The organism is Aliiglaciecola sp. 3_MG-2023 (genome assembly GCF_030548205.1).
Taxonomy (GTDB): Bacteria; Pseudomonadota; Gammaproteobacteria; order Enterobacterales; family Alteromonadaceae; genus Aliiglaciecola.
Window position 1 is genome coordinate 1 of record NZ_JAUORV010000007.1, and the last position, 57671, is coordinate 57671.

The 57671-nt window shown below is 41.7% G+C and carries 59 protein-coding genes and 2 tRNA genes; 24 read left to right on the top strand and 37 right to left on the bottom strand.

Annotation, left to right across the window (positions count from 1 at the left end; translation table 11 throughout):
* Position 1: 1 nt before the first annotated feature.
* The 9 genes from Q4574_RS09350 to Q4574_RS09390 all read left to right on the top strand — a co-directional run bounded on the left by Q4574_RS09350 (position 2) and on the right by Q4574_RS09390 (position 6413).
* Positions 2-77 (top strand) — tRNA-Glu (locus tag Q4574_RS09350).
* A gap of 223 nt (positions 78-300) precedes the next feature.
* Positions 301-376, top strand: a tRNA-Glu gene (locus tag Q4574_RS09355).
* A 228-nt stretch (positions 377-604) separates the two neighbouring features.
* Positions 605-1405 carry a YiiX/YebB-like N1pC/P60 family cysteine hydrolase gene (locus Q4574_RS09360; protein ID WP_303473800.1) on the top strand — a complete coding sequence of 267 codons (801 nt, stop codon included), beginning with the start codon at positions 605-607 and terminating at the stop codon, positions 1403-1405.
* A gap of 12 nt (positions 1406-1417) precedes the next feature.
* A complete protein-coding gene (locus Q4574_RS09365; protein WP_303473801.1) occupies positions 1418-1711 on the top strand; it encodes a DUF1272 domain-containing protein in 294 nt (97 codons plus the stop codon).
* A 32-nt stretch (positions 1712-1743) separates the two neighbouring features.
* The gene (locus Q4574_RS09370; protein WP_303473802.1) at positions 1744-1947 is read left to right on the top strand and encodes a DUF1289 domain-containing protein; all 204 of its coding nucleotides are present in this window, start codon (positions 1744-1746) and stop codon (positions 1945-1947) included.
* Between the two features lie 59 nt (positions 1948-2006).
* Positions 2007-2936, top strand: coding sequence for a tRNA-dihydrouridine synthase (locus Q4574_RS09375; protein WP_303473803.1), 930 nt, complete (start codon positions 2007-2009; stop codon positions 2934-2936).
* Positions 2937-2990: 54 nt separating this feature from the next.
* A complete protein-coding gene (locus tag Q4574_RS09380) occupies positions 2991-3527 on the top strand; it encodes a YaeQ family protein (RefSeq protein ID WP_303473804.1) in 537 nt (178 codons plus the stop codon).
* A 181-nt stretch (positions 3528-3708) separates the two neighbouring features.
* Positions 3709-5118 (top strand): amidohydrolase, encoded by a 1410-nt coding sequence (locus tag Q4574_RS09385; protein ID WP_303473805.1) that lies wholly within the window; start codon positions 3709-3711, stop codon positions 5116-5118.
* Positions 5115-6413: an amidohydrolase family protein gene (locus Q4574_RS09390; RefSeq protein ID WP_368411640.1), complete on the top strand. Its 1299-nt coding sequence runs from the start codon at positions 5115-5117 to the stop codon at positions 6411-6413. The genes Q4574_RS09385 and Q4574_RS09390 overlap by 4 nt, the downstream gene beginning before the upstream one ends.
* An 84-nt stretch (positions 6414-6497) precedes the next feature.
* On the opposite strand, the gene Q4574_RS09395 is transcribed toward Q4574_RS09390, so the two are convergent.
* Together Q4574_RS09395 and Q4574_RS09400 are read right to left on the bottom strand one after the other, a co-directional pair.
* Entirely contained in the window at positions 6498-6680 is a 183-nt protein-coding gene (locus Q4574_RS09395; RefSeq protein WP_303473806.1) for a hypothetical protein, read from the bottom strand.
* 78 nt (positions 6681-6758) lie between these two features.
* Positions 6759-7415: an arylesterase gene (locus tag Q4574_RS09400; RefSeq protein ID WP_303473807.1), complete on the bottom strand. Its 657-nt coding sequence runs from the start codon at positions 7413-7415 to the stop codon at positions 6759-6761.
* Positions 7416-7437: 22 nt separating this feature from the next.
* On the opposite strand from Q4574_RS09400, the gene Q4574_RS09405 reads away from it, so the two are divergent.
* Together Q4574_RS09405 and Q4574_RS09410 are read left to right on the top strand one after the other, a co-directional pair.
* Positions 7438-8142 carry an ABC transporter ATP-binding protein gene (locus tag Q4574_RS09405; RefSeq protein ID WP_303474062.1) on the top strand — a complete coding sequence of 235 codons (705 nt, stop codon included), beginning with the start codon at positions 7438-7440 and terminating at the stop codon, positions 8140-8142.
* 2 nt (positions 8143-8144) lie between these two features.
* Positions 8145-10661, top strand: a complete 2517-nt coding sequence (locus Q4574_RS09410) for an ABC transporter permease (RefSeq protein ID WP_303473808.1) — start codon at positions 8145-8147, stop codon at positions 10659-10661.
* 81 nt (positions 10662-10742) lie between these two features.
* On the opposite strand, the gene folX is transcribed toward Q4574_RS09410, so the two are convergent.
* Positions 10743-11108, bottom strand: coding sequence for a dihydroneopterin triphosphate 2'-epimerase (folX, locus tag Q4574_RS09415; protein WP_303473809.1), 366 nt, complete (start codon positions 11106-11108; stop codon positions 10743-10745).
* 111 nt (positions 11109-11219) lie between these two features.
* Here folX and Q4574_RS09420 point away from each other — a divergent pair, with 111 nt between their 5' ends.
* Complete coding sequence (locus Q4574_RS09420) at positions 11220-12293, top strand: AI-2E family transporter (protein WP_303473810.1); 1074 nt, start codon at positions 11220-11222, stop codon at positions 12291-12293.
* Here Q4574_RS09420 and Q4574_RS09425 read toward each other — a convergent pair.
* The 13 genes from Q4574_RS09425 to Q4574_RS09485 all read right to left on the bottom strand — a co-directional run bounded on the left by Q4574_RS09425 (position 12274) and on the right by Q4574_RS09485 (position 23237).
* Positions 12274-13599, bottom strand: a complete 1326-nt coding sequence (locus tag Q4574_RS09425) for an ATP-binding protein (protein WP_303473811.1) — start codon at positions 13597-13599, stop codon at positions 12274-12276. The two genes, Q4574_RS09420 and Q4574_RS09425, sit on opposite strands and share 20 nt — an antisense overlap.
* Positions 13596-14270: a response regulator transcription factor gene (locus Q4574_RS09430; protein WP_303473812.1), complete on the bottom strand. Its 675-nt coding sequence runs from the start codon at positions 14268-14270 to the stop codon at positions 13596-13598. The genes Q4574_RS09425 and Q4574_RS09430 overlap by 4 nt, the downstream gene beginning before the upstream one ends.
* Positions 14270-14545 (bottom strand): PepSY domain-containing protein, encoded by a 276-nt coding sequence (locus tag Q4574_RS09435; RefSeq protein ID WP_303474063.1) that lies wholly within the window; start codon positions 14543-14545, stop codon positions 14270-14272. Before Q4574_RS09435 ends, Q4574_RS09430 begins: the two co-directional genes overlap by 1 nt.
* Positions 14546-14591: 46 nt before the next feature.
* Positions 14592-15101, bottom strand: a complete 510-nt coding sequence (locus tag Q4574_RS09440; protein WP_303473813.1) for a glycine zipper 2TM domain-containing protein — start codon at positions 15099-15101, stop codon at positions 14592-14594.
* A 94-nt stretch (positions 15102-15195) separates the two neighbouring features.
* On the bottom strand, positions 15196-15654 hold the full coding sequence (locus Q4574_RS09445) for a hypothetical protein (protein ID WP_303473814.1): 459 nt from the start codon (positions 15652-15654) through the stop codon (positions 15196-15198).
* 131 nt (positions 15655-15785) lie between these two features.
* Complete coding sequence (gene arfB, locus Q4574_RS09450) at positions 15786-16208, bottom strand: alternative ribosome rescue aminoacyl-tRNA hydrolase ArfB (RefSeq protein ID WP_303473815.1); 423 nt, start codon at positions 16206-16208, stop codon at positions 15786-15788.
* Positions 16209-16218: 10 nt separating this feature from the next.
* On the bottom strand, positions 16219-16518 hold the full coding sequence (locus tag Q4574_RS09455) for a YciI family protein (protein ID WP_303473816.1): 300 nt from the start codon (positions 16516-16518) through the stop codon (positions 16219-16221).
* A gap of 25 nt (positions 16519-16543) precedes the next feature.
* A complete protein-coding gene (gene trpA / locus Q4574_RS09460) occupies positions 16544-17350 on the bottom strand; it encodes a tryptophan synthase subunit alpha (protein WP_303473817.1) in 807 nt (268 codons plus the stop codon).
* Positions 17347-18528, bottom strand: coding sequence for a tryptophan synthase subunit beta (gene trpB, locus Q4574_RS09465; protein ID WP_303473818.1), 1182 nt, complete (start codon positions 18526-18528; stop codon positions 17347-17349). Before trpB ends, trpA begins: the two co-directional genes overlap by 4 nt.
* A 97-nt stretch (positions 18529-18625) precedes the next feature.
* Entirely contained in the window at positions 18626-20008 is a 1383-nt protein-coding gene (trpCF, locus tag Q4574_RS09470) for a bifunctional indole-3-glycerol-phosphate synthase TrpC/phosphoribosylanthranilate isomerase TrpF (RefSeq protein WP_303473819.1), read from the bottom strand.
* Entirely contained in the window at positions 20009-21037 is a 1029-nt protein-coding gene (gene trpD, locus Q4574_RS09475) for an anthranilate phosphoribosyltransferase (RefSeq protein WP_303473820.1), read from the bottom strand. It abuts the gene before it with no gap.
* A 2-nt stretch (positions 21038-21039) separates the two neighbouring features.
* Positions 21040-21642 carry an aminodeoxychorismate/anthranilate synthase component II gene (locus Q4574_RS09480; RefSeq protein WP_303473821.1) on the bottom strand — a complete coding sequence of 201 codons (603 nt, stop codon included), beginning with the start codon at positions 21640-21642 and terminating at the stop codon, positions 21040-21042.
* The gene (locus Q4574_RS09485; protein ID WP_303473822.1) at positions 21639-23237 is read right to left on the bottom strand and encodes an anthranilate synthase component 1; all 1599 of its coding nucleotides are present in this window, start codon (positions 23235-23237) and stop codon (positions 21639-21641) included. Before Q4574_RS09485 ends, Q4574_RS09480 begins: the two co-directional genes overlap by 4 nt.
* Positions 23238-23638: 401 nt before the next feature.
* Here Q4574_RS09485 and Q4574_RS09490 point away from each other — a divergent pair, with 401 nt between their 5' ends.
* The 5 genes from Q4574_RS09490 to rluB are packed head-to-tail and all read left to right on the top strand — an operon-like array spanning position 23639 to position 27496.
* Positions 23639-24487 (top strand): PHP domain-containing protein, encoded by an 849-nt coding sequence (locus Q4574_RS09490; protein WP_303473824.1) that lies wholly within the window; start codon positions 23639-23641, stop codon positions 24485-24487.
* 22 nt (positions 24488-24509) lie between these two features.
* Positions 24510-25130 carry an L-threonylcarbamoyladenylate synthase gene (locus tag Q4574_RS09495; protein WP_303473825.1) on the top strand — a complete coding sequence of 207 codons (621 nt, stop codon included), beginning with the start codon at positions 24510-24512 and terminating at the stop codon, positions 25128-25130.
* 13 nt (positions 25131-25143) lie between these two features.
* Positions 25144-25983, top strand: a complete 840-nt coding sequence (locus Q4574_RS09500) for a ScpA family protein (RefSeq protein ID WP_303473826.1) — start codon at positions 25144-25146, stop codon at positions 25981-25983.
* Positions 25971-26639: an SMC-Scp complex subunit ScpB gene (gene scpB / locus Q4574_RS09505; RefSeq protein WP_303473827.1), complete on the top strand. Its 669-nt coding sequence runs from the start codon at positions 25971-25973 to the stop codon at positions 26637-26639. The genes Q4574_RS09500 and scpB overlap by 13 nt, the downstream gene beginning before the upstream one ends.
* Positions 26639-27496, top strand: coding sequence for a 23S rRNA pseudouridine(2605) synthase RluB (rluB, locus tag Q4574_RS09510; protein WP_303473828.1), 858 nt, complete (start codon positions 26639-26641; stop codon positions 27494-27496). The genes scpB and rluB overlap by 1 nt, the downstream gene beginning before the upstream one ends.
* A 70-nt stretch (positions 27497-27566) precedes the next feature.
* On the opposite strand, the gene Q4574_RS09515 is transcribed toward rluB, so the two are convergent.
* From Q4574_RS09515 to Q4574_RS09550, 8 genes are all read right to left on the bottom strand, one after another.
* On the bottom strand, positions 27567-27950 hold the full coding sequence (locus Q4574_RS09515) for an MAPEG family protein (protein ID WP_303473829.1): 384 nt from the start codon (positions 27948-27950) through the stop codon (positions 27567-27569).
* Between the two features lie 202 nt (positions 27951-28152).
* A complete protein-coding gene (locus tag Q4574_RS09520) occupies positions 28153-28833 on the bottom strand; it encodes a hypothetical protein (RefSeq protein ID WP_303473830.1) in 681 nt (226 codons plus the stop codon).
* A 304-nt stretch (positions 28834-29137) separates the two neighbouring features.
* On the bottom strand, positions 29138-30025 hold the full coding sequence (locus tag Q4574_RS09525; RefSeq protein ID WP_303473831.1) for an NAD(P)-dependent oxidoreductase: 888 nt from the start codon (positions 30023-30025) through the stop codon (positions 29138-29140).
* A 17-nt stretch (positions 30026-30042) separates the two neighbouring features.
* Positions 30043-31707 (bottom strand): FMN-binding glutamate synthase family protein, encoded by a 1665-nt coding sequence (locus Q4574_RS09530; protein WP_303473833.1) that lies wholly within the window; start codon positions 31705-31707, stop codon positions 30043-30045.
* Between the two features lie 61 nt (positions 31708-31768).
* Positions 31769-33088 (bottom strand): type II toxin-antitoxin system HipA family toxin, encoded by a 1320-nt coding sequence (locus tag Q4574_RS09535; RefSeq protein WP_303473834.1) that lies wholly within the window; start codon positions 33086-33088, stop codon positions 31769-31771.
* Positions 33082-33396, bottom strand: coding sequence for a helix-turn-helix transcriptional regulator (locus Q4574_RS09540; protein ID WP_303473836.1), 315 nt, complete (start codon positions 33394-33396; stop codon positions 33082-33084). The genes Q4574_RS09535 and Q4574_RS09540 overlap by 7 nt, the downstream gene beginning before the upstream one ends.
* 162 nt (positions 33397-33558) lie before the next feature.
* Positions 33559-34005, bottom strand: a complete 447-nt coding sequence (locus Q4574_RS09545; RefSeq protein ID WP_303473837.1) for a hypothetical protein — start codon at positions 34003-34005, stop codon at positions 33559-33561.
* A gap of 155 nt (positions 34006-34160) precedes the next feature.
* A complete protein-coding gene (locus Q4574_RS09550) occupies positions 34161-35300 on the bottom strand; it encodes an ROK family transcriptional regulator (protein ID WP_303473838.1) in 1140 nt (379 codons plus the stop codon).
* A 327-nt stretch (positions 35301-35627) separates the two neighbouring features.
* On the opposite strand from Q4574_RS09550, the gene Q4574_RS09555 reads away from it, so the two are divergent.
* From Q4574_RS09555 to Q4574_RS09585, 7 genes are all read left to right on the top strand, one after another.
* Positions 35628-38351: a TonB-dependent receptor gene (locus tag Q4574_RS09555; protein ID WP_303473839.1), complete on the top strand. Its 2724-nt coding sequence runs from the start codon at positions 35628-35630 to the stop codon at positions 38349-38351.
* 168 nt (positions 38352-38519) lie between these two features.
* A complete protein-coding gene (locus Q4574_RS09560; protein ID WP_303473840.1) occupies positions 38520-40079 on the top strand; it encodes a phosphodiester glycosidase family protein in 1560 nt (519 codons plus the stop codon).
* Positions 40080-40105: 26 nt separating this feature from the next.
* Complete coding sequence (gene nagK / locus Q4574_RS09565; protein ID WP_303473841.1) at positions 40106-41032, top strand: N-acetylglucosamine kinase; 927 nt, start codon at positions 40106-40108, stop codon at positions 41030-41032.
* Between the two features lie 13 nt (positions 41033-41045).
* Positions 41046-42044: a glucosamine-6-phosphate deaminase NagB-II gene (nagB-II, locus tag Q4574_RS09570; RefSeq protein WP_303473842.1), complete on the top strand. Its 999-nt coding sequence runs from the start codon at positions 41046-41048 to the stop codon at positions 42042-42044.
* The gene (nagA, locus tag Q4574_RS09575; RefSeq protein WP_303473843.1) at positions 42041-43210 is read left to right on the top strand and encodes an N-acetylglucosamine-6-phosphate deacetylase; all 1170 of its coding nucleotides are present in this window, start codon (positions 42041-42043) and stop codon (positions 43208-43210) included. The genes nagB-II and nagA overlap by 4 nt, the downstream gene beginning before the upstream one ends.
* Before the next feature lie 4 nt (positions 43211-43214).
* Complete coding sequence (locus Q4574_RS09580; RefSeq protein WP_303473844.1) at positions 43215-44528, top strand: sugar MFS transporter; 1314 nt, start codon at positions 43215-43217, stop codon at positions 44526-44528.
* A 39-nt stretch (positions 44529-44567) separates the two neighbouring features.
* On the top strand, positions 44568-45944 hold the full coding sequence (locus Q4574_RS09585; RefSeq protein ID WP_303473845.1) for an alkaline phosphatase: 1377 nt from the start codon (positions 44568-44570) through the stop codon (positions 45942-45944).
* Positions 45945-46034: 90 nt separating this feature from the next.
* Here Q4574_RS09585 and uspE read toward each other — a convergent pair whose 3' ends face one another.
* The 13 genes from uspE to Q4574_RS09650 all read right to left on the bottom strand — a co-directional run bounded on the left by uspE (position 46035) and on the right by Q4574_RS09650 (position 57365).
* Positions 46035-46961 (bottom strand): universal stress protein UspE, encoded by a 927-nt coding sequence (uspE, locus tag Q4574_RS09590; RefSeq protein WP_303473847.1) that lies wholly within the window; start codon positions 46959-46961, stop codon positions 46035-46037.
* A gap of 138 nt (positions 46962-47099) precedes the next feature.
* Complete coding sequence (locus tag Q4574_RS09595; protein ID WP_303473848.1) at positions 47100-48014, bottom strand: F0F1 ATP synthase subunit gamma; 915 nt, start codon at positions 48012-48014, stop codon at positions 47100-47102.
* A 1-nt stretch (position 48015) separates the two neighbouring features.
* Positions 48016-49593 carry an alternate F1F0 ATPase, F1 subunit alpha gene (locus Q4574_RS09600; protein ID WP_303473849.1) on the bottom strand — a complete coding sequence of 526 codons (1578 nt, stop codon included), beginning with the start codon at positions 49591-49593 and terminating at the stop codon, positions 48016-48018.
* A gap of 24 nt (positions 49594-49617) precedes the next feature.
* Positions 49618-50469 (bottom strand): F0F1 ATP synthase subunit delta, encoded by an 852-nt coding sequence (locus Q4574_RS09605; RefSeq protein ID WP_303473850.1) that lies wholly within the window; start codon positions 50467-50469, stop codon positions 49618-49620.
* A gap of 2 nt (positions 50470-50471) precedes the next feature.
* Positions 50472-50750, bottom strand: coding sequence for a F0F1 ATP synthase subunit C (locus tag Q4574_RS09610; RefSeq protein WP_303473851.1), 279 nt, complete (start codon positions 50748-50750; stop codon positions 50472-50474).
* On the bottom strand, positions 50743-51468 hold the full coding sequence (locus Q4574_RS09615) for a F0F1 ATP synthase subunit A (protein ID WP_303473852.1): 726 nt from the start codon (positions 51466-51468) through the stop codon (positions 50743-50745). Before Q4574_RS09615 ends, Q4574_RS09610 begins: the two co-directional genes overlap by 8 nt.
* 66 nt (positions 51469-51534) lie before the next feature.
* Positions 51535-51822, bottom strand: a complete 288-nt coding sequence (locus Q4574_RS09620; RefSeq protein WP_303473853.1) for an ATP synthase subunit I — start codon at positions 51820-51822, stop codon at positions 51535-51537.
* A complete protein-coding gene (locus Q4574_RS09625) occupies positions 51819-52193 on the bottom strand; it encodes an AtpZ/AtpI family protein (RefSeq protein WP_303473854.1) in 375 nt (124 codons plus the stop codon). Before Q4574_RS09625 ends, Q4574_RS09620 begins: the two co-directional genes overlap by 4 nt.
* A gap of 6 nt (positions 52194-52199) precedes the next feature.
* Positions 52200-52589 (bottom strand): F0F1 ATP synthase subunit epsilon, encoded by a 390-nt coding sequence (locus tag Q4574_RS09630; protein ID WP_303473855.1) that lies wholly within the window; start codon positions 52587-52589, stop codon positions 52200-52202.
* Positions 52579-54036: a F0F1 ATP synthase subunit beta gene (gene atpD, locus Q4574_RS09635; RefSeq protein ID WP_303474064.1), complete on the bottom strand. Its 1458-nt coding sequence runs from the start codon at positions 54034-54036 to the stop codon at positions 52579-52581. The genes Q4574_RS09630 and atpD overlap by 11 nt, the downstream gene beginning before the upstream one ends.
* A 140-nt stretch (positions 54037-54176) precedes the next feature.
* Positions 54177-55256, bottom strand: coding sequence for a 6-phosphofructokinase (locus Q4574_RS09640; RefSeq protein ID WP_303473856.1), 1080 nt, complete (start codon positions 55254-55256; stop codon positions 54177-54179).
* Positions 55257-55534: 278 nt separating this feature from the next.
* Entirely contained in the window at positions 55535-55858 is a 324-nt protein-coding gene (locus Q4574_RS09645) for a DUF3718 domain-containing protein (RefSeq protein ID WP_303473858.1), read from the bottom strand.
* A 1240-nt stretch (positions 55859-57098) separates the two neighbouring features.
* The gene (locus Q4574_RS09650; RefSeq protein ID WP_303473859.1) at positions 57099-57365 is read right to left on the bottom strand and encodes a hypothetical protein; all 267 of its coding nucleotides are present in this window, start codon (positions 57363-57365) and stop codon (positions 57099-57101) included.
* Between the last annotated feature and the right edge of the window lie 306 nt (positions 57366-57671).

The following is a 57671-nucleotide window of genomic DNA, read 5'->3' on the forward strand; positions in this document are numbered from 1 at the left end:
TGTCCCCATCGTCTAGAGGCCTAGGACACCGCCCTTTCACGGCGGTAACAGGGGTTCGAATCCCCTTGGGGACGCCATTTTAAACAGAATACAGGATGTATTCAGTGGCCGGAAACGGCAACAAGGAACGCTTAATTCACACTCCTGGGCGAATTAAGTAAATAGTAAAGATAGAAAATTGTTTTTGTAAGGTTCGTTATAGTTATAGGACGGTTCACCATCCTATAATGTCGCTCCTCTCGCAGGCTCGACTCGCCTTACAGAAATTTATCGAAGCTTGCTTCGATAGGCAAAATTTCTGTCCCCATCGTCTAGAGGCCTAGGACACCGCCCTTTCACGGCGGTAACAGGGGTTCGAATCCCCTTGGGGACGCCAATTAGAAAAACCGCACTTTTTAGTGCGGTTTTTTTATGTCTGAAACATAAAAGTGGAATTGTCTACAGATGGCAATGGATATCGTTGTTATGGTTAAACTTATCTAGCTAGTGCTGCAACCTAAGGCTGGTCCATATCTATGTCTTCTTATTCAACTGTATGGCTTATTTGCACAAACATCTTAGCTGTTGCATATTAGGTGCTATTCGAACTTATTGGTAATTAGCATTGAATCCATTGACTTGGATAGGCGATAAAATAGCGCACTTTTTACAAAAGCCTAGCCCAACTTATCAAAGTGAAACCACGTGTGAACCTGAAGCTTTAATTCAAACCTTAAAAAAAGGTGATGTACTGCTAATCGATGGCGTAAGCCGAGTCAGCACCGCAATTAAATATTTAACCCAATCAACTTGGTCACACGCGACCCTTTGTATTAGCGATCAATACCAAGTTGAAAATCCAGATATGACTAAAGTACAGCTACTTGAAGCGGATGTGGTGGAAGGGGTTAGGGTAGTCAATATCCAAGAATACGTGCAGCAAGGTACGAGAATTTGTCGACCTGTCGGCCTGAATCCAGAGGATATCGAAAAAGTAATTAACTATGGGCAGCAACGCATTGGCCATCAGTATGACACTAAAAATATTTTTGATTTAGCCCGATATTTAATTCAGACACCGCCTGTGCCTGTGGGCTGGCGTCGGGAAATGCTGTCGTTAGGGAGCGGCGATCCCACCAGAGCAATTTGTTCTTCTTTGTTGGCCGAAGGTTTTCAATCAATTGGCTATCCAATTTTACCGCAAAAGGTAAAGCCGGCTGCTAGTCGCGCCCGTGAATCTAAAATAAAGCACTTCTTCCAATCAAGACACCCTACTTTATTTGTCCCTAAAGACTTTGACATATCTCCTTACTTTGCCATTATAAAACCAACTATCGAACAACATTTTGACCCTTACACCTTTAATTGGGATTCCAACACTAAGGTAAAGCAAGAAAAACAACCGTCTATTGTTAAAACGGATTAACTGGAGAGCGAGATGCTTGAGCTTCGACCCAATTGTGAATGGTGCGATAAAGATTTACCGCCGGATAGTGAGGAGGCGTGTATTTGTACTTACGAATGCACCTTTTGTCAAAGCTGTGTTGATACCGTGCTAGAGAATGTTTGCCCTAATTGTGGTGGCGGTTTTAGCCCCAGGCCCATCAGACCTGCTAGCGCTTTTCGCGCGGGAGTGAGCTTGCAAAATCATCCGGCTTCTACTAAACGAGTATTCAGTCCGTACACCATCGAAGAAATAGCAGCGTTTCGTCAATCGGTTCTTGCGAAATAAACTAGACTGAATAAATAGGCTAAATCGACTAGATGAAATTGCAACCTCACAAAATAGACTCGCCATGCATTCGCAATTGTTGTTTAGATCAAGATGACGTTTGTGTTGGATGTTACCGCAGTCTTCAAGAAATTTTGGACTGGGGCAGTGCAGACGATGAGCGAAAAGTGAATATATTGATGGATTCTGAAATCCGCAAAAATCAACGAAACAAATTCTCAAATAACAGATCATAAAACGGCCATTCTTGCTACAATCCGCGACTTTGTGAAGCCCTTTAATTTAATTAGTTGAAATGAAAATAGTGTTAGCGCCTATGGAAGGCGTCGTAGATCATCTCATGCGCGATATGCTCACACAAGTTGGTGGGTTTGATTCTTGCGTAACTGAATTTGTGCGTGTCGTGGATCAACTTTTGCCTAATAAAGTGTTCTACCGTCTTTGTCCCGAATTGCATCACAGTGGATTAACACCTTCCGGTGTGCCAGTCAAAGTACAATTGTTAGGCCAAGAACCTAATTGGTTGGCAGAAAATGCCGTTAGAGCCACTGAATTAGGTTCTCATGGTGTGGATTTGAATTTTGGTTGTCCAGCTAAAACGGTAAATAAAAGCAAAGGAGGGGCTGTTCTTCTCAAAGAGCCTGAGGCGTTATTTAACATAGTGTCAGCTGTGCGTAGAGCGGTCCCAGCAGAACATCAAGTGACCGCTAAAATGCGTCTCGGTTTTGAAGATAAATCTTTAGCCATTGAAAATGCTCAGGCGATTGAATCTGCCGGAGCTAATAGCTTAGCCATACATGCGCGAACCAAAACGGAAGGGTATAAGCCGCCTGCGTATTGGGAGTGGATTGGCAAAATACGCCAGCAAACGCAAATTCCAATTATTGCAAATGGAGAAATTTGGACAAAGGCTGATGCGCTGCTTTGTCAACAGCGCTCTCAGTGTCATGACATTATGTTAGGGCGCGGGGCATTAGCCATGCCTAATTTGGCGCAAGTGATTCGCCATGACACAACAGAAATGAATTGGGACGAGGTGAAAGCCTTGCTGTTAACTTATTCTGGATACGAAATATTTGGTGATAAGGGGCGATATTATCCGAATAGGATAAAACAATGGTTAGGCTATTTAAAAGTGCAGTATCCACAGGCACAAGATTTATTTTTACGTATTCGTTCTTTGACTCGCTCTGCAGACATTGTGGCCGTTTTGCAGCAACCCTAATAACCTAACGTCTGAAAGGACAGGTTTTTCAACAACAATCACAGGTGATTTGAGATGGCATTGAAGCCAACAATCTATAAATTTCGTATTTCGTTAGCTGATATGGATAGGCATCATTATGATAATTTGAATTTAATCGTTGCCCAACATCCATCGGAAACAACCCAACGTATGATGGCTAGAATAGTCGCCTTTTGTATAAATGCTCGACAAGGTCTTGAGTTAACCAAAGGCTTGAGCGAAACCGCTGAACCGGACATCTGGATTAAAGAGGCAAATGACGATATTAGTCTATGGATCGAAATAGGCGAGCCAGATGTTGAAAGAATCAAAAAAGCGACGCGTTTAGCGACTAATGTCATTGTCTATAGTTTTAACACAAAGTCTGATGTGTGGTGGCAACAATCAGCTGCAAAATTTAAGCAGTTAAATGCTAAGTTTTATCGATTTGATTGGCAGCATATTTGCCAGTTAAGTGAGTTAATTGAAAGAACCATGGACATGACAGTTACCATTTCCGATCAATCTGCGTTTATCGCTAGCAACTTAGGTGAATGCGAAGTTCCATGGGATGAATTGCAAGGGGGATAATTGCAGTATCGTTCACAACTGTTATATTTAATTCTACCAAAATCCATTTTGCCTTTTGCTCTTCTGTTTTTTGAATTGGGCGGATAAGAGGGGGGGGAGATGGATTTTACCATTCGTTATTCATAAAAATTAGAAAATAAGAATAAAAATAAGTAAACGAACATACTTACGGCAGGAAATCATGAAAATACTATCTACATACGCAGGGATGTCCCTTAGCGTTTTGGCTGGCGTGTTTTTGGCTGGTTGTGACGCAGAACAACCTGAAAAAGAGCCCCCGGTAACCTTGAATAAAAACCCATTCCCAAGCACTTATCAAGCCATGGAAAGTGAACCGACGTTAATTACTAATGTGCACATCCTTGATGGGATTGGCGGTTACATTGAGTCTGGCTCGGTTTTTATTAGCGACGGCAAAATACAAGCCATTGGCAAATCGGTTAGTGTACCAAATGGCACCAAAACAATTGATGGAAAAGGCCAGTGGGTCACCCCAGGCATTATTGATGTGCACAGTCATCTTGGTGTATATGCCACGCCTGATACTGCATCCCACTCCGATGGTAATGAAATGACCGATCCTGTTACCGCGCAAGCTTGGGCTGAACACTCTATTTGGCCACAGGATCCAGGATTTCATCGTGCCCTTATGGGGGGCGTCACCAGTTTACAAATTCTACCTGGGTCCGCTAACTTAGTAGGCGGCAGAGCAGTCACGGTTAAAAACGTGCCTAATCGAGTGATCCAAGATATGAAATTTCCCGGCGCTCCTTATGGTATGAAGATGGCCTGTGGTGAAAACCCAAAACGTGTGTACGGTAAAAGAGGTGGCCCCGGAACACGTATGGGTAATGTCGCTGGCTATCGTCAAGCTTGGGCGGATGCACAAGATTATAAAAATAAATGGGATCGCTATTACGCCGAGTACGATCAAGGGAAAGATCCTAAAGTACCCAAAAGAGATTTAAAATTAGAAACGTTAGCTGGCGTACTAGACGGTGAAATCATCGTTCATATGCATTGTTACCGCGCTGATGACATGGGCACAATGCTTGATGTAATGAAAGAGTTTAATTATCAAATTGGCTCATTCCATCATGCTGTTGAATCATACAAAATCGCAGATCGTTTAAAAGAAAACAACGTTTGTTCATCAATGTGGGCCGATTGGTGGGGCTTTAAAATGGAAGCTTATGATGGCATTCAGGAGAATATTCCAATGGTTCACGCCGCAGGGGCTTGTGCCATAGTGCATTCTGATGACGATAAAGGTATTCAACGTTTAAACCAAGAAGCAGCAAAAGCTTGGGGAAATGGTAAACGTGTTGGCATTGAAATTTCACAAGCGGATGCGTGGCAGTGGTTATCTGCTAATCCTGCTAAATCATTGGGAATATTTGATCAAACTGGTTCTCTTGAGGTAGGTAAAAATGCTGATTTAGTGCTCTGGAGTGCGGATCCGTTTTCTACTTATGCGAAAACCGTCAATGTCTACATCGATGGAGCCCTTGCATTTGATCGCAATGATCCTAGCAGTTGGCCAGTCAGTGATTTTGAGTTAGGGCAGCCAGGTGAAGGAGATAGCAAATGATTAACTTACAAAAATTACGTTCATTGGCAGTACTGGCTGTTGCTTTAAATGGCCTGTTTTCAGCTTCGGCCGGTGCAAAAAATATTGCTATCGTCGATGCAACAGTTCATACCATGACAGAGCAGGGCACCTTAACCAATGCCACCGTTTTAATTAGTAACGGCAAAATTCAAACTATCCTAACGGAAACGCCTGCGTTGACTGGCTACGATATTATTGATGGTAAAGGTAAAGTTGTGACGCCTGGCTTAATTGGCGCTTACACCTCGTTAGGTTTAGTCGAAGTGAGTTCGTCGGCAGGTACTGTAGACAGCAGTGCTTCTGCTAATGCAATCAGCAATATAGGGGCTGCGTACGACGTATCTTACGCCATTAATCCCAACTCGTCGCTATTGGCTATTTCTCGTATCGAAGGGGTGACCTCTGCTGCTACTAGTATGAATAGAACTGGTCAGTTGTTCCAAGGGCAAGGGGCAATTATCACCCTTGCAGAGGGAATGACACCGCTTATGAAAAAAGCGGCGTTTGTTTCAACGGGGGTTGATAATGATGCTGCTGATGACATTGGCGGCAGCCGTGCTTCCCTATGGGTTGCCTTGGAACGAGCCTTGGATGAGGCAAGCTATGTCGATGGCAAAACCTTTACTCCGCAATCTCCATGGTACGGAATGAGTAGCCTTGAAGATGCTAGAGCCTTAGTTCCGGTTATTCAAGGGGATACTCCACTGATGATTGCTGCTCATCGGGAAGCCGACCTTTTACAAATAATCGCATTGAAAGAGCGTCACCCTAAGCTGGATATTGTGGTGTTATATGCCACTGAAGGTTGGAAAGTTGCTGATCAGCTCGCGGCAGCGAATATTTCAGTTATTTTGAACCCAGAGTCGAATTTGCCCTATGAATTCGATCAATTAGCGGCCACGATGGAAAATGCAGGTCGATTACAAAAAGCCGGTGTAACCATCGCGATTGGCATGAGCACCCACAATATTCGTTTAGCGACTCAGCATGCCGGTAATGCCGTATCCCACGGTCTGCCATACACCGCCGGACTTGCAGCGCTAACCATTAATCCCGCTAAGATATTGGGAATTGACAATAAAGTGGGAAGCCTGAGCAAAGGCAAACAGGCTGATTTAGTGGTCTGGTCTGGTGATCCTCTGGAAGTGGCAGAAGGCGCAGAAGTGGTCATTATTAATGGTGAACTCGTTGATATGACCTCACGTCAAACAAAGCTGCGTGATAGGTATTTACAGCCTGCTAGCGGCAAAAGCGTGCATTACATTAGACCATAGGGGTTGTTGGTAACAAAAAACCGAGCTGTTAAAAGGCTCGGTTTTTTTTCGTCAGTTTTACTTTACTTATAAAGCCATTGACCACTAAGCTTGGGTATTGATCACTGAACCCACTCGCGAATTTGGCGTAGGGTTGTTGTCAGTTGATGATGATGATTGCGACGGCGATTCAAGCTCAACTTGTCGCTGTTGAGTGTCAACTTGTCGCCCTTGCTGTTGTTGGCTTACTTGCGCCACTGCACTGCTAGATGAAGAACCTACTTCCATTTTTATACTCCTCGTTGCCGAAACCTATCATCAATATAGTACAAAAAATATCAGCATGCACATTCAATCAACATTGGGTTATTTAATCCATTGTTCTAATTGTTGTTGCATATAATCGGCAATCATCGGCTGCGCTTCTAGGTTAGGGTGGATGCCATCTTTTTGCATCAGTGATTTGTCTAAAGCAATTTCCTGTAAAAAGAAGGGTATTAAAGGTAACTCATTTTGAACGGATAGCTCAGTGAACATGCCCGTGAACATTTGGTTATACCGGCGTCCGTAATTCGTTGGAATTTGCATTTGTTGTAATATAACTGCTATGCCTTGCTGTTTAGCAGTATCAATCATTGCTTGAATATTGGTTTGCATTTTTTTTACTGGATGACCTTGCAATCCGTCATTCCCACCCAATTCAATGTATAAATGGGTGGGAGAGTGCTGTTCGAGCAATCTAGGTAGCCGTGCCAGGGCACCGTCAGTGGTTTCACCGCTAATTGCAGCGTTTACAACGTTTATACCTTGGTTTTGCCAAGCATTTTGTAACAAACTAACCCAACCTTGTTCTTGCGTTAGCCCATAAGCTGCGCTTAAGCTATCGCCCAATACCAGTATTTTTACCGGTTCTGGACCCTCTGCTTGTTGAGCGTGTAAGTGATCCGAAATACTCAGTAAAAGTATAACTATTAACCCAATATTGAACAGACGACTTCTGTTTCTTTTAAACCATAAGTGCACTATGACAACAACTCCAAATGTAATGATAGAAACTAAAAATATCACCAAAGTAGTAACTACGAGCGAAGGTGAACTTCAGATCCTTCAACCAATTAGTTTTAAAGTCAAGGCTGGTGAGTCAGTTGCTATTATCGGTGCGTCGGGCTCCGGTAAATCCACACTATTGAGTTTATTGGCAGGATTGGACCAGGTGACTGAAGGCGAGATTTTCTTAGGGGGATCACCTTTGCACTCTATGGATGAAGAACAAAGAGCTAGGCTGCGTGGCGAAAAAGTTGGGTTTATTTTTCAAAGTTTCATGTTAGTTCAGAGTTTAACGGCCCTTGAAAATATTATGCTACCGGCTGAAATAGCTGGCTTAGATAATGCCAAACAACTTGGACAAGATATTCTTGAACAAGTGGGTTTAGCCCACCGTGGTAACCATTATCCTAATCAATTATCGGGTGGAGAGCAGCAACGTGTGGCCATTGCTCGGGCATTTATTACTAAACCTAAAATTCTATTTGCCGACGAACCAACCGGTAACTTGGATGCTGCTAACAGTGAAAAAGTTGAGTCATTGTTATTTGAATTAAATAGAGATTCTGACACAACCTTAGTGTTGGTTACCCATGATCCTATTTTGGCCAAACAGTGTCAGCGTCAACTTAATATGCAAGGGGGCGTATTGACGGATGTTACCTCCACAGACGCACAATCAGCCCAACAGCAGCAGGCTAGTTAAGCATGAAATATGGATTTAATTTAGCTTGGCGATTGTTCAAGCACGAAGCGAAACGAGGCGAACTCACTATTATATTGTTTGCCATTATTTTATCCGTGGCAGCGGTCTTGTCTCTTTCCTTATTTAGTGAACGGCTGCAAGGTGCATTAACCGCAAAATCAGCTGAGTTTATTGCTGCCGATAGACTATTGGAGTCTGACAAACCGGTCGATCCTAGCTGGATTTCAAAAGCCAAAGAGATGGGGTTAGATACTACCCAACAAGTTTACGCCCGCTCTATGGTGTTTGGTAACGAACAAATGACCTTAACCAGTCTGCGAGCCGCTGATGATGGTTACCCTTTGAAAGGCCAATTAAAAACCTCAACAGAGGCTTTCGGCTTAGGCGAAGTGACCAAACAATTACCCGCTACAGGAGAAGTGTGGGCGGAGTCACTGTTGCTACAGAAACTAGCTTTAAAACTTGGAGACAAAATTGAAGTAGGAGATAAAGAATTTACTTTAACCCGGGTGATAACCGATGTTCCTGATTCTGGCTTTAGTGTGTTTGGCGGCAATCCCAAGGTGCTGATTGGCCTGCAAGACTTAGCCGCTACACATATTACCGGTCCCGGCAGTAGAGTAGACTACACCTACTTTTTTGTAGGTAACAGTGCTGATTTAGATGATTATTATGATTGGTTACGCCCACAATTAAATCGCGAAATTCACTCTTGGCAATCGGTTGAGGATGATGACTCTCGATTGGGACGCTCTGTGGGCAGGGCCGAACAGTATTTTTTACTTGCTAGTTTGTTGGCAATTGTATTGGCTGCGGTATCGATTGCTGTTGCAGCACAGCGTTATAGCCAACGTCATTACGATCCCGTGGCGATCATGAAAACCTTAGGGGCAAGTAAACAGTTAGTTCAACGCATCTACTTGTATCAAATATCCTTTATCACCCTGTTAGGGATTGTATTAGGCTCTATCGCTGGCTTCATCATTCAGCAATTGGTGGTTTTAGCCATTGCCGATAAAGTCAATGTGTCTATTGATGTGTGGCATTGGCGACCTCTGATCATTGCGGTCTTCACCGGCATGATCTGTGCGGTGTTATTCTCTCTTTATCCGTTATTAAAGTTATTTTCGGTACCTCCTCTGCGAGTCCTTAGACGGGATTTAGGCGCGGGTATGAGTTCCCGTGTATTGCAGTTTGCTGCCACGGGCTCAGCCATTTTGTTGCTCATGTGGGCCTACAGCCAGAATTTACAAATTAGCTTAATTTTATTTGTGTCTGGTATCGTTTTAGTTTGTGCGTTGTTAGCTATCACGTATGGGCTTATTGCACTGGGTAGAAAGCTCGGGCAGGGCAAAATGGGAGCATGGCAACTAGCTTGGGCTCGAATCAAACGGCGAGCCATGGACAACAGTGTGCAGCTGATCAGCTTTTCCGTGACCATTATGTTGTTGCTTGTGGTTTTGGTTATGCGTAACGACATGGTGTCACAATGGCGGGACCAACTGCCCGAAGGCACTCCCAACTATTTCATGTCAAATATTACCGAGCAACAACGACCAGGTTTAGAACAACATTTTACTCAATTAGGTGTTGAAACTGATGTTTTTTATCCTGTTGTGCGGGCAAGATTTGTATCCATTAATGGCGAAAAAATACGTACCGAAATTAGTAAAGAAGACGAAGAACAAAAAGACAGTGGGCGCAATGGCCTTGGTCGAGAAGCAAACCTAACTTGGAGTGACACACTTCAAAATGAGAATGAAATTGTTGCTGGAAAGTGGTTAGATGAATGGCAAACAGGTGACGAATATGGGGTATCTGTTGAAGAACGATTGGCTGATAGGTTAAATATAAAACTAGATGACAAACTGACATTTAATATTGGTAGTGAAGTGGTGAGTGTAACTGTCACTAGCCTGCGCAGTGTAAACTGGCAAACCATGCAACCGAATTTCTTTTTTGTGTTGCAGCCAGAAGCGATGCAAGGATATCTACCTACCTACATCACCAGTTTTCACGTTCCTACCCAAGATAAAGCAAAAATTGCCCAACTGATGCAGCCATTTTCCAGCGTTACGCTATTTGATGTAGACGCGAGAATTAATCAATTAAGAGACATAGTCGATCAGGTGTCAGTGGCGGTTGAGTTTATTTTAGTCTTGGTGCTAATTGCGGGTTCCTTGGTCTTAATTGCACAAGTTCAGGCTAGCATGGATGAACGTCAACAAGAGTTGGCAATTTTACGTACCTTAGGGGCTAAGGGCAGCTTAATACGCGCCAGTGTGATTTACGAGTTTTTGATTATTGGCTCAGTGGCAGGTTTGATGGCAGCATTCGCTAATGAACTGACGCTTTATCTGTTGCAGTCACAAATATTTGAAATGCAGGGTAAATTACATTTTGAGTATTGGATTATTGCACCCCTTGTTGGAGCGGTCACAGTGGGATTGCTGGGTGCTGCAGGATGTTGGCGATTATTGGCATTGAATACCAGTCAGTTGTTGCGAAAAATGGTGTGATAACCTCATCCTTTGCCGTTACTAAAAAAGGGCTTCTATAGCCCTTTTTTAGTTATTTATTACCCAGTTGACCTTTGTTTTTTATTCTTTTGTGCAGGATAGACACAGGGAAACAGAGTCCGAAAAACGCAAGGCATGGGGCTTATCTACTTCCGCCTCGGCATAAATCACCCAAGGGTGCTCGGCGGCAATTTCAAGTACATCAGAGGTCAATTTTTCCAATAAAGAAAAGCGGTTGTCTTCAACCAATTTGATAATGCGTTTGGTGATGGTTTTATAATTTAACGCATCTTCCATATCATCTGAGCCAGTGGCTTGTTCGGCATTATAGTGAATCTTAACATTTACGATAACGTCTTGTTTGTTCACTATTTCGTCTTCATTAATACCAATATAAGTGCGTAACCTTAGGTTTTTAATTCTGATAGTGGCTGGATTCAGCTTCATTTATTGTTACTTCCTTTAAAATCGCGAAATGTTGTTTAATCGTTGTGTTTTCAATAAGGCTATTATCTGCTAGTTTGTCAGCCAACATCAAATAATCCAATGTGAATCTGTATGGAAACTAAGTCGCCCACTGCGATTAAAGCAATATTAGTATTAGCCTGTGTTGTCATTATTTTAGCGGGAATTAAATCCGCCAGTACAATCGTAGTGCCTTTTTTGTTATCAATTTTTATTGCTATGGCATGTCATCCAATCATCCATTGGGCATCTAAATATAGGGTGCCTCGTTGGTTGTCAGTCATACTAGTGATACTGCTCATTGTTATTTTTGGATTTATGTTAGCAGGTTTAGTGGGTAACTCCATGGCTGAATTTCGAGAAAACATTCCCCAATACAAACAACAATTAAGTGATGAGTTAGTTTGGGTTACGAGTAAGCTTGAGAGTCTTTTCAGTATAGAGGTCAATAGTGACTTGTTGGTTTCTTACTTAGATCCAGGAATAGCCATGAGTATGGCAACCAATATACTGACCAGCTTTGGAAGTGTATTGACTAATTTTTTACTGATCATACTTACTGTTGTGTTTATGTTATTCGAAGCCGATTCTGTACCTAAGAAAGTACATATTGCCCTTGATGATCCTTCTATGAAAATTCAACAAATCGATAAATTTTTAGTTTCGGTTAAGAATTACTTGGTGATCAAAACCATTGTGAGTATCGGTACAGGAACCGTTATTGGCATTTGGTTATATTTCTTAGGGCTTGATCACTTTATGTTGTGGGCAGTGTTGGCGTTTCTATTAAACTACATTCCAAACATCGGATCTATTATTGCGGCTGTACCTGCAGTGCTGCTCGCATTTGTACAATTAGGTCCTGGGGTGGCGGGACTCACTGCCATTGGCTATGTGGTTACCAATACTGTGATGGGGAATGTGGTTGAGCCAAGATTTCTAGGTAGAGGCTTAGGATTATCAACCTTAGTGGTGTTTTTATCATTAATTTTCTGGGGCTGGTTATTAGGCACTGTGGGGATGCTGTTATCTGTGCCCTTAACCATGATCGTAAAAATAGCGTTAGAGTCTAATGAAGACAGTCGTTGGATTGCCATTTTACTCGATAGTGAAGATATTCCCGAAGAACAACAAGAATCCGAAGAGCTTAATCAGGCACCTGAGTAAAGGTCATTTCAATTCTGGCTCCACCTAGAGTGGAGTTAGTAATTTCCATTTTTCCATGGTAGGCAGAGATTAAATCGGTTACCACAGCCATACCAATACCTTGTCCTTCTTGATAGCTGTCTAATCGTTTTCCTCGATGTAGAAGCGCTTGCCGGTGTTGCGGTTCAATTCCCTTACCGTCATCTTCAACCGTTATACGCAATAGTTTATTAGTGTGTTGTGCAGAGACAATCACTTTTGACTTTGCCGCTTTGCAGGCGTTATCCATTAAATTCCCAAGTAATTCCAGTAAATCCGTTTGATCGCCTCTAAATAGGCAATTTTCTGCTATCTGCGTACTAATTGTTAAACCCTTGTCAGCGTGGACTTTATTCATAGCAGCCTGCAATTTTTGTACAATCACTGACACTGAAACGGCTTGTTCCCAACCACTGCCAGCTCCGGCGACGGCACGTTTTAATTGGCGTTGAATGATATTATCTATTTGCGATAAAGGTTCACGGGCGGATGAGGGTAAATTAGGATTACCTGTTAGCACTGCTAGAGGAGTCTTTAAGCTATGAGCCAGATCACTAAGACTATTTTTATAGCGACTGCGCTGTTGCTGTTCGGTGTCGAGTAAATGGTTGATACTGCTCTTTAATTTTTCCAACTCAGGAGGATAGGTTTGTTGTAAGCGTTCAATATCACCTTCTTCGGTCTTTTTAATTTGTCGAATGAGCGCATTGATTGGACTTAACGCCATATTTAAACTGGCTATGAGTACAATTAACAATAGTAGCGCTAAAAAGCCAAGCCAATACCAAAGGGTATTTGAAAAGGTATCTCGTTCTTTTTCAAACGTGAGTTGATCTTGCACGATAAAAAAACTGACTGGAACATAATCAATATCGCCTTCAAATTCAGCAGTATAGGAATACAGAAAATAATCGGAGTGCAAGCTAAATTCGGTTAAAAATATTTCTTTACCAATAATGGGCGCATCTAACTTGGGTTGTTCAGACCAGTTTAAAGTGGATAACGATTGCCACACAATGTCATTGTTTATTTTGATAAATGCGTACAATCCAGAGCCAGGAATGTTGAGTTTGTCATTGAAGAGTTGTTCTGGCATTTCCGGTTCACCTTCGACCATTTCGAACTCAGAAATAAGGGTGAGGCTTTGGACACGCAGTTGTTCAAGCATGGATTGGCTAAGACTATCCGTATAGGCTTGTTCTAACGTCATTGCGCCTAAGGGAATAAAAAGTAGCAGTGCCAACAGGGCTGCAGCAAAACTTCTTAGGCGCAGAGATAACTTTATCATAACTCTCGATTAATTCGGTAGCCACGTCCCCGTAAAGTCTCTATGGGTTTGTATTGATTTTGTGGATCTAGTTTTTTACGTAATCGACCAACAAATACTTCAATGACATTGCTGTCTAAATCAAAATCCTGATCATAAATATGTTCGGTCAATTCAGTTTTAGACACCACTTTTTGCGGATTGAGAAAAAGGTACTCCAAAACCTTATATTCGTAGGCCGTTAGCTCCAGAGATTGGCCGTCAACCATCACTTCTTCGGCCGTTGTATCCAAGCTTATAGGGCCTTTTTCTATTAACGGATTGGCCTGGCCAGATGAGCGACGAATAAGGGCTTTTGCTCTGGCCAAGAGTTCTTCGTTATGAAACGGCTTGGTGAGATAATCATCGGCGCCAGCGTCAAGGCCTTCTACTTTTTCTTGCCACCGATCCCGTGCAGTTAAAATAAGAATTGGGCAAATCACATTGTTCTTTCTGGCATTTTTTATGACATCAAAACCATCTATGACGGGTAGTCCAATATCCACAATAGCAAGGTCATAAGGGTGCTCGGCCAGTAAATAACTGGCTTTAGCGCCATCATCGGCTAAATCGACGCTATAGCCATGCTGTTGCAGTAACTGATCTAATTGAGTTAACAGCCTACTATCGTCTTCAACTACAAGAATACGCATTATTTATCTCTACTACGTTGTTTGGTTATTTTACCTGAGCGTTTATCGACATCGACAGTGACGACCCGTCCGGTTTTTTGTAACACCTTTACCTTGTAGGTATTTTTGCTTTGGTTAACACGCAATACGCGGCCTCTAACCTTTTGCAACACTTTTTCTGCGGCTTGGGCTTTATCAATGCTGCTGTTTGATTTTTCTTGAGCTGACACTTGCCCGCCGAAACTAAGGGCAAATGCCATCAACAAGAAAATCACGTTACGTCTAATGAGCACAATCAAAATGGGTTCCTGACTCGTTGGCGTTTAGTTAATGACAAAAAGTTTAATGTCTTTTCGGTGAAACCGTAACCCTGACTTTCACTGTATCACCTGGATGCGAACGCATAAAGGTCTCATAGGCTGCACCTCGATAACGATATTTTACGTCATAACCTTTGATTTTTCTTACTTTTTTTGAGGTTTGGTAAACTGTCTCACAGTGTTGAGTAACAGAGGTAGAGTACTGGGGCCCTTGGGCATGATTTCCAATTGCACCGCCTATCACAGCCCCTGCAATAGTGCTGCTTCGATTGTCGCCAATTACATTGCCGATAACGCCTCCAATCACCGCTCCTGCGACAGTTGAGTGAACACGTTGATGATTATTGTTGTTGTATCTAACCGTGCGTTTAACAGGATAGCATTGCTGCACAGGTTGTTTAACCGACGTGTATTGATAAACAGGGTTAACCTTAACGACTTTTGCATAGTCATAGCGACTATCGGCTAACGCTTGGGTAGCAGTAAAACCAAACAATAGAGTGGCAATTGAAATGCTTTTTAAATTTAACATTAGGTCTCTCCTTTAAAATCTTAGGTTCATAATAGGAGAGGCTAACTGAACTATAACTGAACTAATCCTTATCCTTAAGTTAAGTTTTGTGGTTTTACACTGACTGACTATTGCCTTTTTGTAGGGGATTCACGCAAGTAGCTGAAATCGTGCTGCTTCTGTTGTTGGTATAAATGTGAATTTCTAAATCCATATTTCTTAACTTGTACCACAGTTCTAGCTTGTCCGCACTTGGGCAAATAATTTGTTGTAGATACTGTTGTTGCACGTTTTTGGCTAAATCGAGTTTTTGTGGAATTTTAATGAACGCTCTTACTTCACCAAAAGAGGTATTCGATCCCTGATAGTGCCAATCTCCCAAATGTAATGCTGAGTAGAAGGTTCGGTCCACGGTTTCCAGTGTTTGTGGATCTGCTTGATAGCTGTCTTTATCGGCAAATCGTACAATTTTCATGGAGAAAAGTTGGTTACAAGCAGAAATACTCAAGAGGATCACACACAGTAACGCAGCTCGTTTAACTAATTTAAGTGTAAATTTACCTGTTTGTTTCATTAACCAAGCCCCCGTTGTTACACAGGATATCGGCGTCGATATAAAAACCTTGAATGGGGTGAGAGGCTAAGTAATTGCTTTGTGTATATTAACCTAGGGTTAGCTATGTAGGAGAGACTGACACTTGAGGCTTAATCGAAGTTGACCTTTTTTCGCAAAGATTTGGTTTTTCCTGCTTTTTTCTTGCTTTCTACCCGTCTAATTTGTGATGACTTGGTGGGTTTAGTGGCGCGTCTAGGTTTAGGTTTTTCACCGGCTTTCTTAATAATTTCAATTAAACGGGTAATGGCGTCTTCGCGGTTTTGCTCTTGAGTACGGTAATTTTGCGCCTTTATTACTAGAATGCCGTCGTTGGTAATACGGCTGTCATTGCTGTTGAGTAAACTTGTTTTGTAGAACTCTGGCAATGTAGAGGCGTTAACGTCAAAACGTAAATGAATTGCACTGGAGACCTTATTGACGTTTTGGCCGCCAGCACCTTGGGCACGAATAGCACTCATTTCAAACTGATCGTCAGATATGCTCAGATGTTCTGTAATGTCGATTCGTGCCATGCTTTTTTACCTAGGGTAATGTTTGTGAAAACGGTTTAACCACCACATTTTTAAACACGCCAGCGCCAATGTAGGGGTCTGTATCTGCCCATTGCTGGGCCGCGTCTAAACTATCAAATTCAGCGATGATCACGGAACCTGTGAATCCAGCTTCCCCTGGAGTCGGGCTATCTATGGCAGGGCAAGGACCTGCAACCACTAAACGGCCTTGTTGTTTAAGGGATTCTAGTCTTTCTAAATGGGCCGGGCGGACGCTTAGTCTAAGGGGCAAACTATTGGCTACGTCTTCTGCGTAAATCACATACAACATTGAATTATCCTTCTTATCAAATCTGTTATTTATGGGTAGCGGCTTTCATGTCAGCAACAAAGCTAGCAAGTTGTTCTAGCATTTTACTCGGGTTTTCGAGATTTTGTTCGATTATATTCACTGTGGCCGAACCCGAAATAGCACCGGCAGCACCCGCGGCAATGGCCTCTGAAACCTGTTCAGGTTTGGATATGCCAAAGCCCAATAAAGGCGGTGCAACTTGGTATTGGGTCAGCTTAGCGATTAATTCATCGGCTGGGATTGTGGCTGCAGTCTCTGCACCTGTCACACCGGCTCTGCCGAGTAGATAAGTGTAACCTGAGGACTTTTGACCAATCTCAGCTAAGGTTTCATCACTGGCGTTTGGCGGTGCTATTAGTATCTGATCAATATTATTACCCTTAGCGATGTCTATAAATCGTTGAGCTTCACGAAGGGGAACATCCGCGATAAGAATGGAATCAACACCAGCAGCGTTTGCGGCTTGATAAAATTCAGACAAGCCTTTTTTGATGACCAGGTTGCTATATAACAAAAGCCCAATGGGAACATCCGGAAATAGCTCGCGAATTTGTTTAATCACAGCAAAACAATCTGATGGCGTAATTTTATTATTCAGGGCGCGAATACTGGCTTTTTGAATCGTTGGACCATCGGCGATAGGATCAGAATAAGGAATTCCTAGTTCCAGGGCATCAGCACCACTTTCTACTAATGTTTTTATGATATTAAACGACGTTTCTTTGTCTGGATCACCAAGCATGACGAAGGGCACAAAGGCACCTTGATTATCTTTGTTTAGGCGTTCAAACATGTTGTTATAACGGCTCATTCTTGCTCTCCCAATATGTTATAAACGTGGGTTAAATCTTTATCACCCCGGCCAGATAAGTTCACCACTATGATGGTTTCCTCTTCTGCTTCATCTGCCATATTGAGGGCGTGGGCAAGGGCATGGGAAGACTCAAGGGCTGGAATAATCCCTTCTTTACGTGCTAATAACTGGAATGCATTTAGTGCTTCATCATCTGTCACTGCGGCGTATTCCGCACGACCAATGTCATGTAAGTGAGCATGTTGAGGGCCCACGGCAGGGTAATCTAAACCTGCAGAAACCGAATAGGATTCTTCAATCTGGCCGTCGTTATCTTGCATAATATAGCTGTATGCTCCGTGCAATACACCCTTGCTACCTGTGCATATGGCCGCACCGTGATCCGGTGTGTGGATCCCTTTACCGGCAGGTTCAACACCCACTAAGCGTACTTTGGGCTCATCAATAAAATCAGCAAACATACCGATGGCATTAGAGCCTCCACCTACGCAGGCGACAACCGCATCGGGTAAACGGCCTTCTTTTTCCATGATTTGAGCCCGGGTTTCTTCACCAATCATGCGATGAAACTCGCGAACTATGGTCGGGAAGGGGTGAGGTCCAGCTGCAGTGCCGAGCAAATAATGGGCTTTATCGTATGTTGCCGACCAATCACGCATGGCTTCATTTACCGCATCTTTTAAGGTACCTGAACCAGCATTTACGGGAATCACTTCCGCGCCCATTAAGCGCATCCGAAATACATTAGGTGCTTGACGTTCAACATCTTTTGCGCCCATGTAAATCCGCGCTTTTAACCCCATCAGTGCACAAGCTAATGCGGTTGCTACGCCGTGTTGTCCTGCGCCTGTTTCTGCGATAACTTCGGTTTTACCCATACGCTTAGTTAAAATAGCTTGGCCTAACACTTGGTTGGTTTTATGGGCCCCACCATGTAATAAGTCTTCACGCTTTAAATACAGTTTTACTTTGGGGTTGCTCACCAAATTTTTCGTCAGGGTCATGGAGGTTGGACGACCTGCATAGTCTTTGAGCAGACCATTGAACTCTTCTACGAAACTAGGATCATTCTGTGCGTCGATAAAGGCTTGTTCGAGTTGATCTAATGCTGGTATGAGCAATTCTGGTACATACATACCTCCATACTCGCCAAATTTACTGTCTAAGTGATTCATATTGCTCTCTTTTCTTTAATATCTGTTTAAGCTAATTAGTTGTCTATTGGCTATTGTTTAAAACTGGCTGAATTAAACCTCAATGCTGAGTTAAACTTCAGTAGCGGCGCAATAGATCAAATAATTGGCTAATCTTTTGCTGATCTTTAATGCCAGGGGCAGTTTCTACTCCTGAGTTTGCATCAAGTCCTAATACTTTTGTGGTTCGCGCTTGTTGAATGTTTTCAGGTTTCAGCCCGCCAGCTAACATCACATTATTGTTGTCTGGTAATTGGGATAACAGATGCCAATCAAATTGCTGGCCAGTGCCACCGGATTGCTCGCCCACCTTACAATCGAGTAAAAACCTATCAACAGATACTAAATCCATAACAGGTAACTCATCAGTGACGCCAAATGCTTTCCAAATTTCACAGTTAGGGGTTAATTGGGCACGTAAGTTATCAATAAAGCTCTGTTCTTCGTGTCCATGTAATTGAACTGCGGCTAAGTCTAATTGATGGGCATATTCCACTATCTTGTCGACTGTTTCGTCTACAAAGACCCCCACATAATGAAATGATGCACCGGCAACAATCTTTTTTGCTTGCTCAAGGGAAATTGCTCTGGGAGACTTTTCAGCAAAGATTAAACCTCCATAGGTTGCGCCACTGCTGGCAATAAACCGGGCATCCTCTACCTTTGTAATGCCGCATATTTTAACATCGCCATAAATCAGCTTTTTAACTGCACGGGTAACATCGACTTCTTCCATGACGGAACTGCCCACTAAAAAACCGTCAACCAGAGGGGCTAAACGACGGACATCTTTATTGCTATAAATACCAGACTCAGAAATCACAACGCATTCATGATCACTTTGTTTAATCAGTGGAACTAACTTTTCAGTGGTGGCTAAATTGGTACTCAAATCACGTAAATCACGATTATTGATACCAATGATTTTAGCACCTAAGGCTAAGGCTCTATGCACTTCTTCTTCATTACTGACTTCTGTCAAAACATCGAGTTGATAGTCATCGGCTAAGGCTGCAAGTTCAGCGTATTCTTGATCTTTGAGCACCGATAACATAAGTAGCACTGCATCGGCATTGTGATGTCGTGCTAAATATATTTGATAAGGATCCACAAAAAAATCTTTATTTAAAACGGGTTGGCTGACACGAGCTCGTACATATTCTAAATATTCAAATTTACCCTGAAAATACTTTTCATCGGTTAATACTGAAATACATGCTGCATATGGGCCGTAGGCTGCAATAATTTCATCAAGGTTGAAATCGTCGCGGATCAATCCTTTAGATGGAGAGGCTTTTTTGCATTCAAGTACATAACCTGCATTGGGCTGTGACAAGGCTTGATAAAAACTGCGATCCGACGGCGTTAACCCGTCTTTAAAGGACGACAGTGGCAGATCTAACTTGCGCTGCACCAATTCTTCACGTTTATTAGCGCATATTTTTTCTAGTACATTTGCCACTTATTGCCCTCCTTGTTGACTAATCTGGGCAGCCGCTAAAATAGTATTAAGAGGGAGTTTGGATTGCATGGCGTCTAGCGCCATTTTAGCCCCTTGTTCATAGGTGGATGCTAACCCTGTTAATTTCAATAGCGCAGCTGCATTCATGGCTACCGCAGATTGATGGGCGATCTGACCTTTGCCAGTTAATACGGCTTCTATCAGTGCCTTATTTTCTTCAGGCTCTCCCCCTTTAATGCTATCAAGGGAGTGCTCTTGCAGACCAAAATCAGCTGGCGTTAATGTGAATTGATTAATTTCTCCATTCTTAAGCTCGGCCACTTGAGAAGGACCGTGCAAGGCCAATTCGTCCAAGCCACTACCGTGAACCACAAGGGCGTCTTCATACCCTAACAATTTTAAGGTTTTAGCAAATGGCATTACCCATTCAGGGGCGTAGACACCTATCATCATATGACTGGGTTTCGCTGGGTTCGCTAAGGGTCCCAATAAATTAAACAAAGTTCGTGTTTTAAGGGTGGTTCTAACGGGCATCGCAAATCTAATTCCAGCATGGTAATTAGGAGCAAATAAGAAACATAAGTTGGCGTCATCCAAGCAGTTTCTTGCAGTCTGTGGGCTCATACCGAGATCCATACCAAATTCTCGAAACAAATCAGCGGAACCGGATTTACTTGATACACTGCGGTTGCCATGTTTTGCCACTTTTACCCCGCAACTGGCGGCAACAATAGCCGCTGCTGAGGAAATATTAATGGTATTGTGACCATCCCCGCCGGTTCCAACAATATCGGCAAAAGGATATTCAGGGCGAGGGAAGGGCGCGGCGTTATTGATTAACGCTGCTGCTGCGCCAGCAATTTCTGCAGGCTTTTCACCTTTTATTTTCAACGCGGTTAACATGGATGAAATCACGATGTCATCTAACTCACCCGTTACCACCAATGAAAATAATGCTTCGCAATCTTGCTGAGATAAATCTTGACCCTGGTATAACGATTCCAAGTGGGAAAGTGTATTGATAGTCATGTTTATGCCTTTTGCGTTAAATAACGAATACTTTGTTCAAGAAGTTGACTGCCATGGGATGTCAAAATGGATTCAGGGTGAAATTGGAAGCCCAACATTCTATCGGCAGGATGATACACACACATGGGAATACCTTCAAAGTTGGCAATCACTTTTAATTCAGTGGGAATGTCACTCACAACTAGCGAATGATAGCGCGCCACCGGCAGTGGGTTTGATAAACCAGCGAAAAGAGCACTATTGTCATGTTGAATATAAGACGCTTTGCCATGCATAACTTGTTCTGCTCTTACGACCTGTCCACCGTAAGATTTGACAATGGCTTGATGTCCTAAACAAATTCCCAAGACTGGGAATTGCCCTTTGATTAACCCAATCAGCTCAAGCAAACAGCCCGCTTGTGACGGTTCACCTGGTCCAGGTGATAACAAGAGTAGCACTTCTGAATCTTGTGCTTTTTGTTGCATCTGAGCATAGATCAATTGGGCCGAAACCGAATTTCGATAAATGATTAAATTCATTCCCATAGTGCGAAGTTCATCTACGAGGTTGTAGGTAAAGGAATCATAGTTATCTAGTAGGAAAACACTAACTGGACGACTCATAAATTGTTCTCCTTGGCATGGGAGCTAATAATCGCGGTGATCACCGCTTGTGCTTTTCCGCGAGTTTCATCTGCTTCAGATTGGGGATCAGAATCGTAAACCACGCCAGCGCCAGCTTGAATATAGGCAATATCGTTTTTGACAAATGCAGAACGAATAACAATGCAGGTATCCATGTCGCCATGACCGTTTATATACCCTACGGCGCCACCATAACTACCTCGACGCTTTTTCTCTACTTCTCGTATTAGCGATGCGGCACTGACTTTAGGCGCACCCACTAAGGTGCCCATGTTCATACAAGCTGCATAAGCGTGTAAGGCATCTAAGTCATCTCTTAATTGGCCGACAACTCGGCTGACCAAATGCATTACATGGGAATATCGATCAACTTTAAGCAAGTCTTTTACGAAGCGAGTACCAGGTTGAGACACTTTAGCCACGTCATTTCGTGCTAAATCCACTAGCATCAAATGTTCTGCTTTTTCTTTTTGATCTTCGCGAAGGTTAAGTTCAATGCGGCTATCCAAGTCCACATTGATACTGCCGTCTGTATGTTTTCCTCTAGGACGTGTACCGGCTATGGGATAAATTTCAATTTGATTGGACTGTTTATCGTATTTTAAAGCTGACTCAGGCGAGGCTCCAAACATACAAAAATCATCATCTTGCAGGAAAAACATATAAGGGCTTGGATTTTGTTTCTTTAAATTTGCATAGGCTGCATAAGGTGCGGTGCAAGGTAATTTGAAGGTACGAGAAGGAACAACTTGGAAAATATCTCCGGCCAGAATATGTTCTTTAAGGTTTAACACGTCCTGCTTGTATTCTTCATCGGATTTATCAACTTCCAACTTCATTGCAGTGGGCTCTGGTGCGGCTTGAACTGAATTGGTTTCGAGTTGGTTTAACTGACTAATGGTTTCTTCTAATTGTTGACTGACGGCAAAGTAGCTATTGCTTACATGTTGACCACTAAAGACGGTGCTGATAATTTCTGTGGTTTGTAGTTGGTGGTCTATTACCAGTAATGATTGGGCTAAATAGAACACAAAATCAGGACAAGTATTTTCGCTTTCTGGTACATCCGGCAAGGTTTCGAAGCTGGCCAGTAAATCGTAAGCGAATGCGCCGCCTAGGAATAAATTTTGCGGGTGTTGGCGCAAGCATTGAATATTTTTGATAATCAAACGTAGGGCATCAAACACCGCCGGTGCCTTTAATCGTGCGTCTTCATCAAGATTTGCATCAGGTAGGGAAAAGGTCAGGGTGAGGGCGTTATTTTTAGGGTCTGCTGTGGCGGTTACACCATCGGCAATATGTTCTTCAAACAACGGCAATACAGATATCCCATTGTCGTTTAGCCCTTGAATAAAAACGGAGTGACCATGACAGGTTAATTTTAATGCAGCGTCTAATAAGATTAAACTCTTTAAGTTATCTTTGCTGTCGATTTCTGCCGACTCAAGTAATAACGTATTTGTTTTATTGTGACATAACTGCTGATAGGCACTGAGTGGATCAGCTACGTAAGGTCCATGTTTAACAATGGTTTCGGCAATTCCGGGTTTTTCACTTAGTTGAGTTAAACTCATGTTTCACTTCTCAAGTTTGATTTTAATTTTAACGCGTTTGCGGGCAGATACGAAAAAGGCCCGATAAACGGGCCTCTTAATAATTATTTGCTCACACAAACACTCACAGCCCGCTAGTTAGGGATGTGCCACCACCAGATTTTGCTATTTGTGGAAAAAGTTGTGTGTGTCATTTGTTTTATTTCACTCTGTATATCGTAATTTTGCCCAAATTGAGGCTATGATTCGACTTTTTAGGGGATTTATTCAACTCCCAAGGCATTTAACCTGAATATTTTCTGACGTTTAACATATAATAGCGCCAGTACCCTTATAGAAGAAAACAATTCGCTCGTTGTGTCAATACATCAGACGATAAAAAGTTTAAAATTGCCCAATTAAAGCGTTATAAGATAGAAGTCATGAAAATAGATTTGCATTGCCACAGTAGTTATTCAGATGGTCGACTGACTCCCCAGGAGTTGCTAGATCGTGCTCACAATATGCAAGTGGATGTGCTGGCATTAACGGATCACGATACCGTTGAAGGAATTCAAGAACTAAGAAATCATCAGCAACAATGTAAACGAAAATTAACCGTGATTGCTGGTGTTGAATTGTCAACCAGTTGGCATGGGTTTGATATTCATATTGTTGGTTTGAACGTGGATGATAGCGACCCTGTTTTTTTATCGCGACTAGATAGTCAAAGTCAAAGTAGAGAGTTGCGAGGACAAAAAATCGCCCATAAATTAGAAAAAGCCGGTGTACCTGGCGTATACGAGGTTGCAAAACGTCTCGCAGGAATAGGACAAATTACTCGTGCGCACTTTGCACAAGCACTGGTTAAACTTAATGCCGTCAATAGCCTTGATGATGCCTTTAAAAAATATCTAGGCAAAGGCAAAAAAGCCCACGTTAAACCTGAATGGATAAGTATCCCTGAGGCAGTGAGCTGGATCCAGGAAGCAGGTGGACAAGCGATTTTAGCCCATCCTGGACATTATGATATGACAGCAAAATGGCTGCGTCGGTTAGTTGCAGAATTTAGTCAAGGGGGGGGGGATGGTATTGAAGCCAATCATATGCATTTGGCAGCCACTAAACGAGAACTGTTAGTGGAATTAGCCATCGAACATCAACTGTTGGCGTCAACCGGCTCGGATTTTCATTATCCAAGTCGTTGGACAGAGTTAGGTAAGAGTTTAGCCATATCAGAGCGCTTAACACCGGTTTGGCATGACTGGAAAAACTTGACAATGCAACAATAGATTAGGGAATTAGCGAAAACTTATGAGTCAGTATTTTTATGTTCATCCAGATAATCCTCAGCAACGGCTATTGCGCCAAGCCTGTGAAATTATTCGAAGTGGTGGTGTGATTGTTTATCCCACTGATTCTGGTTATGCCATAGGATGCCAAATGGAAGACAAGGCGGCACTTGAACAAATTTGTCGAATACGACAAATTGGCAAGCAGCATAATTTCACACTTATGTGTCGTGATATGTCAGAGTTGTCAAATTATGCACGGGTTGACAATACCGCCTTTCGACTAATTAAAAATAATACGCCCGGACCATACACCTTTATCCTTAAGGCCACAAAAGAAGTACCAAAACGGTTGCAGAATCCCAAACGAAAAACCATTGGGATCCGAGTGCCTGATAACATTATCGCCTTACAATTGTTGGAAGAATTAAACGAACCCTTAATGTCGACCACATTAATTTTACCAGGTGAAACCCAAGCTGAATTTGATCCCGAAGATATTAGGGACAAATTAGAACGCCAGGTTGAATTGATTATTAACGGTGGATACTTAGGGGAGCAACCCACAAGTGTCATCGATATGTCTGAAGGCGGGATTGAGATAATCCGTGAGGGCAGCGGCGATACTAGTGTTTTTGGTTGAGTTGAAATAACCTATGACCCAAGAGTCAGCACCGAATAAGCCGCCTATTCAACAGCCGTTGCCACTGGCTTTTGTCAATGGCGAGGCAATGATTGATAAACCGGAAGATTTGTATATTCCACCGGATGCATTGGAAGTTATTTTAGAAGCATTTGAAGGGCCACTTGATTTACTTTTATATTTAATACGCAAACAGAAATTCGATATCGTTAATTTACCTGTATTACAAATTACTCAGCAGTACATGGAGTATGTTGAGGTAATGAAAGAAATAAAACTGGAGCTTGCCGCTGAATATTTATTGATGGCTGCTATTTTAGCCGAAGTGAAATCACGACTATTACTCCCTAAACGGGCAGATGTTGATGAAGACGAAGATGATCCAAGAGCGGAATTGATACGACGTTTACAGGAATATGAGGCAATCAAAATTGCGGCACAAGAAATGGACGCTTTGCCGCGAATGGAAAGAGATGTATTTACCGCTAGTGCCGAGCCAAACGAGCAAGTTGCACCCATAAAAATACAGCCGGAAGTCAGCCTTCAAGATTTGGTGCTGGCATTTCAATCGGTGATGAAAAAAGCCAAGGCCTTTGAACATCATCAAATTGAACGAGAAGTGTTGTCGACTCGAGAACGTATGAGCAGGATTTTAGAATTGTTGAATAATCATAATTATCTTGGCTTTGAAACTTTATTTTTAGTCTCCGAGGGAAAAGCGGGCGTGGTGGTGACTTTCTTAGCAATATTAGAATTGGTAAAAGAGAGTTTAGTTGAGTTGGTACAAGCACAACCTTTTAGTCAAATACATCTAAAGTTACGTGAAGCAGAAGAGGATGCATGGCAAGGCTAACCCATGAACAATTGAAACAAATTGTTGAAGCTGCAATTTTTGTTGCTGATCAGCCATTGAGCAAAGAAAAATTGCAATCTACAGTCTTGGACGGATTGAAAGTGTCGAATAAAAAACTCGATGCGGCATTAGCCGAACTCACTTTGGATTATGCGCCACGGGGTATACAACTGATTGAAGTCTCCTCTGGTTTTCGTTTTCAATCTGTAGATAGCTTAAGCCATTGGCTTAGTAAGTTATGGCAAGAACAAGCCCCTCGATATTCTCGCGCCCTTTTAGAGACATTGTCTTTAATTGCTTATCGACAGCCTATAACGCGAGGGGAAATAGAAGATGTACGCGGGGTTTCAGTAAGTAGTCATATTATTAAAACCTTAACGGAACGGGAATGGATCAAGGTGGTTGGCCACAAAGAAGTACCAGGCCGACCGTCGCTCTATGCGACGACAAAAGGGTTTTTAGACTATTTTGGCGTAAAGAGTTTAGCGGATCTACCTCCCATGCAAACCATTGAAGTGCTTCCAGAATTGGAGCAGCAACAACAAGATGAACAGCGACTAAAAACCGTGGCTGAACAAATAGAATCAGATACAGTGTCTCAAGATTCAGCGTCAGATTTGGCTGAACTAGGACCCAATAAAGAGCAATTACATTAATGAGTGAAAAACTGCAAAAAGTACTAGCAAACGCTGGTCAAGGCTCCCGTCGTGAGATGGAAAAATGGATAGAGCAGGGACGAATTTCGGTAAACGGTAATGTCGCTACTTTAGGAGATCGTGTTGAAATTACCGATCAAATTAGAGTAGATGGCCAGTTACTAACCTTGGCGCAAGAAAAGCCGGTTTGCCGTGTGCTAATGTACAATAAACCAGAAGGTGAGTTGTGTAGCCGTAAAGATCCCGAAGGACGGGCTACGGTATTTGACCGCTTGCCGAAAATAACCAATGGCCGCTGGATTGCGGTAGGGCGTTTAGATATTAACACCAGTGGTTTATTATTATTTACCAATGATGGTGAGTTGGCTAATCGATTAATGCACCCTAAGCACGAAATTGAACGAGAATATGCCGTCAGAGTGTTTGGGGAAGTGGATGAAAAAGTCATATCGCAGCTTAAAAAAGGGGTAGAACTAGAGGATGGTGTCGCTAAATTCACAACTATTCGAAGACGCCCCGGCGACGATGAAAGTCTAAATTCTTGGTTTAGCGTCACATTGTCTGAAGGACGCAATCGCGAAGTAAGACGTTTGTGGGAATCCCAGGGTATGCAAGTCAGTCGCTTAATTAGAGTAAGCTATGGCGGTTTAGAGTTACAAAAACGCTTACCACAGGGGGGCTGGATAGAATTGACTTTAGAAGACGTGAATCCGTTACGCCAATCCGTGCAGCTTCCTAATGAAACCGAAAGTTTGATCAATGAAAAGCGTAATAAGCTCGACCACGTACGTATTAGTCGTATGCGACGTTCAGTCAAAAAACACAAATTGAATAAAAACTTAAAAAGAAGAAAGTAAGCATTCAAAAATTACCAAGAAAGCACCTTATGACTTGATCCTAAGGTGCTTTTTTATGGCTTTGAACCACTTACAAAGAAACAATCAATAATCCAATGGAACATCCTAAGCCCACTGACCACACCAAACTTCTCAATATGTGTATATCTAACCAATAACAAAGGGCATAGATAAGCCGCGAGATAACAAATCCAATCGCTAAATACTGTGCTATATCACCTACATTTCTTGTGATCAACGCTGTTAATGCGCCAGGGATAAACATTATTAGTGCTTCAAAGCTATTTTCATGGACTGCGCGAGCTCGTGCGCCAAAACCGGTGAGTTTGCTTTGTTGGTCTCTTGGGGTTCGATTGTCATATCCGCCCATCTTATTTTGAGCATAGGCTAGGGGGGCTTTAAATAGAATGGGCATAACAGTGGCAATAATTAAACAGATGATTATGGTGTTCATAGAGTACTCGACTCGCTAAAAATTCTGAGTGTGATTTCAGATTAACATTTTCACCTTTGAATAAACAAACGGATATTCAATTTGCCCTGTTTATACGTCGTTTTTTAGGATTAAAAGACGATGTAAAAAAATGGCCGCTTCCTTAAATATTGAGAGCGGCCGAAGAGTCGGGAGTGACATTGGGTACGATAAAAAGGGTGATTTACTTGTCGTTGTCGAATTGAAATTCAATTTTATTGAGCAATTGCGCATCATCAATATTGAGCTCAACTTCACGATACAGAATGATTTGGCCGGTTACGGTTGCACCTTGTTTTATACTTAAAGTCGGCACCGAATGCTTGCTGTTGTTACTCTTGTGGAAAATAATGTCTCCAAGCACTTGGGTATTATTGGTAAGTAGCATATTTCCAGTGTGAGTGCGCAATGAGCCTTCCACTAGAACACCATTTAGGGTGATATCGCCATTCATGGTTTCAACATCTTCTGCGACCTTTGAAGAGGATTGCAAGCTGATATTACCGTTTACAGCCTTGACAAAACTGGCGCTGTTAAAATGCTGTTCAGCTTCAATGTCGCCATTTACTGTATTTGCGTTTTGAACAGATACATATGCGCCCATTTTGATACTGCCATTGACGGTGTCGACGCTACGAGCTTTGACGTCATCATGTAATTGAATGCTGCCGTTTACGGAGCTAACATTAGATACATGTTTACCTTGAGAAACTTCCAAATCTCCATATACGCTGCTTACACTATTGCCATGTGAGGTATCGTTACTTCCTCCCCCAACATGAATAATACAACCTGACAAAAACAAGACAGTAGAGCTGACGATTATGCCTTGTGAGAGTACTTTGAATGAATTCGCGATAAACATAATATTCCTAAGTAAGAGTAATTTTGCTAGTTTGAGTAATATTTTTGACAGAAGTTGCAGAACTCAGGCCAAGATTTTAGTATGTTGATTTTTAACGAGTTTTTAAATTTATCAAGTGGTGTGATTTATTTTTGTTGGCAAAATAACAATCAATTGGTCAATTAGCTAAATAGCTTAGTGATTTTAACAACGGAATTGACAGCACTAATTTATGCAAGCTCCAACATCCAGCATCAGGCGTCTGAAGGTTGGATGATAGAGCCATATCCTTGGCGAGTTTCCATTCATTTTGCATACTGTTAGGTCACTTTTTCTCTAATAAAGTGATCAAACTGGACGTGTCAAATCTTCCTCCACCATTGGCTTGAACTTGGCTATAAAACTGATCGACTAAGGCTGTGAGTGGTAAATGTGCGTTTGATACCCTTGCTTGATCTAACACAATACCCAGATCTTTACGCATCCAATCTACAGCAAAGCCAAAATCAAATTGGTTGTCTAACATTGTACTTGCACGATTGTCCATCTGCCACGATTGAGCCGCACCTTTGGAAATGACTTCGACTACTGCTTCAGCATCTAAACCATTTTGTTTAGCAAAGTGTAAAGCTTCAGATAGGCCTTGTACCACGCCAGCGATGCAGATCTGATTGACCATTTTAGCCATTTGCCCACTGCCCACTGGACCTAAACGCTTTTGCATTTTTGCGTAACATCGAATTAGCGTTTCAATTTTTTGATACGTATCGGGATCAGCACCTACCATTACCGTGAGGGAGCCACTTTGGGCACCGGCTTGACCACCAGAGACTGGCGCATCGGCATAACCGATATTCTTTGACTTGGCTATTTCCGACAATTCCTGAGCAACAGCAGCAGAAGTAGTTGTATGATCAACAAAAATACTGCCCGTCTTCATCGATTTAAATGCGCCTTCATCACCTATGGTCACTTCGCGCAAGTCGTTGTCGTTACCAACACAAGCAAACACCACATCTTTGCCTTTTGCCGCATCTTCAGGGGTTAACGCTTTGTCACCTTTATACTCTGCTAACCATAGATCTGACTTGCTTTCAGTGCGATTGTATACAGTCACTTTGTGACCAGCATTAGCCAAAAATCCTGCCATAGGAAACCCCATGACACCTAAGCCAATAAAAGCGATATTAAGAGAGTGTTCTTGGTTTGACATTGGAATTCCTTGTAATATTAAGCTTGTTTGGAGCTGATCAGTGTTTCCTCAGCCTTTTTTGTTTTCAGGCCACGACTGGATTCTAAAACATATGATTTAGGCATGAAACATTCCACTGAAGACTCCTGCATTTCTTTTTCAAATTGTTGAGGATAATCATCGGTTAATAGACAGCCTTTCACAAGGCTGGGATATATCTCATCGTAGCGCTTAATTTCTGTTTGGCTTATGCGTCGATAGATGTGTCCTCTATTGATGGAACGATAGTCAGATAATCCTGCAGAAGAGACGATGTCTAAGGTGGCGTGAACCGTTTCCTGGTGATAGCGAGCGACTCGTTGTGCTTTATCTTCAACTACGATCCCCTTAGCTAGATGTTTATTCTGGGTCGCAATCCCAGTGGGACAATGATTTGTGTTGCAAACTAAACTCTGCACACAGCCTAACGCCATCATCATGCCACGAGCGCTATTACATATATCTGCCCCTACGGCGATATTTCGTACCACGTGAAATCCGGTAAACGCCTTACCACTGGCTATAACTTTGATATCTTTTTTAAGATCAAATCCTTGTAGAATATCGCAAACATACACCAGCGCTTCCCGCAATGGCATGCCCACTGAGTTAGAGTATTCCAGTGGCGCAGCACCTGTTCCGCCTTCCCCTCCATCGACGGTAATGAAATCCGGTTTGATGCCGCTTTGAAGCATGGCTTTACACATGGCCACAAATTCACTTTTTTGACCAATACAGAGCTTAAATCCAATGGGTTTTCCGCCGGATAAATCTCGTAACTGTTGAATAAAGTCCATCATTTCAAGGGGGGAGGAAAACGCACTATGCCCTGGAGGTGAGTCAACTCGTGTCCCGGGTTCGACTAACCTTATTCGAGCTATTTCAGGGGTGTTTTTGTCCGCAGGAAGAATACCGCCATGACCCGGTTTAGCACCTTGAGATAGCTTAATCTCAATCATTTTAATTGACTGATGCTGAGCTACCTGTTGAAAAGCCTCTGGCGCAAACTTTCCCTTATTGTCACGGCATCCAAAATAGCCTGTACCAATTTGCCATACAAGATCGCCGCCATTTTCGAGGTGGTAAGGGCTCACGCTGCCTTCTCCGGTATTGTGATAAAAATTACCCAGTTTAGCCCCTTTATTTAAGGCACGAATAGCATTGGCACTTAGTGCCCCAAAACTCATGGCGGAGATATTAAAAACACTGGCTTCATAAGGCTGTTTACAATCCGGTCCACCTACCTTAACTCTGGGTTCTTCCTGTGTTTCATCATAATGTATAGCGCTCACTGAATGACTGATCCATTCGTAACCTACATTTTGTGTATGCAATTTGGTTCCGTAGGGCAGGGAATCTAACTGTCCTTTTGCACGCTGGTAAATGACGGAACGAAACATTCGGTTAACGGGTACACCATCGGTTTCTGATTCAAAAAAATATTGACGTAAAAAAGGTCTAATATCTTCCATTAGCCATCTGCCATGACCTACTACTGGAAAATTTCGTAGCAGTGCATGTTTACACTGGAAAATATCGTAGAAACCGACAATGGTAAGAGGGATAAGAATTATCAAACCCCACAAAGAGATGGACCATAAATTCGAGGCTAAGATTAATAACCCCCAGCTTAAAAAACAAAAAACATAAAATGCGAGTCGCATAACTTTCCCCATTTGGTCACAAATCTACAGTCTAGATGACTTGATTACTTCGTGATTTATTTTATAACGATAACCTTAGATTAGATTGCACTTCTTGTATGAGTGTTTTGGGCACTTGATGTTCGTTGGCCAAATCGTGCCAACGTGACACCTGTTCTACAACCTCATCTATAATCCGATCAATTTTTCGTTTATTAAAAATTGGACTGAGCTGAGTGAAGGTATAGAAATCCTCTCTATCAAAGTTATCACGCTTACCATTTATTGACATCCAATGACTATTTACCCATCTGCTGCCTGGTTTATAGCTGTAGGCCAAATCGTAGGCTGGGGCTAAACACCATTGCTGTTCCTGGTTAAACATAAACGAAATATTTTTAGCATGATCATCATGATTTCTAGCGACAACATTAAATACCATTCTTCTAAATATCTGTTCCGCTTCTTTGGCTGATAAACGCAAACGGCGAGCTACATCAAATAGTTCAGCATAAGAATAAATACCTACCTGTTTAAAGCTAACATGGGCGAGCCCATTGAGAGTTTGTACGTGTATTTTATCATTTCCAATTCGATCAAATCTTTGGGTGATAAAGTGTCGCCGTTTCCCTTCGTTTAGCAATAAACATGGCATCATATCAATTTGGCAAGCGGTTGCCATTAGATAGTATACATATTCCATTGCGCCATATCCCATGGGATCACCAAATGTTTCCTGGCTCTTGTTATGCTCACTAACACCGTCAAATTTCATTAAATAATGCTTAAAGCCTTCAGGGGCATTAGTTTGTCCTGAACGTACTTGGGTAAAGTCTGAATTAAACGCCAGAACCGCTTTAGGCCTTGCGCCACCAGCACTAATACCCACAGACATTAGCGCCATCATGGCTTCTTTGTCTTCGTGACCCTGTTTATGCAAAGACACATTAAATTCAGAGCGTTGATTCACAATGTCTTGTGCTATTTCTACCAGGTTTTCAACCTCTAGTTGTTGGGAAGAGTTGAGGTTTTTGTGACGAGTCGCGGGGGCAAAGGTTAACGCACCCATGCCACGAGTTCCGGTGTATTTTAATCGTTGAAGAGGGGTGATATCACTGGGTGATTTTCCCTGTGAAGCAACCCAGGCATTCATCACAGCGTTACCAAAGTCATCAGGCAATGAGTCTGCAACTAAACCAGGTAAACCTTTAAATGCATTAAAATCAGTTTCTGGAAAAGTATATATTTGTTTCGATAATGGCATCTTAATCGGGGACAACTGTATCCCGCGTTTAATAAATTCAGTTGAATACTCAAATGCACCTAATTGCTTATCAAGATCATAACTTACTGCGCCAACTTGTTGATCCTGATAATTTACGATAACGACTTCATTTACCATGCTGCATCACCTTTTTTCGTAGCTGGATTATTGCCTGATGCCCGTTGTCTTTTTTGGCCCTGCCGTTTGGCTAATTGAATAGGTGATTCTGTTGGAATAGGAATAAATAGATCTAGCTGTTTAGTTAAGCCTAATGCAACTAAAATTGCGACCACAGTCTCTAATTGAGCCTGGCCTTTTTCTGCACGCATAATAACCTTTCTTGAGAGGCCTGTTTTATCTGCAATATCTTGTTGCGTTAAATCTGCATTTAATCGCGCTTGTTTGAGGCGGTCGCCTAGATTAGTGATAATTTCTTTGACTAACATAATAATTTTAAAGTCATCCTAATGGGACGTTAACCAGGGGTTTCCCATATAATGTCCCTAAATAGTTACTTTATCAAGAAAAGTTTTAATGTTCCATTTTGGTTACATTATGATGATTTTTGTATGTAATGGTTTTTTATTGGGACTTTAATGTGATATGGATTACAAGATGCTATTTTCAAAAAAACTCTTGATTTCAACGGGATCTAAATCAATGCCTTGGGACTCTAACCACTCAACAGCTTCATCAATAGAATCAAAGAAAGCGTAATTAACATCCATCGCCCTATAACCTGACGAGAGTTGCTGCTTAATTGTATTACTTACATCTGAATTAAGGATCACTACTGCAATGGACGTTATGCCATATTTTTTACGAAATTTTGTTTGCTCTAAAAAAATCTCATAGGCTGAAGGAGGGAATAAACTCTCACCATACAGGCAACTTAACTGTCCCCAAGGGCGAGTACTGTCAATAAATTCTAAACTCGAACTGGTGGTTTGAATGCCTTTCTCAAGCGCTTCGTCATTCCAAGGCCCTCGACCACTAAATAGTAAAACCTGTCGGCAATTACCTACAACGTAATCCCCATGTTCCCATAATTTCATTAGGCCTCAGTTACTCTTTCAAGTTTACTTAGCACATCATCCTTTCAAAACTATGCTGGATGAAGCGTTATTGACAAAATAATTAACCTGAAGGTTAAAATAATAGGCTAACGTAAACAAGTTGATTTTTTACTTAAACAACTTTTAGTTATCCATTAACCCCGTTTGAAAAAGTAAAAGGCAGGGATGGCCGTAACCCCTTTTTCAAGAATATCGTTACCATCGGCTAAGTGAATCTTAGGGGTAGGCGCGTATACATCTCCAAAAGATGGCCCTGTTACTACTACTTTTTGCGATAGAAGCTTCTGCAGTTCAATTGGCAGTCGACCAGTAAATACGATGGCTTCGGGATCGAGTAAACTTTGAATCGCTTTTAATGGAAACTTCATTGCTTCCACACAGGCTGTCACCCAAGACATAATATTCGTGTCTTGGCGGTCTATGGCAGACTGTATTTTTTCAGGAGTGGCTTCTTCACCCCACACAGCAGTTAAATGTTTATATAGTGAGCCTAAGGTGGGCCTCAAAAGGGATTTATCACTGCTAAACAATGCGGAAATTTCCCCAGCATTTCCATAAGCGCCATCAACAACTTCACCATCAAAAACAAATCCTCCCCCTACATCTAGGGTAAATAACATTAAATAGAAGCTTTGTAATTTTGCGCCTTTCTGGGTGAGAGAAAAACCAATGGAAGCTGCGTTACCGTCATTTTCAACAAAACATTGATGGCCGTATTTTTTAGCAAAGGTTTCTTGGAAATTCACCACCGACCAGCCTTGAGGATCTTGCTGGGAACAAATGCATCCTTCTACATTGGTAAAAAAGCCAGAAATAGAAATACCAATTCCCAATACATTAATGCCTGAAGCCAGTTCCGCAAACAATTTATCAAGCATGGCTATCGCCGCTTTAATTGCTAATTCAGCCGATAAAAACGTACCATCTTGACAAAACCTAACAATATTCGTGCGGTCAAGATCATCTAATAAAACAACGACCCTATCGTGTTCAAATATGACACCGACACTTGCGAACACCCCAGGTTGTAAGGTTAAGTAGGTGGCAGGTTGGCCTCGTTGACCGGCTATCTTAGAATGCTCAGCGACTATCCCTAAAGATATGAGATGTTTAGTCAAACGAGTTAAAGTTTGATTTGATAAACCCGTTGATTTAGCAATTTCCGCCCTTGTGGCTTTCCCATTTCTTCGAATATTCTCTATTACTTTCTTGTGACTACTATTTAGCTGTTTTTCAATTGACGAAATAGAGCTGACTGTTTGTTGCGTGTGCACTTATATCTCCTTGTGGGATGTAAATGACAGATTTCAATGGTGATCATCAAATACGTCCATCAAAGTAGAATACCAATATGGAAACTTAATTACCATATTGATATTTAAGTTTGCAGAATATACAGGTTCGACCAACTGTTATATATCAAGTGTTTTTATATAACCACATGATATTTAAGTATTTAATTTTATTTTTCAGTTTATTAATGAAATATTAAATATTGCAGTGGTAATTAAGTGTTGACAATTTACCCAACTTTCCGCTAGTTTAATTACCAGAGTGGTAATTAATAATTATAAATACACCGTCAACATTGAGGAAAATTCATGAGCAGAACACTTGTTACTCCCAACAGAATTAAATTCAGTAAGATCTCCACTGCAGTACTTTTAGGCATGTTAAGCAGCACGTCTGCCAACCTTTACGCCCAAGAGTCAAACGAAGGTGAAATTGAAGCAATCACCATAAAAGGTGTGCGCGGAAGCCTATTAAAATCCCTAAATCAAAAAAGATTCGCAAATAAAGTGGTGGATGTTATTACCGCTGAAGATATTGGTAAGTTTCCAGAAGCTAACTTGTCTGAAGCAATTCAACGTGTACCTGGTGTCACTTTAAACCGAAACCCCACAGGTGAAGGGACAGCAATAAACTTACGTGGCCTTGGCCCTGAATTTACTTCAACCGAAGTGAACGGCATGTTAGCTGGGGGAAGCGATGGAACACGTGGCTTCTCCTTCGAAATTTTTCCTGCAGAATTATTTAACAGTGTAGAAATATCCAAATCGGTGACAGCAGACCAAGTGGAAGGGGGAATCGCTGGAAGCGTGTCTCTTTATACACCGGATCCGTTAGCCACCCAAGATCAAGTGCTCAATGTTTCTGTTTATAATAACTACAGTGACAATACCGGCACAAACAGCCCTAAAGCTTCCGTTGTGTTTAACCAAAACTGGGATGATACTTTTGGTATCAATGCCGCATTGGTTTACTCAGATACTGATATGCAAAATAATGAAGTACGAGGTAGCAGCCATAGTCCGTTATCGGCAGTTTGGATTGGTCCTGATGTAGGTGAAGAAGGTGGTCCTACACAAGAGCAATATGATGCTTTGTATCCTCGAATAGAAAGCTTTGGATATACTTCTGAGGAACGTGAAACCTTAGGTGCAGTGTTAGGTTTGCAATGGCGTCCTAATGATGATCTTGATATTAAAGCGCGGGCACTAGTCGGCAAAATTGACGGTGATCGCGTAGAAACTATTCTAGATGCTCCGTCTGAAAGTAATATTACGGCGGTAAGCAACACTGTCATTGAGAACGGTGTTGCAACTCAAGCAACGTTGACCGGTGTGCAACAGCGCGTAGGTGCAAGACAAGAGGCTATCGATGAAGAAGTGAAACAATTTACACTAAGTGCAGATTGGCATATCTCTGATAGCTTGAAATTCTCGCCTTATATAGGTCACTTTAGTCGCGAAAAATCTAACAGCAATGACTTATTTTCATTTCGCAGGATGGAAGAAGATGGCAATTTCTATCCAGCTGATGTGAGCTACGTCATGCACGACAATTATTTAGAATGGTCAACACCAGGTACCGATTTTGCGAGTAATCCAGAAGAGTTTGTCGTCAATGTATTTATTCGTCGTCCACTTGAAACAAAAGACTCCAACAATACTTTGAAGTTGGATTTTGAATACGACAATGGCGATTTAATGAAAGTCGATTTTGGATTGCGTTTAACTGATAGAGAGTTGCAACAGCAACAAACAAGGAGTGACATCAGAGCCGAAAACTTCTTAGCTGATGGTGTGACTCCTTTAAATCGTCGTACCGATTTGCCCACACTTGCTGATGTCTATACTCCACTGGATCGTTTTAAAGTGGATGGTGCGGACTTCGCTCCTTCAACCTTAATCGGCGGTGACCCAGATTTAATCTTTGCTACTTTTTTTAATGCCGATGGAACACCTATCGATGGTTTATACGAAGACGTAAACGAACCTTTTGCACTCATTAATAGTTTTGAATTGCAAGAACAAACAATTGCTGCCTACGCTCAAGCAAATATCGAAGTGAGTGAAAGTGTTACCTTGAGTACCGGCTTACGTTTTGTAAGAACACTGCAAACGATTGAGTCACAAATGACCACTGACTCTACAGATGTAGACGCGTTTACTCCGGTTACCTTAAAAAGTGATTATCAAGAGATTTTACCCAACATGAACATACGTTATGCGTTAAATGACGACATGGTAGTGCGAGCGGCTTACTTTAAGAGTTTAACTCGACCCGCTCTGGGTGAATTGGCAGCATTTGAAAGCTTTAACGGTATCGATGAGGGGGGCGGACTTGGTTCTCGTGGTAACCCTGATCTTCAGCCGTTTACCGCAGATAACTACGACATAGGTTTTGAGTGGTACTTCACCAGTGAAGCTGTTGCAGCAATCAATATATTCTATAAAGATCTTGATGGTTTTATTGATACCTCTTCAACCACGGAAATTAGAGAGTTTCCAAGACAAAGTGATGGCGTCATCGTTAGTGGCCCGATTATTTTTACCCAACCTACCAATGGTGTTGCCGCAACTATTACAGGTATTGAATTAGCTTATCAATCCAGACTGGGCTTTATCAGCGATTCATTAGATGACTTTGGTGTGTTGGCAAATTACACCATGATTGATAGTGCGGCTCAATATTCAGATGAAGGAGACGTGCGTAATTCAGGGTTGCCGGGTTTGTCAGAAAGTAGCTATAACTTAGCCTTGTATTATGATATCCCTAGCTTTAATGCGAGATTGTCTTACACATGGCGCGATGAATACTTGGTTGAGTTCGCTTCAACTGCTGGTATTCCGCAGTGGCAAGAAGAGTACGGACAGCTAGATTTCTCAGCTAGTTACAATGTAACTGATGCACTGCAAATACAAGTGCAAGGGTTAAATCTGTTGACTGAGCAAGAAGTTAATCGTTCAGTGCAAAATACTCCGTATGATCTTGCACAAATTGATAGACGCTTTGTTATTGGTGCTCGATATTCGTTTTAAGCACCGAAGCGAGATTAAGGAGCATCATTTGATGCTCCTTAAGTAACTCTATCTAAATACCTATCTATACTAACATTTCTTATCGAGTGAAAAATCATGCCGAAGTTAGGTTTGTCAATTAGTTGCTCTGCGATCCTTTACGCACTGCTGATAAATGCTTGTACAACAATGTCGAATACGAAGACAGACTTGCCAACTTTGTTAGAGCAAGCAACCCAAAACCAAATAGCACCTGGGTTGCGCTATTTTAAACTGGATAGAGGTGAAATGTCTGGCTACTTTCAGTTAACTAGTCCAGTGTTGTCTGCCAGTGATGCTGAAGTCTTAGTCGATAGGTTGAACAAACAACTATTGGTAAACAACGCCAATAATAGCTCTCAAAGCTTAGAAGTTAAGATGCTTGATTTAATTGAAAAATCTCCAGAAGGCACTGACTTAGGAAAGTTGGTAACCATTAGTCAATTTCACTCCGTAACACAAGCGCAAGATATGCAACAAGATCTTGCTGAGAAGGGCTTTCAATTGCGTGCTTCCCATAGTAGCCAACGCAGTGGTGGCATGGGTAAGCAAGCAATCAGTATTCTTAAATTGGTACCATCTCAATACACAGGTGCATTGCGCTCATTTTTAGCTGAACAGCACATATCGGGAGTTGAAAAAACATCGGTAATAGCCAAAAGAAATCAAGGGATTGCAGCAGTTAATGGTGGTTTTTTTGCGTTTAACCCAAGTCAAGGAGTTATTGGCGATGTGGCGGGTATCGGGGTAATCAACGGTACCTTAGTGAGCGAAGCTGTGGCCGGCAGACCCGCTCTGTTAATCAAAAATAAACCATCACTATCTGTCGATATTTTAACAAATGTGCAATCTCATATTAGCCTGACAGTTGAAGAAGAAGTGTTCCATGTGGATGGCATAAATCGCTTAGCGGGAAAAATATTTAACTGTGGTTTTGATCATCCTAAAGTTGTTGCTATCCATGACTATGTTTGCCACAAAGCAGATGAGATCATCGTCTATAACCATTTTTTTGGCGGTCTTAATGAAGTTTTAAACAACAGCGAGTTTTACTTTTTCGTGGATGAAAATGATGCTGTCTATTTTAACTTGGCTAACACGTCAGAGGCTTTACCTAAAGGGCACCGCCTTGTTGTTGCTTCAGGCGATCCAGCTTCGAAATTAACAAAGCATATTTCACCAGCAGTTAAAGCGGCCATCACTCAGCGGATAACCAGTGATTCAGGTGAGTTGAGGTTAAGCAAGGGTATGTATCTGGTTAATGGTGGACCGACCCTATTAATTGATGGTAAGCAACCGATTTCTCAGCGCAGTAAGCAAGGTTGGGGAGTGAGCAATGTTGATAATGCCACTGCTGCAATTGATGCCCGAGACGAAATTTCGCCAGCATCCTCAACAAATAATCGAGTCAATTTTTACCAAAATTGGGTGTTACAACGCCATCCCCGCACAGCCGTAGGCGTTACTGAAACGGGTGATGTCTATGTGGTGGTCGTGTATGGACGAGATCCGTTTAAAAGCATAGGCGCGTCAATCACAGAAATGTCAGAGCTTATGCTGGAATTGGGTGTTCAAAAGGCGATAAATCTCGATGGCGGCGGTTCCAGTGTGATGGTGGTAAATGGCCAGATAACCGGAAAGCCATCTGATAAAGACGGGGAAAGGGCAGTCGCTGAAGCGTTGATATTTACAGCGAATAAAAAGGTTTAGAAGTGGTAACGGGAATAAAAAATACAGTGAGAAAGAATTTAACTTCGGATGATTCCCTTATATTAGGAATTGATGGTGGTGGAACGAAATGCAAAGCCGTTTTGATGTCACCGGATAATGTCGTTTTAGGTGAGGGTACGGCAGGGCCTGGAAACCCAGTTTATGGATTAGAGCAGGCGAAAGAATCTATAAAAAGCAGTGCAATTATGGCTTTACAACAAGCTGGTATGAGCCCTAGGGAATTGGTGAATATTACCCTTGGAGTAGGTCTTGCCGGTGTGAACCTCCCTAAGCATTACGACAACATTATGAATTGGCAGCACCCATTTAAACAAATTTTTTTGGCAACGGATTTATTAATTGCCAGTTTAGGAGCCCACGACGGTGGAGATGGTGCCGTAATAGTGTCAGGAACGGGGTCCTGCGGATTTTCTTATGTCAATCAGAAGTCGACAATATTAGGCGGACATGGCTTTCCCCAAGGCGACAAAGGTAGCGGGGCTTGGTTTGGTTTAAAAGCCGCAGAACTGGTTCTGTTATCACTTGATGGGTTCGCTAAGCCCACACAACTTGCCGAAATCATGTTGGCTCAGCTTAACTTGAAAAATAGCGCAGAACTCACTGAAAAAGTTGCGGGTAAACCAGCGTCATTTTTTGCTCAACTAGCAAATTGCGTGTTTGTTGCGGCCGATGCCAAAGATGAATTAGCCTTATCCATCGTTAAAGAGGGCGCAGATTATATTAATACAATGGCGGAAAAATTGATGAACACCCATCCCCCTAGAATGTCCCTTATTGGAGGCTTAGGAAGGTCACTATTTCCACATTTAGGCCGAAGGGTTCAACATACTCTGTCTGCTCCCTTGTCGTCTCCAGAAGTAGGTGCTGTCTATTTTGCCAGACAAAATATCAATGGTTTCATACCTGAAAAATTAGTTTCAATCGTTACATAAATAAGAGTTTTACATGACCCAAACAATAATGGAAAAAGAAGCGCGGCAAACCCCAAGTGTTATTCGCCAGCAAATTCAACAAAATCATAAAACTATCACGGCGATTGCCGAAAAGCTGCATGCATTTGACCCTAAAATGGTAATGATAATTGGTCGAGGGTCATCAGATCATGCAGGTGTATTTGCCAAATATCTAATTGAAATTGAAGCGCAAATTCCAACCTTTGCAGCTGCACCTTCGGTTTCTAGCGTATATAACAAACAACTCGCTCTAGATAAGGCTTTAGTGATTGTTATTTCCCAGTCTGGACGCAGTCCAGATATATTAGCCCAAGCAAAAATGGCAAAAAAAGGCGGTGCATATTGTATTGCTCTGGTGAATGATGAAAGTTCGCCTTTACAAGATATAGTGGATGATGTTTTACCATTAAAGGCAGGCAAAGAAGAGTCGGTGGCGGCCACTAAAAGCTATCTTTCAACTCTCTCTGCGCTATTGCATTTAGTTGCAACCTGGACAAACAATCAAGGTTTACTTGACTCCCTAAATGAATTACCGAGTTTACTTGAAGCAATTATTGATTCACCCTCACAATTGATACCAACGGATGTTGATAACGTCAATAACTTAGTAGTATTGGGACGGGGACTGGGTTTTGCGGTTTCTAAAGAAATTGCATTGAAACTTAAAGAAGTATGCAGTATCCACGCAGAGGCGTTTAGCAGCGCTGAGTTTTTGCATGGCCCTATTACCTTGGTAGAACAAGGTTTAGCAATTTTAGACTGTCTGGTTTTGGACGAAAGTGAAGGGGCTCATCGGGAACAAATCAATGAAGTAAAACGACGAGGAGCTCAGGTTTTGCATCTACATCAAAACAGCTTGGCAGCCCATCCGCGGATTGCGCCTTTATTGGTGTTACAGCGTTTTTATATTGATGTCGCCCAGCTTTCAACTCATCGTGGTTTAAATCCTGATGTGCCTTTGGGTTTGAATAAAGTCACCAAAACATTATGACCCAGAAAGTGAGATTGCACGTTCGAAAATTATTTGATGGACAGGCATACCATAGTGATCAAGTGCTGGTGATTGAAGGCAGAAATATCATTGCAATGGATCAGGATACTTCGCAAGTTGATACTGTGCTTAACGGTCTCGTAGCTCCTGGGTTCGTAGATTTACAAGTAAACGGTGGTGGTGGTGTATTGTTTAATGCCCAGCCAAACGTGGCGTCTTTAAAGATCATCTTTGCGGCTCACGCTAAGTTCGGCACGACAGGGTTAATGCCCACGGTGATTACCGATGATATCATTACTATGGAAAAGGCGGCTGATGCAGTTGCTGAAGGGATTAGCCAAAACCTTCCAGGGATCTTGGGGATACATTTTGAAGGCCCGCATATTTCTACAAGAAAAAAAGGTGCCCATAGTCAGCAATATATTCGTCCGATTACAGATCGAGAGTGGGCGCTGTTTAAACGTAAAGATCTAGGTAAAATTATCGTCACTCTAGCACCAGAAATGGTGCCTGATGAGCAAATAAAAGCCTTAGTTAGCTTAGGTGTTAAAGTCTGTATCGGGCACAGTAATGCTGATGCGGTGACGACCAATAAAGCCCTCGAAAGCGGAGCCAGCGGTTTTACCCATTTGTTTAATGCCATGTCGCCAATTTCGGCCAGAGAGCCTGGCGTAACAGGTGTCGCATTAACTTCTGAAGTGGCACGTTGCGGATTAATCGTAGATGGTCATCATGTGGATGATCTGAATATTCGACTAGCCCTCAAAGCTAAACCTACGGGGGGGATATTTTTAGTAACCGATGCTATGCCACCAGTGGGAACAGATGCTAAGGAATTTGAATTTTTTGATCGGCACGTAACAGTAAAAGATGGACGACTAATATCTACAACCGGGGAATTAGCAGGTGCAGCCATCGATATGGCATCCTCGGTAAGATATTGTCATTTTAAATTAGGTATTTGTTTGGATGAATCCATTCGATTAGCTAGCCAATATCCTAAAGATTATTTATCAGGTTCACCTGTAAAAAGCGGTTCGACAGTTCAACTTGCACCAGGAATGCTCGCCAATTTTATTCAATTGGATGAGCAACTCGTTGTGCAGTCAACATGGGTAAACGGCAATAAGGTCTTTTCCACAGAAACAATGGCTAATGAGGTCTAAAATTATGCAAACTCTAACAACCAATAAAACCAGTACCTTTGTTCCAATGATCGTTGTTGGTATCTTGTTTTTTATTTTTGGTTTCGTTACTTGGCTTAACGGCTCATTAATTCCATTTCTTCAATTAGTCTGTGAACTAAATGAGTTTGAAGCTTTGTTTGTGACCTTTTCATTTTATATCGCTTACACGGTGATGGCGTTACCCATGTCCATCATTCTTAAAAAGACTGGCTATCGAAACGGTATGGCGCTAGGGCTTGGCATTATGGCGGTTGGCGCTTTACTTCATATACCCGCAGCTATTACTGCAAACTATGCCTTTTTTCTCATTGCCTTGTTTGTATTAGCTGCAGGTTTAACCATATTACAAACCGCTTCAAATCCTTACATTGTATATTTAGGACCGGTTGAAAGTGCTGCAATGCGCATCAGCATCATGGGGTTAATTAACAAAAGTGCCGGCGTTTTAGTTCCTATTCTATTTACGTCTTTAATATTATCAGACATGGGAAATTACTCAGAAGATGCTCTTAGCGGTCTGTCTGAGGTAGCAAAAAATCAGCGTTTAATGGAATTATCACATAATCTAATCGTGCCATATGTGTTAATGGCCATCGCGCTGGCCGTTTTGATTGCCTTAGTGAAGTTCTCTGCGTTGCCTGAAATAAAATCGACTAACAGTGATTCTGAAGAAAGTGGCAGCAAAACATCCATTTTTCATTTTCCTCATACAGTGTTAGGCGCAATTGCGTTGTTTTTCTACGTAGGGGTAGAAGTGATTGCAGCGGATACCATTGGTCTTTACGGTTCCGTATTAGGAGTAAGTAACTTTGCAGGTTTAACCTCATTTACCATGGTGTTTATGGTCATTGGTTATCTGGTTGGCGTTACATGTATTCCGCGATTTGTCTCTCAAGAAAACGCGTTAGTAGCTTCAGGCATTGCCGGCTGTTTGTGTATCTTGGGTATTGTATTTTCTTCTACTCAATCTACAGGTATTGCCGACGTACTGTGGGGATGGTCTGGTATACCAGTTATTCCTAACACCATCACTTTTGTGGCATTAATGGGCCTAGCTCACGCTTTGGTGTGGCCGTCTGTATGGCCTTTAGCGTTAAAAGGGTTAGGGAATTACTCGGCTCAAGGCTCAGCGTTACTAATTATGGGTATCTCTGGTGGTGCAATTTTACCTTTATTATTTGGTAAAATCTCCCACGAAATTGGAGATTTACAATCTGCTTATTGGATTGGTTTACCATGTTATTTATATATTTTCTTTTACGCTTTTCGCGGACACGCTATCCGTTCATGGAAATAGTAGTTTAAATCTTAACCATCATTAAAAAATAGGCTCAGTATGAAATGTAAATTTGGATTGCTCTCGTTGTCACTAGTGCTTTTTGGATGCAATGATCAACAACAGACAAATCAAACCACTTTGGTTCCAGAAAAACCTAAAAATATTATTATGGTCGTGGGGGATGGCATGGGGCCAGCCTATATTAGTGCATATCGATATTTTCACGATGATCCTAATACTGCGGGAATGGAACAAACGGTTTTTGACCGCACTTTAGTGGGCATGAGTAGTACTTATCCAGCCTCAGTTTCAGGATATGTTACAGATTCTGCGGCCGGTGCTACTGCGTTATCTGCCGGGGTGAAGACTTACAACGGTGCCATTGCAATGGATGTTAACAAACAACCAGTTACCACAGTGTTAGAAGTATCAAAGCGTCTAGGTAAGAAAACTGGCGTGGTAGTCACCAGTCAGGTAAATCATGCTACACCTGCAGGCTTTATGTCCCATAATGTTGCCCGTGGAAACTACGATGAAATTGCCGATAGTTATGTCGAAAATTACCAGATGTATGATGTAGTGCTAGGAGGGGGCTGGAAATTCTTTTTACGTGAAGACAGAGACTTAGTCAGTGAGTTTAAGGAACTGGGTTATCAATATATTGATGATTATGCCGATTTAGAGACGGTTCAACAAGACAAGCCGTTATTTGGCTTGTTTGCTGATGTTGGTTTGCCATGGGCCTTGGACGACAGTGATCCTAATCGTTTAAAAACGATGACATCAACTGCGTTGAATCAACTTGAAAGTGATAAGGGATTTTTTATGTTGGTAGAGGCAAGCCAGGTTGATTGGGGCGGTCACAGCAACGATATCGCAGCTGCTATGGGAGAAATGCAAGATCTTGCCAGCACTCTGGAAATGCTCGAAGACTATGTTGCTCAGCATCCTGATACCTTAGTTGTGGTAACGGCTGACCACAGTACAGGCGGTATGACCTTAGGAGCCAATGGAAAGTATCAGTGGAACCCTGAAATTTTGCGTACCATGAAGCATTCACCTAGTTACATTGCTGAGCAACTGTTACACACTGATATTACGCCAGAACTTGCTGCTGAGTTACTAAACTTTAAGTTAACTAAATCTGAGCTTGCGCTGTTAAACAGCAGCAAAAATATTGCCGAAGATAACCCGTCTTCAACCAGCGAGGGAAATCCTTACGCAGATGCATCGGCTGACGCCGTAAAAAAATCGCTTTACGTCAATATCAAACATATTATTGATGCACGCACTCTTACCGGTTGGACATCAGGCGCTCATACGGCGGTAGACGTGCCAGTATTTGCATTTGGCAGCCATAGCGAATCCTTTGTAGGGCTAAGCAACAATACAGATATTGCCAAAACCGTATTTTCGTTGCTTGAACAGAAATAACCTAAGCTAAAAGTAGAGGTTACCGCGCATTTTACGGCGTTGTAACCCAACTTTTATTGGCTAATTAATAATGGAGTTTGGCTTCAGGAACTATACTTTTTCTGAGTCACTCTCGTCTAAGTTCAATGCCAGCACCTCGCAGTTGAGTTCAGCCAAAATGGACTCAGCCGTATTTCCTAAAAAAGCTGCCGAAATGCCTTTTCGTGCTACTGTGCCTAAAATCACCAATTCTGCATCTATTTGTTTAACAACATTCGGGATGACTTTTTCAGGCATGCCAGCTACAACGTGTTTTTTGGCCATGTTGATGTCATGGTCTTTTTCCATACTATCGAGTTTATCACTGTGAAATTGAGCACTGTTGGCACTGAGTTTTTCTAAATTTATGGTAGGGAAATCGATGGCAGCACTCATGTTATGCACCATATAAGCACTGACGGTGTGTATTTCACTGTCACTTATCTGAGCAAACAGTTTTGCTGATTCTAAGATATCTTGATTCAACGCCACATGTTTTTCGTCTTTGGCTAACACATCAACCGCTGCTAAGATAGGTGCGTTTGTCCAACTTGAATGTTTTACCAGCAACAAGGGGGCTTTACAATACCGTAGTAAGTGCCTGTCGATTGGCATGGCAAAGGGATTAATGCTCATGGAGTCTGCGGTAATACGTTTAATAACCAGATCCGGTTGAATTCTCTCAACAGCATCTTCTATACCTTCATACACCTCGCGACACCATTCAACATGAGTGGTGCAACGAATATTCTTTTTCTCTAGATCTTCAGCAATGCTATTGAGATAAAGATAACGGTCTGCAACATATTGTTTCTTCATTTCTTTGCGATGGTCGCTTGAAAGTACGTCGGTTAGCTCTAAAATTGGCTCGTAAATTACATTCAAAAGGTGGATATGCACCTCATTATTCAACTCGGCAAATTTTAAAGCTCGAAGCAATGCCTCGTGCTGTTTACGTTTACCACTGATTACAACTAGAATTTTTTGCGGTGCTTGCATAGTAATCTCCATTAAAGAATCAAGATGATAGGTTTCGACCATACACCGATTATTAATTGACTATTTGATGTCGATCAAACTTGATGAACAAAGAGTTTAGTCGAATATCTTTTGTAAATAGCATTATTTAACCGCTGTTCACTGTGTTTTTATTTTTTCTGGAGAAGAAAGCGCTTCAAAACCATTAACCAAATCAGCAAGTTCTTCATCAATGGCACTTTGTCTAAGTTTATTAAATGACTTTTGCATTTGTTCTTGTAGCTCTTCTATATTTTTTTCAGCCCGTTGCATGGCGATAAGGCGACTTGCATTTTCGCTTGCGAGTGATTCAATGCATCCTCTAAAAATTGAGGTGAATATGTATTCTCTTATTAGTTTGCTAACGGTTGTTGCAGGTTCAACTAGAAGTTGGGGGAGGCATCTGGTAGGCCAAGGTCGGGAAACAAATTCGTGTTTCCATGCGTGGTCAAAAGGCAAAATCCGTTGATAGCATGGCCCGTAATTTGGTTTGTCTAAGGTACGATTAAAAAACAAATAAACTTCTTTCAAGTGTTTGTTTGTCTGAAGCTCTTCAACTTCCAGTAAAATCTCTGCTACAAATGAGGTAATACTGTCTATTGAGTTGGGGAGTGAAAAATGTCTTCCTAGTAAGGCTTTTTCTCCTTCGAGTAAAGACCGTACCCGTTCTCCAGCGGTCAAAATTACCTGAGTTGCAGCAAAGTCCTTGCGCTTTTCGTTTAGAAAATTGACTAAAATATCGTTGAATTGGCCGACTAATCCTTGGTCTGAGCCGATGACAATAATGCCTATTTGAGACTTGTGAGCTGCTGATTTTGAGATTCTATCAGTTGTTGGGTAATCACTTTTATCGGTATTGATAAAATATGCTGTCAATCCTAATTGCACGGTTCGATAGTAATCATCCAGTGAAAGGACGGCATTTTCATATTGGTTGATGTTTGCAGCTGCCATAGCTTTCATGGTTCTTACCACTGACTTTAAATCAGTTGCACTCACAATTTTACGTTGTAAATCACTATTCGATTCACTCATATCATGATTCGCCGTTAACCGCTTTGTGGTTAGCGTCAGTCTCGGAATCTCTTTGTAAAGGTGTTAAAACCTGTTTGAACATAGAAAAAATAAGTCCTAGTTCATCTTCCTTGAGGGGTTGCGCTAATGTTAATTTGCTTTGAATATCCTGATTAAGGGTAACTAACCCGTCTAGCACGGCATCTTGCGCCTGTTGAAGAGACGCTAGTGGAATTCCATCAAAGAAATGATGTGTAAGGGCTAAGAGTACAAGAATTTGTGCTGATACTGATAGGGGCGAGGATTCTGGTTGTTTCAGACATGCTCTAATGCGCTTTCCATGCTCTATCGTTGCTAGGCTACTTTCATCCAAACGGGCACCAAAGCGCGCAAATGATTCTAATTCTTCAAATTGCGCATATTCTAATTTCAATGTGCCTGAAACCGCTTTAAAACCAGCATGTTGGGCTTTTCCTCCCACTCTGGAAACGGATTTTCCCACATCAACAGCCGGTAATATTCCTAAATCAAATAATTTAGGCGATAAATAGATTTGCCCATCGGTAATTGAAATTAAGTTAGTGGGTATGTAGGCAGACATATTTTGTTCTTCCGTCTCAATAATAGGTAAGGCCGTAAGCGAGCCTCCGCCATTTTCTTCGTTTAAATGAGTTGAACGCTCCAGTAAACGTGAGTGCAAATAAAAAATGTCACCTGGAAAGGCTTCTCTTCCCGGAGGGCGGCGAAGCAATAAGGATAGCTCCCGGTAGGAACGAGCGTGACGGGTTAAATCATCATAAACGATAAGGACATCCTTGCCTGCGTGCATGAAGTATTCGCCAATACTGGTTGCAGCGTAGGGAGCAATATAATCTAAGCCGGGAGGATCACTACCTTCTGTTGCCATAACAATTGTGTATTCAAGGGCATTATGTTGCTTTAGAGTGGCGATAGTTTTCGCAATGGATGAGGATTTCTGGGCGATAGCGCAGTAGATACATATGACATTTTTGCCATGCTGGTTAAGAATAGTATCAATGGCAATTGACGTTTTGCCAGTTTGACGGTCGCCCATAATGAGTTCCCGTTGTCCCCGGCCTACGGGCAGTAGGGCATCTAACACTTTAATTCCCGTTTGTAACGGCTCGGTCACTGGTAACCGTGACATGATCTCTGGAGCGGGACGCTCTATGGGTAAACGCGGAGTTTGTGAAAGCTGACCTTTGTTGTCCATAGCGTGGCCAAGTGGGTCGATAACACGGCCTAATAAGTGTTCGCCCACGACAATGTCCATTACCCGCCCAGTCCGTTTCACTTGATCCCCTACGCTTAACTGACAATAGTCTCCTAGCAGTACCACGCCGACTTCGTCTTCATCTAAATTAAATGCAATACCGTAAATATTGTTTGGGAAAAGCACCAATTCTTCAAAGCCAACACCCGGTAGCCCGGTCACCGAGGCTATTCCTGGGGATACGCTGTTAACAATTCCGACTTCTTCCAGTAAGCAGTTGATCTTTCCGTGAGCATTGGACTGATTCAGCTGATCAAACAGTAAATCATACTGTTGTTTTAAACTTGCTTGCGGTTCCTGTTTCATTTTTGTTTCTGCGCTTTAGTTAATTTAACCGATACTTGATTGCGGTGTGTCTGAACTTTCTAACTGGGTTGCTTTGATAATATGCTCTGAAGTGAGTTTAGGTTGTTGCTGCAGAAGATTTGTTTGCATTGAGTCTAGGTAACTTTGTGTGCTCCAAGGAACCTTCCAACCATCAAAAACAACTTCGATGCCACAAATTAATTCTGGCGTAATCTTGTAGGTAAACTGAAGTTCTCTAAGCGTATCTTTTGCATCAACTTTTTTTGTATAGGTTCGATGAAACCATTGTTGCAAAGAGTCTTTTTGTGATGAAGTTAGTTCGAAGGAGCTGTGAATGTATATTTGCGGTGTATTCGAATTCACCGCTCTATTTATCTCGTTGTGTTGTTCAGTATTCAAGCTGTTAAGTTGTCCTATCAATTTGTTGAACATTAAGGTTTGTAACTGAGTATCAGCAAGATCATGGAGTACTTTTTGACTGGTGGCAAAGACCTCCTGCATGCTTCTTTGCACAATTTGGTGCTGTAAAGCTTGTATTTCTTGTTCAATTCCATGCAAGCGAGTTTCCAGAATTTCAGCTCCTTGTTGTTGCACCATATTCAGCAATTCTTGACCTTTAACTTTGGCTTCTTGGTGGGCTTTATTGATAATTTCCCGGCGTTGATCTTCAATTTGACTTAATTTAACTTGATACTCTGATTGCAGGGCCTTGGCTTTCTCATTTTTGCTATTCGCATCATTCAAAATTTGCGCTATTTTGATTTCTCGTTTGTTCAAACCTGCAATAATTGGGTGATACAAAAAGCGTTTCAACAACCACAGCAAAATTAAAAAGTTAAGGGTTTGAGCTACTAGGGTAAACCAATCAATTGGCATTTTTAACTTCCTGCTTTATCGACAAAATAGTTCCAAAATGGATTACTAAACAGCACAATCATGGAAACCACAAAACAATAAATAGCCGTTGATTCAATCATCGCTAAACCTACAAACAATGTTCGCGTTATGGTTGATGAGGCATCGGGTTGTTGAGCGAGGGCTTTTAATGCATTTGCGATAGCAGACCCTTCCGCTAATGAAGGGCCAAGTACCCCTATACCAATCGTCAGTCCTGCAGTTATGATCGAACAAATTGCAATTAGGGTGAGGTTATCCATTATTTTTCTCCTGTACAGAAACGGATATTGAAGTGTGTTGTTGCGAGTTTTGCTGGTCTTCGGCTGTGGCTGCGGCAATATACACAGCTGCCAGAATAAAGAAGATATAGGCTTGTACCATGCCGGTTAATAACCCTAATAAAGACATAACGATAGGGAACACAAAAGGCGATATTACGAGTAAAATTGCCAAGATCATGCTTCCACTCATCATATTCCCAAATAAGCGTACGGATAACGCTAAAGTACGAGAAAGCTCACCTATAATATTAAACGGCAGCATAAAAAAGTTGGGTTGAGCATATGAGCGCAAATATTTCATCAAGCCTTGTTGTTTTATTCCGTAAAAAGGAACTGAAATAAACACACAGAGTGACAGTGCAATTGTGGTGGATAAAGAACCGGTTGGGGGCTCATAATTTGGAAATATTGTGAGTAAATTAGCCATCGCAATAAATAAAAATAAGGTACCTAAAAAACCTATGTATTTTGCGGGGTTACGCAAACCTGCTTGGTTTATTTGTTGGATAATAGTCACCACCAAGACTTCTAAACCATTTTGCCAGCGACTCGGTCGCAATTGACTATTTAAATTGCGGGTAATGAGGTAAGCGCAAAGTACTAAAATGAACATTATCAACCAAGTAAAAACGATAGTGGCATTGAGTTTTAAAAAACCAAATTGCCAATAGATGATTTCATCGGGTGTAATATGCATTGTTCTAACCTTTTTTCAGTTACTTCTTATCAGTTTGAAAATCGTTGGTTTAGTTTTGTCTTGTGATCATGCAGGCTCTGGTTTTCCACTAACGGCCAATACTCTATTGATAATAACTCGACCAATTAAGAAACCTAGCAGACATAAAATCAGCAGCCAAAACTGTTGATTTGAAATAAAGTAAAAGCCAACCAGGGTTATGCTCATACGCAATACAAATCCGCCAATGAACCAGCGTTCAGGGTGGGGCGATTGCAGTCCTTTTTGTACCGTAAACCATAAGCTGTAAAAAAAACTACTACCTAAAATGACACCTGCAACTAAGGCAAATAACATACTGTAGTGTTCTATCATGGTTTGTCCTCCTCTTCTGAAATAGCGTTATTTTTTGGGTGAGCACTGTCATCACCAATTGCGCGGTGTTCTTTGCTTACCCAGCCCCAAGCCGTAAAACAACCAATGGCTAAACCTGCGAGTAATAACGCTAGGGTCCAAGAACGTTGATTGTCGAAGTTGTTGTCTATCCAAATCCCTAAAATCACACCAAGAAAAGTGGGGACCGCCACCGACCAACCAATCATTCCCATCATCCCCAAACCAAACCATACACCGGGGGATGAACGGCGTTTAGCCCTTAATTTTAGTTGTGCTTTTGATTCAACTTGTTTTACTAAAGAGTGCCTTGTTTGTTTTTGGGGTTGCTGTTTAACGCCAGTTTTACTCATGGTTAATCAATCTTTCGATATAGATGAAAACTGTTTTAAGAAAGTGGTTTCCAATTTGGCTAATACACTTCGCAATTCCAACTGTTCCTGATCCGCCTTTAAAAACTCTTGTTCCACTGTTTGGTGTAATTGCTCTAAAGAACTCCCAACGACAGCTCTGCGCACTGATATGAGAAGTTGCTTGCCAGTTTTAACTAGCATCCCTTCGTCAACCGCAATATAGGAATGCTGATCAGCTGAGTTTTGATAGGTTAAAATTCCAGGGACAACGGGTGTCACACAATCAAGCCGATTCGCTAATATCCCGAAGCTGCCTTCTGGTGTTTCTATAACCACACTGACCACATCGCGTAATTCCAAAAAGACCTGGTTGGGGAGTAAAATTTTAACTAGCATGGTGATTTTCCTGTTGCTCTGGCTCAACATTATTGGTTTTGGATTCTGATGCTTCATTGATGTCACCAATCATGTAGAGCGCGCTTTCTGGATACTCATCAAAACTACCCTGTAAAATTTGCTCGCAGCCACTGAGGGCATTTTCTAGGCTTACAAATTTCCCCTTCATTCCAGTAAATTGTTCTGTAGTGAAAAAGGGCTGGGTAAAAAAACGTTCTAAACGGCGAGCTCGGATAACAATTTTACGATCCTTATTGGCAAGCTGTTCTAATCCAAGCATTGCTATAATGTCTTTTAATTCATCATACTGGGCTAGGATCTCTCTCACTTCTTGGGCTATTTTGTAATGTCGCTCACCCACAATATTGGCTGTGGCCAAGCTGGAGCTGGATTGCAGTGGGTCGATTGAAGGGTATAGGCCTTCACTGGCCCGTTTGCGTGAAAGTACTAAGGTGGCTGACAGATGGGAGAATGTGTGTGTGGCTGCAGGATCAGTAAAGTCGTCAGCGGGGACGTATACTGCTTGAATAGAGGTAATAGCGCCATTTTGCGTGTTTGCTATACGTTCTTCTAAACCGGATAATTCGGTTCCTAAGGTGGGTTGGTATCCCATTCGAGAGGGCATTTGCCCCATTAACCCTGAGACTTCTGAACCAGCTTGAATAAAGCGAAAAATGTTGTCGATTAATAGCAGCACATCTTTATGCTCATCATCACGAAAGTATTCTGCCATGGTTAGTGCACTATGACCGATACGAAAGCGACTGCCCGGTGGTTCGTTCATCTGTCCGAATAACATGACCATGTTATCTAATACGCCAGCTTCTTTCATTTCCCGGTAGAGCTCTTCTCCTTCGCGGCAACGCTCACCAATCCCACAAAATATACTTACCCCTTGTTGATGGCTTACCATATTGTGGATCATTTCTGTTAATAGTACGGTTTTACCCACACCAGCCCCGCCAAACAATCCGGCCTTCCCCCCTCGTTCAAGGGGACACAAAACATCAACAATTTTGATTCCAGTTTCAAAAATTTGTAACTGGCTAGAAAGTTTGGACAAAGGGGGAGGAGCTTGGTGGACACTGCGGCGCTGGCATTGATGATCAAAGCTTTTACCATCTATGGGCTTGCCGAACACATTAAACATGCGCGATATATTTTGTTTGCCAATGGGAACAGTTAGAGGCTGACCTGAGTCTTCAGCTTGCATTCCTCTGGCTAATCCTTGGGTAGGAGTAAGGGCGATAGTACGAACCTTGTTGCCAGGTAATTGGGTTAGTACTTCTAAGGCGATAGTGCGATTTATAGCATAAATAATAGTATGGATAGCTGGTGGTTTATGTTCGAATTTAATTTCTACAATACTTCCACGCACGGCACTCACCACGCCAAATTGCTTGGGGGCGCGCTGCTTCGATTCTGATACCGTATTGGCGGGTTCCATTCTTGACATTAACGATCTGCCTTAGTCTAGAAGAAAATAATTTTTTACCGATGCTACTTAGCGATTACCAAGTATATTTACCCTTGATATAGCTTGTTTCAAACTATCTTAAAAATGCCTACTTTTACGTTAATTAAAATTTAGAAACCTGTGGTTGCTTTTAAGTTTTCAACGCCAAAACTGATGCCTAAACAAAGTGCACTTTGTAAAGTAATGTTATCTTTAGCGACCCCTCTAGTTTGATTTGCAACTTGCTCTAAAAGTACGCTGGTCAATTGATTTTTCTGTTGAACTACCACTCGACCATATAATTTTTCAGCGACGAGCTTGGCGGCGAATGCACCAACGTTTGTTGCAAAAATTCTGTCATTTGCAGTGGGAGAGCCACCGCGTTGAATATGCCCTAAAGCGGTCGCTCTAACTTCACCTTTTAGGCGCGTTTCCAACTGCCCCTTTAATACATCTGAAATGCCCCCCAGGCGAATTGGGTCTGGGCTATCTGAAATCGTTTCTTGCACCGCCATAGCACCATTTTTAGGCTTAGCACCTTCAGCAACAACAATGATTGAGTAGTGTTGCTCACTGGCCCGTAATTCACATGCCTTCACTATTTCATCAAGATCGTATGGAAACTCGGGGATCAAAATGACATCTGCACCACCGGCGACACCTGCATGCAGTGCTATCCAGCCTGCGTAGCGGCCCATGGTTTCAAGGATCATAATGCGTTTATGTGAGTGACCTGTTGTACGCAGTCTGTCGATGGCTTCGGTGACAATTGAAACGGCAGTTTGAAAGCCAAACGTGCGCTCAGTACACATTAAATCGTTATCAATGGTTTTAGGCACACCAACAATATTCATCCCCAGCTTAGACAGCTCATAGGCAATGGACATAGTGCCATCCCCCCCAATCATCACCACTGCGTCTAAACCTAGCTCATGATAATAAGACATCACATCTGCCGAGCAGTCTCTGCCTTGATAATCAAAAGGATTGGCTTTATTGCTAGTGCCCAAAATCGTACCACCTAGGGGAAGGATCCCACTGCAATCTGCATAGCTAAGTTGACGAACATGACGTTTCAATAAACCATCAAAACCATCTTCAATACCTATAATTTCAGCATTATTGTTTAGCATTAATGATTTCGCTACAGCTCGTATTGCAGCATTTAAACCCTGACAATCACCACCGCCAGTAAGAATGCCTATCCGCATTTATCAACTTCCTAGGTTTATTCAATATCAATGTCGTGTTGTATGTTGAGCATTAATTATTCTCAGACTTTACCACTATAGTGTGATTACGCTATTAGTAATAACCCTTAGTTTGGTCAATTATGTAGACGCAATTTACAGGGTTTAAATCAGTCTAGAATATCGGAAGATATTCTCTTAAAGACTATTGAGGGATGATTCAAGCATAAAAAAAGACGCTAAAAAGCGTCTTCATTTGTGTGTTTTTACGGCGAGATAGGGTTAAATTCCCATCCTTTTTACAAGCTGGCAATGGTACCCGCCTTGTTGTATTTTCCGCTGGTCAAAAAGCTATTCATTTTTTCTGGGTTTTCACCGAATTGTTCAACGAAATTAACCAGATCAAGCTCATTGCATTTAACATTTTCAACAACGAAACGTTTGCTTAAACGCGAGTCGTTAATTGCTTTGGATAATTTAGCTTTGCTGCCTTTAGTCGCGGCAACACATAATTTGGTTGTAATAGAATTATCGGTAGGGACTATTACATTTGCAGCATTTGCTAGTCCAATTGAGCTGATGGCTAAAACTGAAATTGCGATTGATTTAGTTAATGTATTCATTGTTTTTTTTCCTTTGGTCTTAGTTTGGTGTAGCGATTGTGATTCACAGTACATAGAGCAAAGGAAATGCCAAAAATTATTTTTGTTTATAATCAATTGGTTAGTGATTTTCATAAAATGTAGGAATGAGTTTGTTAGTTATTTTGACTATGTAAATTTATGTTTTGACCAAAAAATAGCAATTTTAAAAAATGACTACTGTTTTGCTAAGAATTGGACCGTTTGGCAGAAGTCATTCTTTAACAGTGTGCAGTTGTTGATGGGGTAATAGTAATTGCATACTCTAGAGGGGAGGGGATTTTACTTAGTCTGTTTGATGAAGAAGCCAGTATCTTTGTTTAATTTTTGTTTGAATTAAACAGTGTTACAAGTTGCACTAATTTGTGAGGGCTTAAGCAGAAAACAACAAGATTTTATTATTTAAAAAGCCTATGAACTCAGCAGCTCCTCAACAAAGGAATTTGAAAGTACATAGTCACGTTTTTCTCTTATGCAACATAGATTAAATAGCGTGTTCCTAGTAACAAGGATCGTATTTAGGCAATAAATATCCATTGCTGCCATTATGAAAGTCACGACCTCGATTGACAGCTATATTTAATTTAAAGTTCTTTGAGGTCTTTAAATGAATACTAAATCTAAACGAAATTTTCTGATAATAGCGAGAGCTCAAGAAAGACATTTTTTGGGAGAGTGTGGTCAAGTGTCCCCATGACATACCCTTCACACAATAAACACATCATCCTTAGCTTTCTAAGCTCGTTCTACTTTGACCATGAGTGAGATATTCTGCTGCGTATTCACTACCGCCAATTCAATCGCTTCATTGACTCTATTTTTAATTAGGAGCCCGGCGGTTTTGATTGAGCAAAGCTTCAACATTGCCTTCCGCACGGGCTTCTTTGTATCGATAAAAGTTGTCCCATGATATGACCATACAGATTTGTGTGTTGTTACCTAGTTCTTCAGCAAAATTAAGCAAACCGACTGTGTATAACTTCAGGATTGTTAGTTTGTAACGTGAGAGTTACCTTTTTGTTTAAGTTGGATTCGATATCCATACTTTTATCTGGTAACTCTCTATTTTAAAAGGATATATGAACTATATTATTGCTAATAATTCCTTGCATTATTGAGTAGGAATAACCCATTTTTTTGTTTCTGAATCATATTGCAAATGAAATGTACGGTACTGAACTGAGCCCACTCTCTACTTTTCAAGAAGAAATGTCAGATTAATTCAATTTATCTCATTATCAATATCATCAAGAGTTTTACTGCCCATCATTACTATAGTCATTAGTGTTAGAATAAATGACACAGTAAAGTCTGCTCCAAATGATTCCATAGTGCGAGATATGCTCATGAAAAAACTACCGATACCATACCACTCTGCGAATATTAAGTTTTTTCCGATGTATCTGCTTGCATCAGAAATCCATACATTGATAAAAAAATCTGCCAATGCTAAGTTAACGACCCAGATAGCAATAATTATTTGCCCCATAATTGTGTCCTCTTTGTGTTGTGCTTCTCGTTATTAAGAACCTACTTAATATAAATAACCATAATTGCTAAAAACTAAACTAAAATAGGTTTTAAATCAAAACCATAGGCAGGTATCAATGCCTGTTACTAGAATAATCAGAATTATTCTCTTTTTCTTTTGTGGCAATTAATTAAGTTCCCCTTTGAAGCCCTTCGAAAACCTGATTTTACAAGCGCTAAAACAACCTTATAAAATAACTAGGTTTCCCGCTAGGGTCGTCTTAATCGAGTTGCACTAATGGTCATGTTCTAAACGCAATTACAA

Excerpts from the sequence above, each read along its gene's own strand:
- Q4574_RS09365 (WP_303473801.1), top strand. The coding sequence starts at position 1,418 with ATGCTTGAGCTTCGACCCAATTGTGAATGGTGCGATAAAGATTTACCG.
- Q4574_RS09370 (WP_303473802.1), top strand. The coding sequence starts at position 1,744 with ATGAAATTGCAACCTCACAAAATAGACTCGCCATGCATTCGCAATTGT.
- Q4574_RS09375 (WP_303473803.1), top strand. The coding sequence starts at position 2,007 with ATGAAAATAGTGTTAGCGCCTATGGAAGGCGTCGTAGATCATCTCATG.
- Q4574_RS09380 (WP_303473804.1), top strand. The coding sequence starts at position 2,991 with ATGGCATTGAAGCCAACAATCTATAAATTTCGTATTTCGTTAGCTGAT.
- Q4574_RS09385 (WP_303473805.1), top strand. The coding sequence starts at position 3,709 with ATGAAAATACTATCTACATACGCAGGGATGTCCCTTAGCGTTTTGGCT.
- Q4574_RS09390 (WP_368411640.1), top strand. The coding sequence starts at position 5,115 with ATGATTAACTTACAAAAATTACGTTCATTGGCAGTACTGGCTGTTGCT.
- Q4574_RS09395 (WP_303473806.1), bottom strand. The coding sequence starts at position 6,680 with ATGGAAGTAGGTTCTTCATCTAGCAGTGCAGTGGCGCAAGTAAGCCAA.
- Q4574_RS09405 (WP_303474062.1), top strand. The coding sequence starts at position 7,438 with ATGATAGAAACTAAAAATATCACCAAAGTAGTAACTACGAGCGAAGGT.
- Q4574_RS09410 (WP_303473808.1), top strand. The coding sequence starts at position 8,145 with ATGAAATATGGATTTAATTTAGCTTGGCGATTGTTCAAGCACGAAGCG.
- folX (WP_303473809.1), bottom strand. The coding sequence starts at position 11,108 with ATGAAGCTGAATCCAGCCACTATCAGAATTAAAAACCTAAGGTTACGC.
- Q4574_RS09420 (WP_303473810.1), top strand. The coding sequence starts at position 11,220 with ATGGAAACTAAGTCGCCCACTGCGATTAAAGCAATATTAGTATTAGCC.
- Q4574_RS09425 (WP_303473811.1), bottom strand. The coding sequence starts at position 13,599 with ATGATAAAGTTATCTCTGCGCCTAAGAAGTTTTGCTGCAGCCCTGTTG.
- Q4574_RS09430 (WP_303473812.1), bottom strand. The coding sequence starts at position 14,270 with ATGCGTATTCTTGTAGTTGAAGACGATAGTAGGCTGTTAACTCAATTA.
- Q4574_RS09440 (WP_303473813.1), bottom strand. The coding sequence starts at position 15,101 with ATGTTAAATTTAAAAAGCATTTCAATTGCCACTCTATTGTTTGGTTTT.
- Q4574_RS09445 (WP_303473814.1), bottom strand. The coding sequence starts at position 15,654 with ATGAAACAAACAGGTAAATTTACACTTAAATTAGTTAAACGAGCTGCG.
- arfB (WP_303473815.1), bottom strand. The coding sequence starts at position 16,208 with ATGGCACGAATCGACATTACAGAACATCTGAGCATATCTGACGATCAG.
- Q4574_RS09455 (WP_303473816.1), bottom strand. The coding sequence starts at position 16,518 with ATGTTGTATGTGATTTACGCAGAAGACGTAGCCAATAGTTTGCCCCTT.
- trpA (WP_303473817.1), bottom strand. The coding sequence starts at position 17,350 with ATGAGCCGTTATAACAACATGTTTGAACGCCTAAACAAAGATAATCAA.
- trpB (WP_303473818.1), bottom strand. The coding sequence starts at position 18,528 with ATGAATCACTTAGACAGTAAATTTGGCGAGTATGGAGGTATGTATGTA.
- trpD (WP_303473820.1), bottom strand. The coding sequence starts at position 21,037 with ATGACTATCAATACACTTTCCCACTTGGAATCGTTATACCAGGGTCAA.
- Q4574_RS09480 (WP_303473821.1), bottom strand. The coding sequence starts at position 21,642 with ATGAGTCGTCCAGTTAGTGTTTTCCTACTAGATAACTATGATTCCTTT.
- Q4574_RS09485 (WP_303473822.1), bottom strand. The coding sequence starts at position 23,237 with ATGAGTTTAACTCAACTAAGTGAAAAACCCGGAATTGCCGAAACCATT.
- Q4574_RS09490 (WP_303473824.1), top strand. The coding sequence starts at position 23,639 with ATGAAAATAGATTTGCATTGCCACAGTAGTTATTCAGATGGTCGACTG.
- Q4574_RS09495 (WP_303473825.1), top strand. The coding sequence starts at position 24,510 with ATGAGTCAGTATTTTTATGTTCATCCAGATAATCCTCAGCAACGGCTA.
- Q4574_RS09500 (WP_303473826.1), top strand. The coding sequence starts at position 25,144 with ATGACCCAAGAGTCAGCACCGAATAAGCCGCCTATTCAACAGCCGTTG.
- scpB (WP_303473827.1), top strand. The coding sequence starts at position 25,971 with ATGGCAAGGCTAACCCATGAACAATTGAAACAAATTGTTGAAGCTGCA.
- rluB (WP_303473828.1), top strand. The coding sequence starts at position 26,639 with ATGAGTGAAAAACTGCAAAAAGTACTAGCAAACGCTGGTCAAGGCTCC.
- Q4574_RS09515 (WP_303473829.1), bottom strand. The coding sequence starts at position 27,950 with ATGAACACCATAATCATCTGTTTAATTATTGCCACTGTTATGCCCATT.
- Q4574_RS09520 (WP_303473830.1), bottom strand. The coding sequence starts at position 28,833 with ATGTTTATCGCGAATTCATTCAAAGTACTCTCACAAGGCATAATCGTC.
- Q4574_RS09525 (WP_303473831.1), bottom strand. The coding sequence starts at position 30,025 with ATGTCAAACCAAGAACACTCTCTTAATATCGCTTTTATTGGCTTAGGT.
- Q4574_RS09530 (WP_303473833.1), bottom strand. The coding sequence starts at position 31,707 with ATGCGACTCGCATTTTATGTTTTTTGTTTTTTAAGCTGGGGGTTATTA.
- Q4574_RS09535 (WP_303473834.1), bottom strand. The coding sequence starts at position 33,088 with ATGGTAAATGAAGTCGTTATCGTAAATTATCAGGATCAACAAGTTGGC.
- Q4574_RS09540 (WP_303473836.1), bottom strand. The coding sequence starts at position 33,396 with ATGTTAGTCAAAGAAATTATCACTAATCTAGGCGACCGCCTCAAACAA.
- Q4574_RS09545 (WP_303473837.1), bottom strand. The coding sequence starts at position 34,005 with ATGAAATTATGGGAACATGGGGATTACGTTGTAGGTAATTGCCGACAG.
- Q4574_RS09555 (WP_303473839.1), top strand. The coding sequence starts at position 35,628 with ATGAGCAGAACACTTGTTACTCCCAACAGAATTAAATTCAGTAAGATC.
- Q4574_RS09560 (WP_303473840.1), top strand. The coding sequence starts at position 38,520 with ATGTCGAATACGAAGACAGACTTGCCAACTTTGTTAGAGCAAGCAACC.
- nagB-II (WP_303473842.1), top strand. The coding sequence starts at position 41,046 with ATGACCCAAACAATAATGGAAAAAGAAGCGCGGCAAACCCCAAGTGTT.
- nagA (WP_303473843.1), top strand. The coding sequence starts at position 42,041 with ATGACCCAGAAAGTGAGATTGCACGTTCGAAAATTATTTGATGGACAG.
- Q4574_RS09580 (WP_303473844.1), top strand. The coding sequence starts at position 43,215 with ATGCAAACTCTAACAACCAATAAAACCAGTACCTTTGTTCCAATGATC.
- Q4574_RS09585 (WP_303473845.1), top strand. The coding sequence starts at position 44,568 with ATGAAATGTAAATTTGGATTGCTCTCGTTGTCACTAGTGCTTTTTGGA.
- uspE (WP_303473847.1), bottom strand. The coding sequence starts at position 46,961 with ATGCAAGCACCGCAAAAAATTCTAGTTGTAATCAGTGGTAAACGTAAA.
- Q4574_RS09595 (WP_303473848.1), bottom strand. The coding sequence starts at position 48,014 with ATGAGTGAATCGAATAGTGATTTACAACGTAAAATTGTGAGTGCAACT.
- Q4574_RS09600 (WP_303473849.1), bottom strand. The coding sequence starts at position 49,593 with ATGAAACAGGAACCGCAAGCAAGTTTAAAACAACAGTATGATTTACTG.
- Q4574_RS09605 (WP_303473850.1), bottom strand. The coding sequence starts at position 50,469 with ATGCCAATTGATTGGTTTACCCTAGTAGCTCAAACCCTTAACTTTTTA.
- Q4574_RS09610 (WP_303473851.1), bottom strand. The coding sequence starts at position 50,750 with ATGGATAACCTCACCCTAATTGCAATTTGTTCGATCATAACTGCAGGA.
- Q4574_RS09615 (WP_303473852.1), bottom strand. The coding sequence starts at position 51,468 with ATGCATATTACACCCGATGAAATCATCTATTGGCAATTTGGTTTTTTA.
- Q4574_RS09620 (WP_303473853.1), bottom strand. The coding sequence starts at position 51,822 with ATGATAGAACACTACAGTATGTTATTTGCCTTAGTTGCAGGTGTCATT.
- Q4574_RS09625 (WP_303473854.1), bottom strand. The coding sequence starts at position 52,193 with ATGAGTAAAACTGGCGTTAAACAGCAACCCCAAAAACAAACAAGGCAC.
- Q4574_RS09630 (WP_303473855.1), bottom strand. The coding sequence starts at position 52,589 with ATGCTAGTTAAAATTTTACTCCCCAACCAGGTCTTTTTGGAATTACGC.
- atpD (WP_303474064.1), bottom strand. The coding sequence starts at position 54,036 with ATGGAACCCGCCAATACGGTATCAGAATCGAAGCAGCGCGCCCCCAAG.
- Q4574_RS09640 (WP_303473856.1), bottom strand. The coding sequence starts at position 55,256 with ATGCGGATAGGCATTCTTACTGGCGGTGGTGATTGTCAGGGTTTAAAT.
- Q4574_RS09645 (WP_303473858.1), bottom strand. The coding sequence starts at position 55,858 with ATGAATACATTAACTAAATCAATCGCAATTTCAGTTTTAGCCATCAGC.
- Q4574_RS09650 (WP_303473859.1), bottom strand. The coding sequence starts at position 57,365 with ATGGGGCAAATAATTATTGCTATCTGGGTCGTTAACTTAGCATTGGCA.